Source organism: Microbacterium sp. P26 (assembly GCF_023712585.1).
Lineage (GTDB): Bacteria > Actinomycetota > Actinomycetes > Actinomycetales > Microbacteriaceae > Microbacterium > Microbacterium algihabitans_A.
On record NZ_JAMAXZ010000008.1, the window covers coordinates 1 to 56,655 of the forward strand.

54 protein-coding genes (1 of these 54 only partly in view) are annotated in these 56,655 nt (G+C 68.1%); 30 read left to right on the forward strand and 24 right to left on the reverse strand.

Translation table 11 applies throughout. The features are described from left to right. Nucleotides 1-297: 297 nt before the first annotated feature. A complete protein-coding gene (locus tag M3667_RS14335; RefSeq protein ID WP_251508994.1) occupies nucleotides 298-1,359 on the reverse strand; it encodes an LLM class flavin-dependent oxidoreductase in 1,062 nt (353 codons plus the stop codon). Between the two features lie 123 nt (nucleotides 1,360-1,482). Here M3667_RS14335 and sfnG point away from each other — a divergent pair, with 123 nt between their 5' ends. Next, on the forward strand, nucleotides 1,483-2,616 hold the full coding sequence (gene sfnG / locus M3667_RS14340) for a dimethylsulfone monooxygenase SfnG (protein ID WP_251508998.1): 1,134 nt from the start codon (nucleotides 1,483-1,485) through the stop codon (nucleotides 2,614-2,616). A 130-nt stretch (nucleotides 2,617-2,746) separates the two neighbouring features. After that, nucleotides 2,747-3,778, forward strand: coding sequence for a putative FMN-dependent luciferase-like monooxygenase (locus M3667_RS14345; protein ID WP_251509000.1), 1,032 nt, complete (start codon nucleotides 2,747-2,749; stop codon nucleotides 3,776-3,778). Between the two features lie 7 nt (nucleotides 3,779-3,785). Here the strand turns inward: M3667_RS14345 and M3667_RS14350 are convergent, their stop codons facing one another. Further along, the gene (locus tag M3667_RS14350; protein ID WP_251509002.1) at nucleotides 3,786-4,691 is read right to left on the reverse strand and encodes a LysR family transcriptional regulator; all 906 of its coding nucleotides are present in this window, start codon (nucleotides 4,689-4,691) and stop codon (nucleotides 3,786-3,788) included. 104 nt (nucleotides 4,692-4,795) lie between these two features. On the opposite strand from M3667_RS14350, the gene M3667_RS14355 reads away from it, so the two are divergent. The 6 genes from M3667_RS14355 to M3667_RS14380 all read left to right on the forward strand — a co-directional run bounded on the left by M3667_RS14355 (nucleotide 4,796) and on the right by M3667_RS14380 (nucleotide 12,766). After that, nucleotides 4,796-6,187: an MFS transporter gene (locus tag M3667_RS14355; protein ID WP_251509004.1), complete on the forward strand. Its 1,392-nt coding sequence runs from the start codon at nucleotides 4,796-4,798 to the stop codon at nucleotides 6,185-6,187. Beyond that, on the forward strand, nucleotides 6,184-6,933 hold the full coding sequence (locus tag M3667_RS14360; protein WP_251509005.1) for a 3-hydroxybutyrate dehydrogenase: 750 nt from the start codon (nucleotides 6,184-6,186) through the stop codon (nucleotides 6,931-6,933). The genes M3667_RS14355 and M3667_RS14360 overlap by 4 nt, the downstream gene beginning before the upstream one ends. Before the next feature lie 227 nt (nucleotides 6,934-7,160). Beyond that, on the forward strand, nucleotides 7,161-8,801 hold the full coding sequence (locus M3667_RS14365) for an ABC transporter substrate-binding protein (RefSeq protein WP_251509007.1): 1,641 nt from the start codon (nucleotides 7,161-7,163) through the stop codon (nucleotides 8,799-8,801). A gap of 122 nt (nucleotides 8,802-8,923) precedes the next feature. Then, on the forward strand, nucleotides 8,924-9,997 hold the full coding sequence (locus M3667_RS14370; RefSeq protein ID WP_144831075.1) for an ABC transporter permease: 1,074 nt from the start codon (nucleotides 8,924-8,926) through the stop codon (nucleotides 9,995-9,997). Nucleotide 9,998: 1 nt separating this feature from the next. Continuing rightward, complete coding sequence (locus M3667_RS14375) at nucleotides 9,999-11,078, forward strand: ABC transporter permease (RefSeq protein WP_251509010.1); 1,080 nt, start codon at nucleotides 9,999-10,001, stop codon at nucleotides 11,076-11,078. After that, complete coding sequence (locus tag M3667_RS14380) at nucleotides 11,075-12,766, forward strand: ABC transporter ATP-binding protein (RefSeq protein WP_251509012.1); 1,692 nt, start codon at nucleotides 11,075-11,077, stop codon at nucleotides 12,764-12,766. Before M3667_RS14375 ends, M3667_RS14380 begins: the two co-directional genes overlap by 4 nt. A gap of 569 nt (nucleotides 12,767-13,335) precedes the next feature. Here the strand turns inward: M3667_RS14380 and M3667_RS14385 are convergent. Beyond that, nucleotides 13,336-14,445, reverse strand: coding sequence for a hypothetical protein (locus tag M3667_RS14385; protein ID WP_251509014.1), 1,110 nt, complete (start codon nucleotides 14,443-14,445; stop codon nucleotides 13,336-13,338). A gap of 61 nt (nucleotides 14,446-14,506) precedes the next feature. Then, nucleotides 14,507-15,685 (reverse strand): hypothetical protein, encoded by a 1,179-nt coding sequence (locus M3667_RS14390; RefSeq protein WP_251509015.1) that lies wholly within the window; start codon nucleotides 15,683-15,685, stop codon nucleotides 14,507-14,509. A gap of 189 nt (nucleotides 15,686-15,874) precedes the next feature. On the opposite strand from M3667_RS14390, the gene rpsF reads away from it, so the two are divergent. The 6 genes from rpsF to M3667_RS14420 all read left to right on the forward strand — a co-directional run bounded on the left by rpsF (nucleotide 15,875) and on the right by M3667_RS14420 (nucleotide 19,714). Further along, on the forward strand, nucleotides 15,875-16,267 hold the full coding sequence (gene rpsF / locus M3667_RS14395) for a 30S ribosomal protein S6 (protein ID WP_058622540.1): 393 nt from the start codon (nucleotides 15,875-15,877) through the stop codon (nucleotides 16,265-16,267). A gap of 5 nt (nucleotides 16,268-16,272) precedes the next feature. After that, entirely contained in the window at nucleotides 16,273-16,800 is a 528-nt protein-coding gene (locus M3667_RS14400; protein ID WP_251509016.1) for a single-stranded DNA-binding protein, read from the forward strand. A 101-nt stretch (nucleotides 16,801-16,901) separates the two neighbouring features. Next, nucleotides 16,902-17,156 (forward strand): 30S ribosomal protein S18, encoded by a 255-nt coding sequence (gene rpsR, locus M3667_RS14405; protein WP_055832386.1) that lies wholly within the window; start codon nucleotides 16,902-16,904, stop codon nucleotides 17,154-17,156. Nucleotides 17,157-17,166: 10 nt separating this feature from the next. Then, nucleotides 17,167-17,619 carry a 50S ribosomal protein L9 gene (gene rplI / locus M3667_RS14410; protein WP_056224965.1) on the forward strand — a complete coding sequence of 151 codons (453 nt, stop codon included), beginning with the start codon at nucleotides 17,167-17,169 and terminating at the stop codon, nucleotides 17,617-17,619. 332 nt (nucleotides 17,620-17,951) lie between these two features. Then, entirely contained in the window at nucleotides 17,952-19,286 is a 1,335-nt protein-coding gene (locus M3667_RS14415; protein ID WP_251509017.1) for an amidohydrolase family protein, read from the forward strand. After that, nucleotides 19,283-19,714, forward strand: a complete 432-nt coding sequence (locus M3667_RS14420; RefSeq protein ID WP_251509018.1) for a cupin domain-containing protein — start codon at nucleotides 19,283-19,285, stop codon at nucleotides 19,712-19,714. Before M3667_RS14415 ends, M3667_RS14420 begins: the two co-directional genes overlap by 4 nt. Before the next feature lie 71 nt (nucleotides 19,715-19,785). Here the strand turns inward: M3667_RS14420 and M3667_RS14425 are convergent, their stop codons facing one another. Both M3667_RS14425 and M3667_RS14430 read right to left on the reverse strand, forming a co-directional pair. Further along, a complete protein-coding gene (locus tag M3667_RS14425) occupies nucleotides 19,786-21,864 on the reverse strand; it encodes a chaplin family protein (RefSeq protein WP_251509019.1) in 2,079 nt (692 codons plus the stop codon). Between the two features lie 78 nt (nucleotides 21,865-21,942). Continuing rightward, nucleotides 21,943-23,121, reverse strand: coding sequence for a hypothetical protein (locus M3667_RS14430; protein ID WP_251509020.1), 1,179 nt, complete (start codon nucleotides 23,119-23,121; stop codon nucleotides 21,943-21,945). Between the two features lie 615 nt (nucleotides 23,122-23,736). Between M3667_RS14430 and dnaB the strand changes: the two genes are divergently transcribed. Next, nucleotides 23,737-25,104 carry a replicative DNA helicase gene (gene dnaB / locus M3667_RS14435; RefSeq protein ID WP_251509021.1) on the forward strand — a complete coding sequence of 456 codons (1,368 nt, stop codon included), beginning with the start codon at nucleotides 23,737-23,739 and terminating at the stop codon, nucleotides 25,102-25,104. Nucleotides 25,105-25,113: 9 nt separating this feature from the next. On the opposite strand, the gene M3667_RS14440 is transcribed toward dnaB, so the two are convergent. Then, complete coding sequence (locus M3667_RS14440; protein ID WP_251509022.1) at nucleotides 25,114-25,692, reverse strand: hypothetical protein; 579 nt, start codon at nucleotides 25,690-25,692, stop codon at nucleotides 25,114-25,116. A gap of 129 nt (nucleotides 25,693-25,821) precedes the next feature. Then, entirely contained in the window at nucleotides 25,822-27,714 is a 1,893-nt protein-coding gene (locus M3667_RS14445; RefSeq protein WP_251509024.1) for an AIPR family protein, read from the reverse strand. 227 nt (nucleotides 27,715-27,941) lie between these two features. Between M3667_RS14445 and M3667_RS14450 the strand changes: the two genes are divergently transcribed. Next, a complete protein-coding gene (locus M3667_RS14450; RefSeq protein WP_251509025.1) occupies nucleotides 27,942-28,970 on the forward strand; it encodes a DUF4062 domain-containing protein in 1,029 nt (342 codons plus the stop codon). 473 nt (nucleotides 28,971-29,443) lie between these two features. On the opposite strand, the gene M3667_RS14455 is transcribed toward M3667_RS14450, so the two are convergent. The 4 genes from M3667_RS14455 to M3667_RS14470 all read right to left on the reverse strand — a co-directional run bounded on the left by M3667_RS14455 (nucleotide 29,444) and on the right by M3667_RS14470 (nucleotide 32,709). Next, nucleotides 29,444-30,280 (reverse strand): GIY-YIG nuclease family protein, encoded by an 837-nt coding sequence (locus tag M3667_RS14455; protein ID WP_251509026.1) that lies wholly within the window; start codon nucleotides 30,278-30,280, stop codon nucleotides 29,444-29,446. After that, nucleotides 30,270-31,436 carry a DNA cytosine methyltransferase gene (locus M3667_RS14460; RefSeq protein ID WP_251509027.1) on the reverse strand — a complete coding sequence of 389 codons (1,167 nt, stop codon included), beginning with the start codon at nucleotides 31,434-31,436 and terminating at the stop codon, nucleotides 30,270-30,272. Before M3667_RS14460 ends, M3667_RS14455 begins: the two co-directional genes overlap by 11 nt. Nucleotides 31,437-31,632: 196 nt before the next feature. Then, nucleotides 31,633-31,980, reverse strand: a complete 348-nt coding sequence (locus M3667_RS14465; protein ID WP_251509028.1) for a hypothetical protein — start codon at nucleotides 31,978-31,980, stop codon at nucleotides 31,633-31,635. A gap of 78 nt (nucleotides 31,981-32,058) precedes the next feature. Then, on the reverse strand, nucleotides 32,059-32,709 hold the full coding sequence (locus M3667_RS14470; RefSeq protein ID WP_251509029.1) for a hypothetical protein: 651 nt from the start codon (nucleotides 32,707-32,709) through the stop codon (nucleotides 32,059-32,061). 307 nt (nucleotides 32,710-33,016) lie between these two features. Here M3667_RS14470 and M3667_RS14475 point away from each other — a divergent pair, with 307 nt between their 5' ends. From M3667_RS14475 to M3667_RS14485, 3 genes are all read left to right on the forward strand, one after another. Continuing rightward, nucleotides 33,017-34,732: a flotillin family protein gene (locus M3667_RS14475; protein ID WP_251509030.1), complete on the forward strand. Its 1,716-nt coding sequence runs from the start codon at nucleotides 33,017-33,019 to the stop codon at nucleotides 34,730-34,732. Nucleotides 34,733-34,848: 116 nt separating this feature from the next. Then, entirely contained in the window at nucleotides 34,849-35,574 is a 726-nt protein-coding gene (locus M3667_RS14480) for a response regulator (protein WP_251509031.1), read from the forward strand. 34 nt (nucleotides 35,575-35,608) lie between these two features. Then, nucleotides 35,609-36,172: a dihydrofolate reductase family protein gene (locus M3667_RS14485; protein ID WP_251509032.1), complete on the forward strand. Its 564-nt coding sequence runs from the start codon at nucleotides 35,609-35,611 to the stop codon at nucleotides 36,170-36,172. A 48-nt stretch (nucleotides 36,173-36,220) separates the two neighbouring features. Here the strand turns inward: M3667_RS14485 and M3667_RS14490 are convergent, their stop codons facing one another. From M3667_RS14490 to M3667_RS14505, 4 genes are all read right to left on the reverse strand, one after another. Then, nucleotides 36,221-37,297, reverse strand: coding sequence for an alkene reductase (locus tag M3667_RS14490; protein WP_251509033.1), 1,077 nt, complete (start codon nucleotides 37,295-37,297; stop codon nucleotides 36,221-36,223). A gap of 79 nt (nucleotides 37,298-37,376) precedes the next feature. Beyond that, entirely contained in the window at nucleotides 37,377-37,973 is a 597-nt protein-coding gene (locus M3667_RS14495; protein WP_251509034.1) for a LysM peptidoglycan-binding domain-containing protein, read from the reverse strand. Between the two features lie 88 nt (nucleotides 37,974-38,061). Continuing rightward, nucleotides 38,062-38,409, reverse strand: coding sequence for a HepT-like ribonuclease domain-containing protein (locus tag M3667_RS14500; protein WP_251509035.1), 348 nt, complete (start codon nucleotides 38,407-38,409; stop codon nucleotides 38,062-38,064). Further along, nucleotides 38,406-38,849: a helix-turn-helix domain-containing protein gene (locus M3667_RS14505; protein ID WP_251509036.1), complete on the reverse strand. Its 444-nt coding sequence runs from the start codon at nucleotides 38,847-38,849 to the stop codon at nucleotides 38,406-38,408. The genes M3667_RS14500 and M3667_RS14505 overlap by 4 nt, the downstream gene beginning before the upstream one ends. Before the next feature lie 112 nt (nucleotides 38,850-38,961). Between M3667_RS14505 and pdxH the strand changes: the two genes are divergently transcribed. From pdxH to M3667_RS14525, 4 genes are all read left to right on the forward strand, one after another. Continuing rightward, on the forward strand, nucleotides 38,962-39,603 hold the full coding sequence (gene pdxH, locus M3667_RS14510) for a pyridoxamine 5'-phosphate oxidase (protein WP_251509037.1): 642 nt from the start codon (nucleotides 38,962-38,964) through the stop codon (nucleotides 39,601-39,603). Between the two features lie 287 nt (nucleotides 39,604-39,890). Further along, nucleotides 39,891-40,739 carry a shikimate 5-dehydrogenase gene (locus M3667_RS14515; RefSeq protein WP_251509038.1) on the forward strand — a complete coding sequence of 283 codons (849 nt, stop codon included), beginning with the start codon at nucleotides 39,891-39,893 and terminating at the stop codon, nucleotides 40,737-40,739. Nucleotides 40,740-40,871: 132 nt separating this feature from the next. Continuing rightward, on the forward strand, nucleotides 40,872-41,303 hold the full coding sequence (locus M3667_RS14520; protein WP_251509039.1) for a hypothetical protein: 432 nt from the start codon (nucleotides 40,872-40,874) through the stop codon (nucleotides 41,301-41,303). Between the two features lie 209 nt (nucleotides 41,304-41,512). Next, entirely contained in the window at nucleotides 41,513-42,670 is a 1,158-nt protein-coding gene (locus tag M3667_RS14525; protein ID WP_251509040.1) for a GTPase family protein, read from the forward strand. Here the strand turns inward: M3667_RS14525 and nagA are convergent. From nagA to M3667_RS14565, 8 genes are all read right to left on the reverse strand, one after another. Then, nucleotides 42,657-43,784, reverse strand: coding sequence for an N-acetylglucosamine-6-phosphate deacetylase (gene nagA / locus M3667_RS14530; protein ID WP_251509041.1), 1,128 nt, complete (start codon nucleotides 43,782-43,784; stop codon nucleotides 42,657-42,659). The two genes, M3667_RS14525 and nagA, sit on opposite strands and share 14 nt — an antisense overlap. Further along, nucleotides 43,781-44,551, reverse strand: a complete 771-nt coding sequence (locus M3667_RS14535; protein ID WP_251509042.1) for a glucosamine-6-phosphate deaminase — start codon at nucleotides 44,549-44,551, stop codon at nucleotides 43,781-43,783. The genes nagA and M3667_RS14535 overlap by 4 nt, the downstream gene beginning before the upstream one ends. After that, on the reverse strand, nucleotides 44,548-46,365 hold the full coding sequence (locus M3667_RS17080; protein ID WP_251509043.1) for a copper homeostasis protein CutC: 1,818 nt from the start codon (nucleotides 46,363-46,365) through the stop codon (nucleotides 44,548-44,550). The genes M3667_RS14535 and M3667_RS17080 overlap by 4 nt, the downstream gene beginning before the upstream one ends. Further along, entirely contained in the window at nucleotides 46,329-47,336 is a 1,008-nt protein-coding gene (locus M3667_RS14545; RefSeq protein ID WP_251509044.1) for an asparaginase, read from the reverse strand. Before M3667_RS14545 ends, M3667_RS17080 begins: the two co-directional genes overlap by 37 nt. Nucleotides 47,337-47,370: 34 nt before the next feature. Beyond that, nucleotides 47,371-48,237 carry an amino acid ABC transporter permease gene (locus M3667_RS14550; protein WP_251509046.1) on the reverse strand — a complete coding sequence of 289 codons (867 nt, stop codon included), beginning with the start codon at nucleotides 48,235-48,237 and terminating at the stop codon, nucleotides 47,371-47,373. Beyond that, complete coding sequence (locus M3667_RS14555) at nucleotides 48,234-48,878, reverse strand: amino acid ABC transporter permease (protein WP_251509047.1); 645 nt, start codon at nucleotides 48,876-48,878, stop codon at nucleotides 48,234-48,236. The genes M3667_RS14550 and M3667_RS14555 overlap by 4 nt, the downstream gene beginning before the upstream one ends. A 79-nt stretch (nucleotides 48,879-48,957) precedes the next feature. Next, a complete protein-coding gene (locus M3667_RS14560) occupies nucleotides 48,958-49,911 on the reverse strand; it encodes a glutamate ABC transporter substrate-binding protein (protein WP_251509048.1) in 954 nt (317 codons plus the stop codon). A 61-nt stretch (nucleotides 49,912-49,972) separates the two neighbouring features. Then, complete coding sequence (locus tag M3667_RS14565; RefSeq protein ID WP_308196473.1) at nucleotides 49,973-50,743, reverse strand: amino acid ABC transporter ATP-binding protein; 771 nt, start codon at nucleotides 50,741-50,743, stop codon at nucleotides 49,973-49,975. Between the two features lie 150 nt (nucleotides 50,744-50,893). Between M3667_RS14565 and M3667_RS14570 the strand changes: the two genes are divergently transcribed. From M3667_RS14570 to M3667_RS14600, 7 genes are all read left to right on the forward strand, one after another. Continuing rightward, nucleotides 50,894-52,081, forward strand: a complete 1,188-nt coding sequence (locus tag M3667_RS14570; RefSeq protein WP_251509049.1) for an ROK family transcriptional regulator — start codon at nucleotides 50,894-50,896, stop codon at nucleotides 52,079-52,081. A 202-nt stretch (nucleotides 52,082-52,283) separates the two neighbouring features. After that, nucleotides 52,284-52,943 carry a HEAT repeat domain-containing protein gene (locus tag M3667_RS14575; RefSeq protein ID WP_251509050.1) on the forward strand — a complete coding sequence of 220 codons (660 nt, stop codon included), beginning with the start codon at nucleotides 52,284-52,286 and terminating at the stop codon, nucleotides 52,941-52,943. A 160-nt stretch (nucleotides 52,944-53,103) separates the two neighbouring features. After that, nucleotides 53,104-54,255, forward strand: coding sequence for an acyltransferase (locus M3667_RS14580; RefSeq protein ID WP_251509052.1), 1,152 nt, complete (start codon nucleotides 53,104-53,106; stop codon nucleotides 54,253-54,255). A 9-nt stretch (nucleotides 54,256-54,264) separates the two neighbouring features. After that, the gene (locus M3667_RS14585; protein WP_251509053.1) at nucleotides 54,265-54,411 is read left to right on the forward strand and encodes a hypothetical protein; all 147 of its coding nucleotides are present in this window, start codon (nucleotides 54,265-54,267) and stop codon (nucleotides 54,409-54,411) included. Between the two features lie 79 nt (nucleotides 54,412-54,490). Further along, nucleotides 54,491-54,799 carry a nucleotidyltransferase domain-containing protein gene (locus M3667_RS14590; protein ID WP_308196474.1) on the forward strand — a complete coding sequence of 103 codons (309 nt, stop codon included), beginning with the start codon at nucleotides 54,491-54,493 and terminating at the stop codon, nucleotides 54,797-54,799. Nucleotides 54,800-54,828: 29 nt separating this feature from the next. Then, nucleotides 54,829-55,206 (forward strand): hypothetical protein, encoded by a 378-nt coding sequence (locus M3667_RS14595; RefSeq protein ID WP_251509056.1) that lies wholly within the window; start codon nucleotides 54,829-54,831, stop codon nucleotides 55,204-55,206. 67 nt (nucleotides 55,207-55,273) lie between these two features. After that, on the forward strand, nucleotides 55,274-56,655 hold the 5' portion of the coding sequence (locus M3667_RS14600) for an SDR family NAD(P)-dependent oxidoreductase (protein WP_251509395.1). The gene runs 106 nt beyond the window's last position; the window shows 1,382 of its 1,488 coding nt (coding positions 1-1,382); it begins with the start codon at nucleotides 55,274-55,276; its stop codon lies beyond the right edge, outside the window.

Here is a 56,655-nt window from a genome sequence, read left to right on the forward strand (position 1 = left end):
TCTATCCAAAAGGCACCGATTTCAATACCGTCACCGACGACGACCTCGCCGAAACCCAACGGCTCCTCAACATCCGCCCACGCGAAACCCTCAAGTTCCGCAGCCCACATGCCATGCTGACCGAACTGATCAACGGTGTTGCGCTAGCCACCTGAGACCACCTCGTTTTCGTCCGGGTGTTTTGGACACTCAGCGGAGGAGAGCGGCGCCCCCAGCCCCGGCCCCGAGCCCCAGCCCGGACGCGCGCCCGCGCCCTCACGCACTCAACGGGTATGCGCCCCGCGGCGCGGAGCGCGGTCAGGCGTCGCGCTGGGCCTCGAGTCGGCGCACGCGCGGGATCACCTCGGCGGCGAACCGCTGCAGTTCGGGCAGGTGCGGCGAGAACTGCAGCAGCAGGGTCGAGACCCCGACGTTCGCGAAGGCGACGATGCGTTCCGCCACCTGATCAGGGGTTCCGACGAGGTTAGGGCGAAGACCGCGGTTCGACACCGAGTACTCCTTGAGGTCGACCTGGGTGTCGAGCTTCGATTTGCTGACGAAGTCCTGGTACGAACCGTAGGCCGCTCCCCCGCGCACGTCGGTAATGCGGTCGATCTCGGCCTGAGCCTCTTCTTCGGTGTCGCGGACGACCGCGTAGGCGGCCATGCCGAACGCCTCGAAGGGCGTCGCCCCGGCTTCGGCGCGGCGCCGGCGCATGTCGGAGACCTTGGTCTCGAGTTCCTCGAGCGTGCCACCGTGCGTCAGGTACGCGTCGGCGAAGCGCGTGATCGCGTTGCGCCCGGCCTCGCTCTCGCCGCCGGCGTACAGGCGCGGCAGCACCTGGGGTTTGGGCTCCAGGTAGGTGCCCTCGGTGCGGTAGTACTCCCCCTCGTACGCGAACGGCGTCTCGGACCACAGGCCGCGCAGCACTTCGACCCACTCGATCGTGCGGGCGTACCGGTCGTCGTGAGCGCTGAAGAGGCCGTCGTACTGCTTGGCCTCTTCGGCCCACCAGGCCGAGACGACGTTGAGGGTGAAGCGCCCTCCGCTGATCTCGTCGATGGTTGCCGCCTGCTTGGCGGTGTGGAACGGGTTGTGGAAGCCCGGGCGCACGGCCGCGAGCAGCTCGAGCTTCGAGGTCACGGAGGCAAGCCCCGCGGTCACCGCCCACGCGTCGAGCGACGGCGCCTCGACGCCCTTGATGTCGTTCAGGTTCAGCTCGGGGATGAGCGTGAGGTCGAAGCCGCCCTCTTCGGCAGCGCGAGCGATCTGGGCGATGTGGGCGAACGACACGGGCGTCTGCTCGTCGTCGACGTTGCGCAGCCATCCGCCGAAGATGGGGGTCCAGTAGCCGAAACGCACGCGCTGGGGGGAGGTCATGGCTCCATCCTCACCCGCCGCATGTCGCCCGGCGTCACGCGACGAAACGGTCCGTCACATGTCGTTGACCGATGCTCGACGCGGTGGGAGGTTGGCCGGGTTCCGATCCGCGAGGAGGATCCCATGACCGATTCCACCCCCACCCACGAGCCACTGAAGTTCGCCTACTGGGTGCCGAACGTCAGCGGTGGGCTCGTGATCAGTTCGATCGAGCAGCGCACCGACTGGGACTACGACTACAACGTGAAGCTCGCCCGCACGGCCGAGCGCGTCGGGTTCGAATACGCCCTGAGCCAGGTGCGGTACGCCTCCAGCTACGGCGCCGCGCAGCAGCACGAGTCCACCTCGATCAGCCTGGCGCTGCTGCTGGCCACCGAGAAGCTGAAGGTCATCGCCGCCATCCACCCCGGCATCTGGCATCCGGCCGTCTTGGCGAAGTTCATCAACACGGCCGATCAGTTCTCGCACGGGCGCGCGGCGGTCAACGTCGTCAGCGGCTGGTTCAAAGACGAGTACACCGACCTGGGTCTCGAGTGGCTCGAGCACGACGAGCGCTACGAGCGTGCGGCGGAGTTCATCCAGGTGCTGCGGGGCCTGTGGACGCAGGAGAAGTTCTCTTTCCACGGCAAGTACTACGACATCACCGACTTCACGTTGCGGCCGTTCCCGTACGAGGTGCCGGGGCGGGCCCACCCCGACATCTTCCAGGGTGGCAACTCCACGGCCGCACGCTTCAACGGCGGCGCCTTCTCGGACTGGTACTTCTCTAACGGCAAAGACTTCGACGGATTCACCGAGCAGTATGACGACGTGACGCGCATCGCGGCCGAGCATGGTCGACGCACGCGCTTCGGCCTGAACGGGTTCGTCATCCAGCGCGACAGCCACGACGAGGCGGAGGCCCAGCTGCGCGAGATCATCGCCCACGCCGACTCGGGCGCCGTCGAGGGGTTCCGCAAGAGCGTGCAGGAGGCGGGCAACGCCACGGCCGACAAGAAGGGGATGTGGGCGGACTCCTCGGTGGAGGATCTCGTGCAGTACAACGACGGGTTCCGCACGCAGCTCTTCGGTGACGCACAGCAGATCGCGGAGCGCATCATCGAGTACAAGAAGCGCGGCGTCGACCTGTTCTTGCTCGGCTTCCTGCACTTCCAGGAGGAACTGGAGCACTTCGGCAAGACGGTGATCCCGATCGTGCGCGAGCTCGAGGCGGATCTCGCACGGACCGGCGATCCGGTCGGGGTGGCGGCCGGCTGAGCATCGCGTCTCAGGTGCCCGAGAGAGGCCCTTACGGGCCCGACGCGGTTCTAGCCTGGAGGACGCGGGAGTATTCCACTCCGCGCATACAGCGATAACGGGCCGCGCGGCCCCGGAGGGACTCGGTTCGATGAGCGGCGCACGCCTCGGATTCTTCACGCGGGTGCTGGATGCCGGCACCGACAGCGAGCGATATCGCAAGGCGCTCGCGCAGGTCCGTGCCGCGGATCAGCATGCATTCGCGTCGCTTTGGGTCGCTCAGCATCACTTCGACCGTGATGAGGGAGGCTTGCCATCGCCGTTCCCGTTCCTGGCCGCGGCGGCCGTCCAGACGGAACGGATCGCGCTGGGAACGGGGATCGTGACCCTCCCCATCGACGATCCCGTGCGCGTGGCGGAGGACGCCGCCTTCGTCGACGCCCTGAGCGGCGGCCGCGTGCAGCTCGGCATCGGCACGGGCGGCACGCCCTCGTCGTTCGCGGCCTTCGAGCGGTCCTCCGACGATCGCCGGGTGATTTACGCCGCGCACGTCGACGTCCTGCGCGACGCCTTCGCCGGGCGCGGCATCCGGAGCACCGATCTGCGCCTCAATCCAGCGGCGCCGCACCTCGGCGGTCGGCTGTGGCAGGCGACGTTCTCGGTCGAGGGGGGTCGTCGAGCCGGATCCGCCGGCGACGGCCTGCTGCTCTCGCGCACGCAGCCTCGCGACGACGGCCAAGACCTGCATGAGGTGCAGGTGCCGATCGTCGAGGCGTACCTCGCCGCACTCCCCCGCGGTGTCGCTCCCCGCATCCTCGCGTCGCGCACCGCAGTGGTCGTCGACGCCGACCGTCTCGATGAGGTGTGGGCGGGGGCGGATGCCGGAATCCGGCGTCTCGCGCGTACATTCCTTCAGCGGAATGCGGACGGTGTCCTGCAGGAACTGGCGACTCTCACCAACACCCACCTGGGGACGGTTGATGAGGTGGTCGATTCGCTCCGAGCGGATCGCACCCTCGAGCTCGCGACCGATGTCGCCTTCCAAGTGCACTCGGTCGACCCGGCTCACGAGGTGACTCTCCGGTCGATCGAACTGCTGGCGACCGAGGTCGCCCCTCAGCTCGGCCTGCGCGCGGGCGCCGACGCCGCCGAGGAACTCCGCACGCTCGGCGCCCGGGTCTGACGCCGCGTCAGCCCACCCCGTCGAGCATCGCCTTCGACCGACGGGTCTGCTCACGCAGCGCGTCGGCGAGGGCGGCGACGGCGGGGATGCGCATCGAATCGGCGCGCACGATCATCCAGTACGGCAGCCGCTCGGTCATCGTCTCGGGCAGCAGCCGCTCGAGATCGTCGTGACGGTCGGCGACGAAGCACGGGAGCATGCCGATACCGGCCCCGGCGCGCGTCGCCTCGACCTGCACGAGGACGTTCGTCGAGGTGACGCCGTCGCGCATGAGCGGCACGACGCGTCGGGGGAGGTCGAGGGCTTCGACCTGCAGCATCGCGTCGACGAAGTAGACGAGCCCGTGCGTCTGTAGCTCGTCGAGGTTGCGCGGGCGACCGTGTCGGTCGAGGTACGAGCGCGAGGCGTACATGCCGAGGGCGTACGACCCGAGCTCGACGGTCATGCCGCGCGAAGTCTGCGGTTGGCCGACCACCACCTCGAGATCGAGGCCGGGGCGGTGCAGGGCCGCGCGTCGCTGGGCGGCGACGACCTCGACGACAAGATCCGGATGCCGTTCGCGCAGGCCCGCGATGGCGGGGGCGGCGATGTAGGCGCTGAACCCGTCGGTTGCAGACATGCGCACGACGCCCGACACGGGATCGGGCTCCGCTCCCCCGGCCGCGAGCTGCGACATCGCCGCCTCGATGCGCCCGGCGGTCTCGGCGGCGTGTGTTCCGAGCGTCGTGAGCTCCCACCCGCGGCCCGACTGGGCCACGAGCCTGCCGCCCAGGGCCTCCTCGAGGGCGGCGATGCGCCGCGCGACGGTCGTGTGGTCGACCCCACGCAGCTGGGCGGCGGCGGTGTACCGGCCCGTGCGGGCCACGGCCAGCAGCATCAGCAAGTCGTCGGCGCGTACGTTCCCGGCATCCATGTGTGCAATTCTGCACAGCCGGGGAGCGGTACTGGGCATTGTCGCGCGCCGCAGACGACCTCAGACTGAGGCGCGGTCGTCACCGTCGACACCGAAGGAGCAGCATGGAACCCCCCACCACCGCGCCGCGCAGCAGCGACGCCCCCACTTCGAATCGCATCCGCCGCGTCGTCGCCGCCTCCATGGCCGGCACCGTCGTCGAGTGGTACGAGTTCTTCCTCTACGCCACCGCAGCGAGCCTGGTCTTCGGCACATTCTTCTTCCCGTCGTCGGGCTCGCCGCTCGACGGCATCATCGCCGCCTTCGTCACCTACGCGGTCGGGTTCATCGCGCGACCGCTCGGCGGCATCGTGTTCGGCCAGATCGGCGACCGCTTCGGTCGCAAGCCCACGCTGCAGGCGACCATCATCATCGTCGGTGTCGCGACCTTCCTCATGGGCTGCCTGCCCGGCTTCGCGAGCGTCGGCTACTGGGCTCCCGCGATGCTCGTCGCCCTGCGCTTCATCCAGGGCTTCGCGGTCGGTGGGGAGTGGGGCGGCGCGGTGCTGCTCGTAGCCGAGCAGAGCCCCGACCGTCGTCGCGCGTTCTGGTCGAGCTGGCCGCAGGCCGCCGTTCCGGTGGGCAACCTGCTCGCGACCCTCGTGCTCCTGGTCACCTCGTTCGTGCTGAGCCCCGCCGCGTTCCTCGACTGGGGCTGGCGCATCGCCTTCTGGCTGTCGGCCGTGATCGTGCTGGTCGGCTTCTGGATCCGCCGCCACGTCGAAGAGGCCCCGATCTTCCTCGAGGCCAAGGCGCAGGTCGAGAAGGAAAAAGCCACCTCATTCGGTGTCGTCGAGGTGCTGCGTCGCTACCCGAAGGGCGTCGTGCAGGCCATGGGCGTGCGCTTCGCCGAGAACATCGTCTACTACATCGTCGTCAGCTTCTCGATCGTGTACCTGAAGATCGTGCACTCGTACGACACCAGTCAGCTGCTGCTCGCCCTGCTGATCGCCCACATCGTGCACTTCGCCGTGATTCCGCCGCTCGGACGCCTGTCCGACCGCATCGGACGCCGCCCGGTGTACCTCGCGGGCGCGATCCTCAGCGCAACCTGGGCGTTCTTCGCCTTCCCGATGTTCGACACGCTCAACCCCGTGATGATCGTGCTCGCGGTGACGATCGGCCTGGTCTTCCACGCCGGCATGTACGCCCCGCAGCCCGCCGTCATGGCCGAGCTGTTCCCGACCCGCATGCGCTACTCGGGCGTCTCGCTCGGCGCGCAGGTCACGGCGATCCTGGCGGGCTCGCTCGCCCCGATTCTGGCCACCCAGTGGCTGCGCGACTTCGGCTCGTGGCTGCCGATCGCGCTCTACATCGTCGTGGCGTGCATCGTCACCTCGATCGCTGTGCTGTCGTTGAAGGAGACGCGCGGCATCTCGCTGCGCGACATCGACGCCGCCGACGCCGCGCGCGCGGCGGCAGGCCCCGCGACGACGGGGGCGAAGGGAGTCCGATGAGCACGGATCTGACCGGCCGCCGCGCCCTCGTCACCGGGGGAGCGAGCGGGATCGGCGAAGCCATCGTCCGCGCCTTCGCCGGTGCCGGGGCCCACGTCACCGTCGCCGACGTCAACGGCGAGCAGGCGGCGCGCGTGGCGGCCGAGGTCGGGGGAGAGGCCTGGGCCGTCGACCTCTCCGACACGGCGGCGCTGCGCGAGCTGCGCCTCGACGTCGACATCCTCGTCAACAACGCCGGCATCCAGCACGTCAGCCCCATCGAGGAGTTCGACCCCGAGCGCTTCTCGTTCATGCTGCGGCTCATGCTCGAGGCGCCGTTCCTGCTGATCCGCGCGGCCCTGCCCGGCATGTACGAGCGCGGGTTCGGGCGGGTGCTGAACATGTCGAGCGTGCACGGCATCCGCGCCTCGGAGTACAAGTCGGCGTACGTCACGGCCAAGCACGGCCTTGAGGGGCTGTCGAAGACCACGGCCCTCGAGGGCGGTCCGCGCGGGGTGACGAGCGTGTGCATCGACCCCGGCTACGTGCGCTCGCCGCTGGTCGAGAAGCAGATCGCCGACCAGGCCCGCACCCACGGCATCGCCGAGGAGCAGGTGCTCGAGACGGTGCTGTTGAAGGACGCCGCGATCAAACGCCTCGTGGAGCCCGCGGAGGTCGCCTCGCTCGCGCTGTGGCTGGCGGGTCCGGATGCCGCGATGGTCACCGGTTCGAGCTACCTCATGGACGGCGGCTGGTCGGCGCACTGATGGGGCCGGGTGACCTGGGCGGTGAGAAGCGGGCAGGACGTTTTACGACAAACGCCGGGTGATTGCAGGAACGCATCCGGTGGGAAGTGGTTCTCAGTGCCGTCTCCGGCGGGTTTCGGTCTCGTAAATATGCGCGGCTGTGCTTTACGGTGGACACCTCCCCGGTCAAGGATGTCCGAGGGACTACGGCGTTTGTCGCAGTCGAATCTTCACAGCAGAGGTAATTCATGACACTGCACACCACTGGACGCGGCCGTTTCGGCCTCGTCATCGGCGCCACCCTCGGCGCCTCGGCCCTTCTTCTCGCGGGTTGCTCCGGCGGCGGCGACAACGCCTCGTCGGGTGACGGCGGCGGATCGACCGACCCCCTGATCGTTGGCACGACCGACAAGATCACCTCGATCGACCCCGCGGGTTCGTACGACAACGGCTCGTTCGCCGTCATGACGCAGGTCTACCCCTTCCTCATGAGCAGCCAGTACGGCACGTCGGAGGTCACCCCCGACATCGCCGAGTCGGCCGAGTTCACCTCGCCGACCGAGTACACGGTCAAGCTCAAGTCGGGTCTGACCTTCGCGAACGGTCACGAGCTGACCTCGTCCGACGTGAAGTTCTCGTTCGACCGCCAGGTCGCGATCAACGACCCCAACGGCCCCGCGTCGCTGCTGGGCAACCTCGACAGCGTCGCCGCTCCCGACGACACCACCGTCGTCTTCACGCTCAAGAACGGCAACGACCAGGTCTGGCCGCAGATCCTGTCGAGCCCGGCGGCTCCGATCGTCGACGAAGAGGTCTTCTCGGCGGATGCCGTGACGCCCGACGACACGATCGTCGAAGGCAAGGCGTTCGCCGGCCAGTACATGATCGACTCGTACAAGGTCAACGAGCTCATCTCGTACAAGGTCAACGACGCGTACCAGGGCTCGCTGCCCAAGGCCGCCAACGGCGGAATCTCGGCGAAGTACTACGCCGACTCGTCGAACCTCAAGCTCGACGTGCAGTCGGGTGCGATCGACGTGGCCTACCGCAGCCTGAGCGCGACCGACGTCGCCGACCTGCAGAAGGACGACGCCGTCAAGGTCATCGACGGCCCCGGTGGAGAGATCCGCTACATCGTCTTCAACTTCGACACCATGCCCTACGGCACGAAGACCCCCGAGGCCGACGCCGCCAAGTCGCTCGCGATCCGTCAGGCCGCGGCCGACCTCGTCGACCGCCAGGCCATCGCCACCGACGTGTACAAGGACACCTACTCGCCCCTGTACTCCTACGTCCCGCAGGGTCTCGCCGGCGCCAACGAGGCGCTCAAGGACATGTACGGCGACGGCAGCGGCATGCCCGACGCGGCCAAGGCCAAGGCGACCCTCGAGGCCGCCGGTCTCTCGACGCCCGTCACGCTGAACCTGCAGTACAACGGCGACCACTACGGCCCCTCCTCGGGTGACGAGTACGCCGCGGTCAAGGCGCAGCTCGAGAAGGACGGCCTGTTCACGGTCAACCTCGCTCAGACCGAGTGGGTGCAGTACACGAAGGACCGCAAGGCCGACGCGTACCCCGCGTACCAGCTCGGCTGGTTCCCCGACTACTCGGATGCCGACAACTACCTCACCCCGTTCTTCTCGAAGGACAACTTCCTGCTGAACCACTACGACAACGCCGACGTGCAGCAGCTGCTCGTCGACCAGGCGACGCAGACCGACAAGACCACGCGCGAGCAGGAGATCGGCGAAATCCAGGACAAGGTGGCCGCCGACCTGTCGACCCTGCCGCTGCTCCAGGGCAAGCAGGTGGCGATCGTGGGCTCGAGCGTGGACGGTGCCGTTCTCGACGGCTCGTTCAAGTTCCGCTACGCGCCGCTGCACAAGTAAGACCGACACGGCGTCTCGTCGCGTTCCGTTCGCCCGACGACCGGGGGTCACGCACCCTCGGTCGTCGGGTGAGAGCGGAGCGACGAGGCGCCGTTTCCCCATCGAGTGAGGTCTCTTCCCCCATGGTCACCGCCGTCGACGCCGCCGACATCGCCAAACCCGTCGCCCCCAAGGGGGGAGGACTCTGGCGCTACATCCTTGTCCGCCTCCTGCTGATCATCCCGACGGTCTTCATCCTCGTCACCGTGGTGTTCGTGCTCATGCGCATCACCGGTGACCCGATCACCGCGGCCCTCGGCGGCCGCCTCCCACCCGATCAGCTCGAGGCGCGCATCGCCGCCGCCGGGTACGACCGCCCGCTGATCGTGCAGTACTTCGAATACATCGGGGGCATCCTGCGTGGTGACTTCGGCACCACGCTCACCGACAACCGTCCGGTGATCGAGATCCTGCTCCAGTACGGCTCCGCCACCCTCGAGCTCGCGATCTACGCGCTCATCGTGGCGCTGCTCATCGGCATCCCGTTCGGTCTGATCGCCGCCTACAAGCGCGACCGGTGGCAGGACGCGGTGCTGCGCATCGGCGCGATCCTCGGCTACGCGACCCCGATCTTCTTCGTCGGCCTTCTGCTGAAGCTCGTGTTCTCGGTGTGGCTGGGCGTGCTGCCGGTCGCGGGCCGGGCGGGCACCCGCACCGAGCTGAAGCTGCAGACGCTCGACAACCCCAGCGGCATCTACCTGATCGACGCCATCCGCCTCGGTGACGGCAACGCGATCAGCGACGTGTTGATTCACGCGATCCTGCCCGGGGTGGCCCTCGGCATCCTGACCGCGGGAATCTTCCTGCGCCTCGTGCGCACCAACGTCATCGGAACGCTCGGCGCGCAGTACGTCACCTCGGCGCGCTCGCGCGGCGTGGGGGAGTACCGCCTCGTCACCAAGCACGCCTACCGCCCCGCGCTCATCCCGATCATCACGGTCATCGGTCTGCAGATCGCCCTGCTGCTGTCGGGGGCGGTGCTGACCGAGACCACCTTCGAGTGGAAGGGCCTCGGCTTCATGCTCAGCGAGTACCTCAAGGCCCGCGACTTCGTGGCCGTGCAGGGCATCGTCGTGATCATCGCCGTGCTGGTGGCCTTCACCAACTTCCTCGTCGACGTCATCGCGGCGATCATCGACCCGCGAGTGAGGTACTGACATGTCGGATGCCACGACCCCCACGACCCCCGATGCCGTGACGGTGCGCAAGGTGCCCCTGCGCGACCGCCTGCCGGTCATCTCGCACCTGCGCCGCAGCGTCGGTCTGCAGCGCACCATGCTGGTGCTCGGACTCGTCATCACCACGGTGTTCCTGCTGACGGCGATCTTCGCCCCGATCCTCGCGCCCTACGGCTTCGCGCAGCAGGAGGCCGACGGCGTGAAGTTCGGCACGCAGCAGGCGCCGAGCGCGACGAACCTCCTCGGCACGACCGTCGGCGGCTACGACGTGCTCTCGCGCGTGATCTGGGGCGGCCAGACGGCGCTGCTGGTGATCGTGTGCGCGATCGCGTTCTCGATCTTCCTCGGCATCTTCTTGGGGCTCGTCGGCGGCTACTTCGGCGGATGGCTCGACCGCCTGCTCGTCGTGCTGTGCGACGCGATCTACGCCTTCCCGTCGCTGCTGCTCGCGATCGTGATGTCGATCGCGATCACGCGCGGACAGTCGACGCTGTGGGGCGGAATCCTCGCCACCGCGATCTCGATCACCGTGGTGTTCGTGCCGCAGTACTTCCGCGTGATCCGCGCCGAGGTGGTGCGGGTCAAGGCCGAGCCCTTCGTGGAGTCGGCTCGCGTGATCGGGGTGCCCACCGCGCGCATCCTGCTGCGTCACGTGCTGCGCAACTCGACGCGCTCGCTGCCGGTCGTCGTCACCCTGAACGCCTCCGAGGCGCTGCTGACCCTCGCCGGCCTCGGCTTCCTCGGCTTCGGCATCGAGGCCACCGCCGCCGCCGAGTGGGGCTACGACCTCAACCGCTCGGTGAGCGACGTCACCAGTGGCATCTGGTGGACGGCGATCCCGCCGGGCGTCGCGATCGTGCTCGCGGTGCTCGGTATCACCCTCGTGGGCGAGAGCCTCAACGACCTGAGCGACCCGCGTCTGCGCACACGCCGTCGCGCGGGCCGGGCACCCGCGCCCGTCACGGCGGTCGATCCGTCGACCTCTCCCGCCGACGCCTCGGCCACCGCGTCCCCCGCCGGGCCCCCGGCATCCGCCCCCTCCGACGGGAGCCCCTCATGACCGGCACCACCGAATCCGTCGCCCGCATCGACGACCTGCGCGTCGCCTTCGCCACCGATGGCGAGCCGGTCGCCGCGATCAACGGGATCTCGCTCGAGGCGCACGCCGGCGAGGTGCTCGCGATCGTCGGCGAGTCGGGCTCGGGCAAGACCGTCACGGCCAACACCCTGCTGGGGCTGCTGCCCGAGACCGCCACGCTCTCGGGTGCGGTGATCGTGCGCGGGCGCGACGGAGAGCAGACCGACATCGTGCACGCGACCTCCGCGCAGCTGCGCGAGATGCGCGGACGCGACGCGGCGATGGTGTTCCAGGAGCCCTCGACCGCCCTCAACCCCGTGTACACCGTGGGGTGGCAGATCGCGGAGGGCCTGCGCGCGCACGAGAAGATGTCGAACGCGGATGCCAAGTCCAAGGCGGTCGACATCCTCCGGCGCGTCGGCATCCCCAACCCCGAGAAGCGCGTCGACGACTACCCGCACCAGTTCTCGGGCGGGCAGAAGCAGCGCGTCGTCATCGCGATGGCGCTCGTGCTGAACGCCGGTCTGATCATCGCCGACGAGCCGACCACGGCGCTCGATGTGACGGTGCAGGCCGAGATCCTCGACCTGCTGCGCACGTGCCGCGACGAGTTCGGTGCCACGATCGTGCTCATTACGCACAACATGGGCGTCGTCGCCGACCTCGCCGACCGCGTGATCGTGATGTACCGCGGCGACATCGTCGAGCAGGCTCCGGTGCGCGAGCTGTTCGCTGCCCCGCGCGAGGAGTACACGCGCGAACTGCTTGCGGCGGTGCCGCACGTGGGCCGTGGCAAGAGCTCGCAGCAGTCGCTGGCGGATGCCGCGCCCACCTCGCCGCCGGCGGGGAGCCTCGTCGTGGCCGAGAAGGTCGAGATCGGGTACCCCGGACGCTTCGGCTCGCCCGGCGTCGTCGCGGTGAAGGGCGTGGACTTCTGGATCGGACCCGGCGAAGTGCTGGGCCTGGTGGGGGAGTCGGGCTCGGGCAAGACCACGATCGGTCGCGCGATGGTCGGACTCACCTCGGTCGTCGGCGGATCGCTCACGGTGCTCGGCACCGAGATGAACGGCGCCAAGCCGCGACAGCTGGCCAAGACGCGGCCCGACATCGGGTTCGTCTTCCAAGACCCGGCGACGAGCTTCAACCCGCTGCTCACCATCGCCGAGTGCATCGCCGAGCCGCTGGTCGTGCACAAGCGCGCCTCGGGCGCTCGGGCCGCGCGCCAGCGCGTGAACGAACTGCTCGACGCGGTGCAGCTGCCGACCGCCTTCGGCGACCGGTATCCGCACGAACTGTCGGGTGGTCAGCGTCAGCGCGCCTCGCTCGCGCGCGCCCTCGCGCTCGACCCGAAGCTGCTCATCGCCGACGAGCCGACCTCGGCGCTCGACGTGTCGGTGCAGGCGCGCGTGCTGCAGCTGTTCGCGCAGCTGCAGGCCGAGTTCGGCTTCGCGTGCCTGTTCATCAGCCACGACCTCGCCGTCGTGGACGAGGTAGCCGATCGCGTCGTGGTGCTGCAGCAGGGCGTGATCCGCGAGCAGGGGACGACCGTGCAGGTGCTCACGGAGCCGCGCGACGATTACACCAAGCGCCTGCTGGTGTCGCTGCCCGTGCCCGACCCCGTCGAGCAAGAGGCGCGCCGCGAGCTGTGGCGCACGACCCGCGGAGCCTGACGGCTAGCGAACTCGGGGCCCTCACGCAGGTGGGGGCCCCGCTTCGTGTGGGCGCGCGTTGCGCAGGGTCGGTGATTCGCACATCCTCAGTGCGATGCGGGGGATTCCGGCTGAGGTTGTGCGGATCGCGGAGGTTGTGCGGGGGTTCCCGTCCGGCACGCGTCGCGCAGGGTCAGCGATCTGCGCATTCGCAGTGCGATGCGGCGGATTCCGGCTGAGGTTGTGCGGATCGCGGAGGTTGCGCGGGGTTCCCGTCCCGCACGCGCTGCGTAGGGTCAGTGATTCGCGCATTCTCAGTGCGACGGGGCGGATTCCGGCTGAGCTTGTGCGGGTCGCGGAGGTTGCGCGGGGGTTCCCGTCCCGCACGCGTCGCGCAGGGTCGGCGATTCGCGCATCTTCAGTGCGATGCGGGGGATTCCGGCGGAGGTTGTGCGGATCGCTGAGGTTGCGCGGAGCGGCGATCGCACGGCGCGTTGCACAAGGTCCGCGATCCGCGCTTCCTCAGCGCGATACGGCGCATACCGGCTGAGGTTGCGCGGATCGCGGAGCTTCCGCGCGCACCCGCCGCGTCAGCGCCCGAACACCGACGTCAGGATCCACCACCCCGCGACCGCCGCGACGACGACGATCGTCCAGACGGGGAATCCGCGCTTGAGTCGCCGACCCTGCGCGGCCACGCCCGCCGGGGGAGGGGTGAGCAGCGGCACGCTCGGGGCGGGGGCTCCGGATGCCGCGGTGCCGGCGTTCCTGCTTGCGGCGACCTCTGCGGCCAGACGGTCGTCGCGCCACCGCGCCCACTGCGCGAACTTCTCGTCGATCGCGTCGATCGTCGTGAACAGCCACTGCCAGGTCGCAGGGTCCAGCGTCGACAGGTCGCGCTTGGCGTAGAGGAACAGCCAGTCGTCGATGATCTCGACGTCGAGGGCGGCGGCGTTGTCGACGAAGCGCGCCATCACGTCGGGAGTGAAGAGGTACAGCGCATCGCGCTCGTACCCCTCGGGGCAGTACAGCGCGAAGTGCTGGTCGAAGTCGCCCTCGAGGCTGAGCCGCTGGTCGCGCCCGAAGGTGACCGGCAGGTTCGAGCCGAACAGGCCGTTGTTGCCCACGGCATCCAGAACGATGTGCGGGAGCGGGGTCTCGAGCTTGAGCGCCACGTAGCCCCAGCGGTGCGTCTGCCTGCTCTTACCCGACCCGGTCTCGTACGTGTAGTTCGCGACCTCGATGAAACGCGGAGACGTGCTCCGCAGCAGGTCGGAGTTCTTGCGGTCGCCGCCCAGGCTGAAGATCATGCCCGGCAGCTGCGGCTTCGCGAACCCCGGTTGCCAGGTCATGCCGTTGGCCCGCGCGAAGCGGTCGAGACGGAAGCGGCGCACACCCGCACCGCCGACGCCGCGGATCAGCCCCACCACGATCACAACGATGACCGCGGCGAACACGAGCAGGGGAGCGGCGGCCACCAGACTCATCGAGCTGTCGCTCACGACGGACGAGAGGACGCCCACGAACACCGGGCCGATGATGAAGAAGAAGACCACGCCGACCACCGCGAACACGATGATGCCGGCCACGTTGCCGCCGAGCTTGCCCTGCTGCCGCAGCTCTTTCGTGAACGCGCGCACTTGGGCGCGGTCGACGGGCTCGGTCAGCGGCGCGGTGTCAAGCCGGGTCTGTGCGTTCATGTCGGGCCCCCTCGTTCGACCGTAGCGGTGGTGTCCGACATCGTCGGGGCGACGCCCGGGGTCATCGCGCGGCCATCAGCAGCAGCAGGGGAACCACCGCGAGGATCAGCCCGCCCAGACCGAAGATCCCCAGCACCACGGCCACCACGACCCACGGGTTCGCGCGCCGCAAGCGCCGGCCGGGCACCGCGACGCCCGCGGGTGGGCGGGCGAGCAGAGCGGCCTGCGCGGCGGCGACGGTCGACGCACCCCCGGCCGGCGGGGTTCCACCGGGGCCGGCAGCGGCCGGTACCGCCGCGGGAGGCGGGGCCACCGGCATCCGGTCGTCTCTCCATCGACCCCACTGGTCGAGCTTCTCGAGCAGCACCGAGATCACCGAGAACACCCACGCCCAGCGCGCCGGGTCGATGGTCGACAACTCGTCGCGGGAGTAGAGGAACAGCCAGTCGTCGACGATCTCGACGTCGAGCACCCCGGCGCTGTCGATGAAGCGCGCCATGACGTCGGGGGTGAAGAGGTAGAGGGCGTCGCGCTCGTAGCCGCGGGGGCAGTACAACGTGAAGTGCCGGTCGAAGTCGCCCTCGAGGCTCAGGCGCTGGCCGCGACCCCACGAGGCGGGCAGGTTCGAGCCGAACATGCCGTTGTTCGCCGTGGCATCCAGCACGATGTGGGGGAGCGGCACGTCGAGCTTGATCGCGATGTAGCTCCAGCGCACGGTCGTCGTGTTCTTGCCGTCGCTCACCGTGTACGCGTGGTTTGCGACCTCGACGAAGCGCGGGCGGCGCCCGCGGACGATGTCGGATGCCGTGCGGGAGCCGCCGATGCCGAAGATCACGCCCGGCAGCGGGGGGTTCTGCACGGCCGGCACGTACTCCATGCCCACGTCGCGAGCGAAGCCGGCGAGGCGCCAGCGGCGGTCCTCGACGATGCGCTGCCCGCGCAGGCCCAGAAGGAGGGCGGCGATCAGTCCGCCGACGCCGATCAGCAGCGGAAGGGCGAAGAGCAGGCCCACCACGAGGGTCCCCTCGCGCAGCCACGTCGACAGCACGATGAGCAGCACCACCAGCGCGATGCCGATCCCGCCGAGGAAGACGAACGCGATCACCCAGCCGACGATCGTCGCGGTGGTGTTGCCGGGGAGCCGCCCCTCGTCGCGCAGCCGTCTCGTGAACGCCTTCGCCGCCGCGCGGTCGGGAGCGACCTGCAGAGCTCGCGCGTCGAACGGTCGGATCCCTGCCATGCGGCCCCCCTCGCCGTCGGTGGACGTCCACGCTACCGATGACCGATTCCCCGCTGCCAGCGGCATCCGTTAGACTACGAAGGTTGTCCGGCGACGCCCATGCGCGTGTAAGCCCGCGATGACGTGCAACACACCCTCCTGCTGCCGGGAAATGCCCGTCAGCCGTTCTAGTCCGAAGGAGGTGGGTTAGTGACGCACCAGTACGAACTCATGGTCATCTTCGATCCCGAGGTCGACGAGCGCCAGGTCGCTCCGAAGCTCGACGGATTCCTCAAGGTCATCACGGCCGATGGAGGAACCATCGACAAGATCGACATTTGGGGCCGCCGTCGTCTCGCCTACGAGATCCGCAAGAAGAACGAGGGCATCTACGCCGTCGTCAACTTCGTCGCGACCAGCGAGGCCACGAACGAGCTCGACCGTCAGCTGAAGCTGAACGAGCAGATCATGCGCACCAAGGTCCTGCGCGCCGAAGAAGCGATCGCTCAGGTCGCCGCCGAGGCCAAGCGCTCCGAGGAGAAGGCCGCCCGCAAGGCCGCCGCTCCCCGCAAGGTCGAGTCCGCCGAGAAGGCTGCGAAGTAACGACGATGGCCGGCGAAACCGTCATCACCGTCGTGGGTAACCTCACGGCCGACCCCGAGCTGCGGTACACGCAGAACGGGCTCCCGGTCGCGAACTTCACCATCGCGTCGACCCCCCGCACGTTCGACCGTCAGGCGAACGAGTGGAAGGACGGCGAGGCGCTCTTCCTGCGTGCCTCGGTGTGGCGCGAATTCGCCGAGCACGTCGCCGGTTCGCTGACGAAGGGCAGCCGTGTCATCGCGACCGGTCGCCTCAAGCAGCGTTCGTACCAGGACCGCGAGGGAAACAACCGCACCTCCATCGAACTCGAAGTCGATGAGATCGGTCCCTCGCTCCGCTACGCGACCGCCCAGGTCACCCGTGCCGCCGGTGGCGGCAATGGTGGCGGCGGCGGCGGCGGTCAGCGCGCGCAGGTGCAGCAGTCGAACGACGAGCCGTGGTCGACGCCCGGTTCGAACAACGGCGGCGGCAACAACAGCGGCGCAGACGCGTGGAGCACTCCTGGTTCTTACGGAGACGACACCCCGTTCTGAACTTCGCCCCGCTCTCGAGCGAGACGACCCCTGAAATTCCGGATGCCATGTCCCGGTCCGCGTGACCGACTCGGCGTCCGAACCACACGAAAGAAGGAAGCATGGCTGGAAAGGCCACTGGCGACCGCCGCAAGCCGCGGAAGGGCGCCAAGAACGCAGCCCCCGCGAAGGCAATCCGCGTCGGCGTCATCGACTACAAGGACGTCCCCACCCTCCGCAAGTTCATCTCGGAGCGCGGCAAGATCCGCGCCCGTCGTATCACCGGTGTCTCCGTGCAGGAGCAGCGTCTGATCGCCCGCGCCATCAAGAACGCGCGCGAGATGGCTCTTCTGCCCTACGCCGGCGCCGGCCGCTAAGGAGCACCCGATGGCAAAGCTGATTCTCACGAATGAGGTCACCGGGCTCGGTAGCGCCGGTGATGTTGTCGAGGTCAAGAACGGGTACGCCCGTAACTACCTCATCCCGCAGGGCTTCGCCGTGTCGTGGAGCCGTGGTGGCGAGAAGCAGGTCGCGTCGATCCGCGCCGCTCGCGAGACCCGTGCGATCCACGACCATGAAGAGGCCGTGTCGCTGAAGAACACGCTCGAGTCGAACACCGTCAAGCTGGCCGTCAAGGCCGGCAACGAGGGTCGCCTCTTCGGTTCGGTCAAGCCCGCCGATGTCGCCGACGCCGTCAAGGCCGCCGGTCTGGGCGAGCTCGACAAGCGCAAGATCCAGATCACCTCTTCGATCAAGTCGGTCGGCGAGCACGAGGCGACCGTTCGCCTGCGTGACGACGTCACTGCCGTGATCACCCTCCAGGTGGTCGCCGCGAAGTAATTCGCTGCACTCTCGAGAACGGCCCCGTTCCTGCTCCGGCAGGGCGGGGCCGTTCCGCGTTCGCGGGGCGCGGGGCGCGAGGCCCCTGAGCTTGTCGAAGGGCCCGGGGCACCGCGGGTTGGACCTGCCCGGTTTGGGGCAGGTTTTTGCGTGTGGGGCGTGAATTGTCCGCCCCGACGTACAGATTGCGCCCCAAACCGGCCCCTGGGGTGGCTTCGACAGGCTCAGCCAGCGCAGCCGGCTCAGCCACCGCAGTCGGCTCAGCCACCTCGCAACAGCCATCGCGCGTCACACGACACATGGCCGACACACCGCCTGCCTAGGCTGACGCCGTGCAAGAGCGATCCGGGCGTGTGGTGGTGTTCTCGGCATCCGTCGTGCTGCCCATCACGGCCCCGCCGATCCGCGACGGCGCGATCGCGGTGGCCGCGGGGCGCATCCGCCACGTGGGCGACCGCGCCTGGGTGCTGCACGAGCTGGACACCCGCGGACTCGCCTTCGATGAGGTGCACTGGCCCGGCGTGCTCACCCCCGGCCTCGTCAACGCGCACTCGCACCTGCAGTACACCGGCATGGCCGAAGTGGGGCAGGGGCGGTATGCGGGCTTCGAGGAGTGGGCGCACGCGTTCCAGCCGGTGTACGAGCGGGGCTTGGATTGGGGGGCGGATGCCGCGGCGGGAGCCCGCGCCATGATCGCCGCCGGAACGACCGCCGTCGCCGACATCGTCACCGACGTCGAGGCCGCTTCGGCGCCGCACGACGCACGACTGCACGGCATCACCTACTGGGAGGTGATGAGCTGGACGAACGAGGCCTGGGCCGAGCGCGGGCGCGCGGAGGTCGAGGCGCGCCTGGATGCGCTGCCGGCACCTCCGGGAACCGGGCTGTCGCCGCACGCGCCGTATTCGCTCGACGTGGAGCCGCTGCTCGAGATCCCCGACATCGTGCGTGAGCGGGGGAGTCGCCTGCACCTGCACCTGGGCGAGGCGGCCTTCGAACGCGAGCACGGCGAGGCGGTGTCGTGGCAAGAGAAGCGTCCGGCGAGCTTCATGGCGTTGCGCGACGAGGGCATCGGCACGGGTGCGACGGAGTTCGTCGACGAACTCGGCGTGCTGGGCCCCGACTGCCACATCGCCCACGGCGTCTACATGACCGCGCGTGATCGGGCGACGCTGCGCTCCCGCGGCACGACGGTGGCGCTCTGTCCGCGATCGAACGCCGTGATCGGGTTGGACGAACCGCCGATCGCCGCGTACCTCGTCGAGGGCAACGCGATCGCGGTGGGGACCGACTCCTTGGCATCCAGCCCCTCTCTCGACCTTCTCGCCGACGTCGCCGAACTGCACCGCCTCGCGCGGGCGCAGGGATACGCCAACCGCGACCTGTCGGCGCTGCTGCTGCGGGCGGCGACCCTCGGAGGAGCGCACGCGATGGGCCTCGACACCGGCCCCGCCCGCACCGGATACCTCGCCGTGGGCGCCGTGGCCGACCTCGCCTTCTTCGACATCCCAGGGCCTGCGGGCTCGCCGGGGGCGATGTCGGGGGTTGATGACACCATCGAGCACCTGGTCGTCGGCGCAGCCGGACGCGCCGCGGCGACCTTCATCGACGGCGAGGTGCGCTGGGCATCCGCCGCTTTCACCGAACAGACCGGAGTGCGCGCATGAACGACGACCGCCCCGCCACCGCTCGCCTGCTCGATCTCGAGGCGCACCCCGAGGGAGGGTGGTTCCGCCGCATGTGGACAGGAACCTACGCCGTCGACACCCCCGCGGGGGCGCGGCCGGCGGCGACGTGCATCCACTACCTGTTGACGCCCGACGAGCGCAGCGCGTGGCACGTCGTCACCAGTGATGAGGTGTGGCTCTGGCATGGCCCTGGCTCCCTCGAGTTGTCGCTGGGCGGAGACGGCGAGACGCCGGGTGAGGCGCAGACCGTGACCCTGGGGCCCGATCTCGCTGCGGGAAACGTTCTGCAGCACACGGTCCCTGCGGGTGTCTGGCAGGCCGCGCGGCCTGCCGGTGATGCGGAGGTCGTGGTCAGCTGCCTGGTGTCGCCCGGCTTCAGTTTCGACGACTGGCGTCTCGCCGAGTAGACCGGCCCGGGCACGCCGCGACACCGGATGCCACCCCCAATAGCTGGCATCCGGTGCCCGTCGAACGTGACTCAGACGGTTGCGCGGCGGCGACGCACCACGAGCAGCGCGCCCCCGAGCATCAGGGCCACGAGACCCGCGATGCCGAGGCCGGCGGCCGAAGACCCGTCGGATCCGGTCATGGCGAGCGACGAACCGGCCTTCGCGGTGCCCGTGGTGGCGAGGGGAGCCGACGCCGAGGAGGCGACGGAGCCGATCACCGTGGGAGTGCCGGAGATGCCGGGGGTGCCGGGCTGGCTGGGCGTGCCGGGCTGACCGGGGAGACCGGGGAGGCCGGGCAGGCCAGGGAGGCCGGGGGTTCCCGGCTCCCCCGGGGTTCCGGGGGTGCCGGGCTGACCGGGCGTTCCGGGCTCTCCGGGCTCACCGGGCGTTCCCGGGGTTCCGGGGGTACCGGGCGTTCCGGGCTCACCAGGCGTTCCAGGCTCACCGGGCGTTCCCGGGGTGCCGGGCGTTCCGGGCTCACCGGGCGTGCCAGGCGTTCCCGGGGTACCCGGGTTTCCGGTGTTCGAGCCGTCCGTGTCGCTGTCACCGATCACCGAGACGGCGTTGCCGCCGATGGTGACGGGCAGGTTGATCGGGATGAGCACCTGGTTGCCGCCGCCGATGCTGCCGGAGCCGTCGGTGATCACGTCACCGATGCCGCCGGTGGAGCCGCCGGTGGTGGTGGCGCCTCCGCTGTGGCTGTCGCCGATGCCCGAGACGGCGTTTCCGCCGACTGTGATGGGCAGGCCAATCGGGGCGATGACCTGGTTGCCTCCGCCGATTGAGTCGGTGCCGTCGGTGACGATGTCGCCCGCGCCGGTCCCGGTGCCGGTCGAACCGCCGGTGGTGTCGGCGTTGTCGGTGCTGCTGTCGCCGATGCCCGAGACGGCGTTGCCGCCGACCGTGATGGGCAGGCCGATGGGAGCGAGCACCTGGTTGCCGCCGGCGGCGCTGTCGCTGCCGTCGGTCGTGACGTCACCCGAGCCGGAGCCCGAGCCGGTCGATCCGCCGGTCACACCGGCATCCGAGGTGTCGCTGTCGCCGACACCCGACACGGCGTTTCCGCCGATCGTGACGGGCAGCTCGATCGGGGCGAGGATCTGGTTGCCCCCGCCGATCGAGTCGGTGCCGTCGGTGGCGACGTCACCCGAGCCGGAGCCCGAGCCGGTCGATCCGCCGGTCACATCGGCATCCGAGGTGGTGCTGTCTCCGACACCCGAGACGGCGTTTCCGCCGATCGTGACGGGCACCTCGATCGGGGCGAGAACCTGGTTGCCCCCGCCGATCGAGTCGGTGCCGTCGGTCGTGGTGTCGCCCACGCCCGAGCCGCCCGTGGAGCCGCCGCCGGTGGTGGTGGCGTCTTCGGAGTGGCTGTCGCCGACCACCGACACGGCGTTTCCGCCGATGGTGACGGGTGCCTCGACGGGCAGGCCGACCTGGTTGCCGCCGAGCACGCTGTCGGTGCCGTCGGTGGTCGCCTCGCCTGCGCCCGAGCCTGTGCCCGAGTCCGCGGAACCGCCGGTCGAGGCGTCTTCGCTGTGGCTGTCGCCCACGACCGAGACGGCGTTGCCGCCGACCGTCACGGGCACCTCGACCGGCACGATGGCCTGGTTGCCTCCGCCGACGCTGTCGCTGCCGTCGGTGGTGGTGTCGGCCACGGGAGCCGGGGCAGGCGCGGCCGGGGCCGGAGCCGGGGCCGCCGGAGCCGGCGCGGGGGCCGGTTCTGCGGGGGTCGAGGTGTCGGCGTCCGAGGTGTCGCTGTCTCCGACGACCGACACGGCGTTGCCGCCCACGGTCACGGGGACGTTCACCGACACCAGGCCCTGGTTGCCGCCGAGCAGGCTGTCATCACCGTCGGTGGTCGCCTTGGGGGCGGGGGCCGACTTCGGTGCCGAGGTCTCGGCCTTCTCGCTGTGGCTGTCGCCGATCACCGAGACGGCGTTGCCGCCGACCGTGACCGGGACGTTCACCGAGATCGCCGCCTGGTCGCCCGAGAGCAGTCCGTCTGCCCCCGAGGTATCCGCGGCATTAGCGATGCCGCATCCGGCGACGGCCAAGCCGCCTCCGACGAGCGCGCCCATGAGGACGCGCGAGTAGATCTTGCGCATGAGAGTTTCTCCTGTAGATGAGTGAGGGTGCGCGTGTGCGCGGGGTCGTCAGCCGTGTCGAACACGGCGAGACCGGCCTCAGTCAGGAGAGACGTCGGTGTCGTAGACGGGGACGGAAGGCAGATCGTCGTCGACGTCGCCTCCGCTCGCGAGAAGCACGATCGCGGGCTGCATCGCGGCGTCACCGGCGGTCGCGGGGGTGGTGCCACCCACTCCGGAGCCGGGGGAGGCCGTCGACGCCGAACCGGCGCTGGCGCCCGGCAGCATCAGCGAGTGGGGCTGTGCCGGCGCGCCGTCGTCGGACGAGGGAAGGGCAACGGATGCCGTGACCTCAGGAGCCGCGGCGTCGCTGAACGCGAGGGCGACGTCGACCGTCTGGGCCTCGAGCGACCGGATGCCGGGAGCCGGGGCGGCAGATGCCGGCGCGACGACGGCAGGGAGCGCGACGGGCGCCTCAGCGGGCGCAGGAGCGGCGATGGGCGCCGCAGCCTCCGGAGTCGGCTCGGTGTTCGGGATCGTCGGCACGGGCACCACAGGGCTCGGCAGCGTCGGCAGAGAAGCCACGGGGCTCGGCGCGACGCCTTCTCCACCGGGCTCGCCGCCGACGACGGGGAGCGAGGGCAGTGCGGGAACGGTCGGAAGCACCGGGTCGATCGTGGGCAGCTCGCCGACGACCTCGGGCACCGTCTCGTCGACCGTGTCGCCCACGGTGTCGGTGATCTCGTCGACCACGGGGGCGACGATTCCGCCGACGACGGGCAGCGGCTCCACGACCTCGACGATCGGGTCGACCACGGGCTCGACGACCGTTCCGACGACATCCGCGTCAGTGACGGTGTCGACGACCTCGTTCACCGTGGAGCCTGCGTCGTTCAGGGTGTCGGTGACGGCGTCGTTCACGTCGGCCACGGCATCCGGAACCGCCGACACCACGTTCTGCACGGGCTCGGCGACGGGCGCGGGCACGGCTTCGACGACGGCGGCGGGAGCTTTCTCGACCACCTCGGCGACCGGGGCGGGAGCGGCCTTCTCGACCTTGTCGGTGACCTTCTCGGCGGTGTCGGTGGCTTTCTTCGCGGTGTCATCGACGACTTTGCCCGCGGTGTCGGTGACGTCGTTGACGGTCGATCCGATCGATCCGAAAAGGCCGGAGCCGTCATCGGCAGAAGCCGATGAGGCCGAGACGAAGAGCGAGACGAGCGCGAGCGCGAGGGCCGCGAGCACGCCGAAGAGGGCGATGCGCAGTGTGCGCGGCACCCCACTCTTCAACGTGTCATCCACGATTCGCCCCCCATAGGTGAATCCAAGGTGATTCCTGGGCGGCGACGATACGCCCGCTTTCACCAGAGCAAAAGAGGTCTGGTGAATTTTCGGTAGTCGATCAGCAAGCGGTGGATGACCGGCGACACGCCGTGACGCAAAAAAGATTTGACAGCGGGGCCTCCGGATCGGTAAGCGATCGGGGAGTTATCCCCCGGGTTGTACACATGTGGACGCCGTAGCAGACAACCTTCAACTCCCACTTCACACGGGTTTTACCCAGCAAAGTTGTGGACAGATAAACCCCAGTTCAAGGTCGGTATCACGAGCCAAATTGGCATCCATCCACCGAGTTCTCCACAGCACTTGTGCACAGACATGGCGGCGTTTCCCGCAATCTCTCCACAGAGTTATCCACAGGCCTGTTTGCATGGGAACGGTCGCGTATCTAGCGTGGGGGCAGCCCCCTCGGACAGCGCCTCACCACCCGTGCACGCGTCGATGTCGGACGTTCGTGTTTACGTGCTGCCGAGGCCGTTCCACCCCTCTGTGCCGAAGCCGTTCGCGCGCGCGAGGAGTGCGGAGGGAGGCCCGAGAGCAGAAGGAGAGTCCGTGTCGATCGCCGACATCGCCGAAGAACGTCTCGGTAAAGCACCTCGTCCCGAGCGCACGCCGCCGCACGACATCCTCGCCGAGCAGAGCGCACTGGGCGGCATGCTGCTGTCGAAAGACGCGGTCGCCGATGTCATCGAGACGCTCCGCGGTGGAGACTTCTACGTGCCGAAGCACGAGCTGATCTTCGAGGCCATCCTCACGCTCTACTCGCACGGTGAGCCGACCGACGTCGTCGCCGTGACCGACGAGCTCATCAAGACCGGTGAGCTGCAGCGCGCCGGGGGAGCGGACTACCTTCACACGCTCACCTCGATCGTGCCCACCGCCGCCAACGCCGGCTACTACGCTTCGATCGTCGCCGAGCGTGCACTGCTGCGCCGCCTGGTCGAGGCCGGCACGCGCATCGTGCAGATGGGCTACGCCGGCGAGGGTGACCCGACCGAGCTCGTCAACAGCGCCCAGGCCGAGATCTACAACGTGTCGGGCGACGACAGCGCCGAGGACTATATCCCCCTCACGACGGCCGTGGATGCCGCGGTCGAAGAGATCGAGGCCGCTCGCGGTCGCGACGGGTCGATGACGGGCATACCCACCGGCTTCGCCGGGCTCGACCAGTTGACCAACGGTCTGCACCCCGGCCAGATGATCGTGCTGGCCGCTCGCCCCGCCATGGGTAAGTCGACGCTCGCGCTCGACTTCGCCCGCGCCGCGGCGATCAAGGCGAACGCCCCCTGCATCTTCTTCTCGCTCGAAATGGGCCGCAGCGAGATCGCCATGCGTCTGCTCAGCGCCGAGGGCCAGATCCCGCTGCAGAGCATGCGCAAGGGAACCCTCGACTCGCGCGACTGGACCACCGTGGCCGCGACCCGCGGTCGCATCAACGACGCGCCCCTCTACATCGACGACAGCCCCAACATGACGCTGGTCGAGATCCGCGCGAAGTGCCGTCGCCTCAAGCAGCGCGAGGGTCTGAAGATGGTCGTCATCGACTACCTGCAGCTGCTCACCAGCGGTAAGCGCGTCGAGTCGCGTCAGCAGGAGGTCAGTGAGTTCTCGCGTGCGCTGAAGCTGATGGCGAAGGAGCTGCAGGTTCCGGTCATCGCGCTGTCGCAGCTGAACCGTGGTGCCGAGCAGCGTGCCGACAAGAAGCCAGCCCTGAGCGACCTGCGTGAGTCGGGCTCGATCGAGCAGGATGCCGACATGGTGGTGCTGCTGCACCGCGAAGCGGCGTATGAGAAGGACTCCCCGCGTGCGGGCGAGGCAGACCTGATCGTCGCGAAGCACCGTAACGGTCCGACCGACACGATCACCGTGGCGTTCCAGGGCCACTACTCGCGGTTCGCGGATATGGCGCCGGGGATGTAACGAGGAGGCTTATGGCTTCCAGAACCCGAGCGTGCAGAGCAGCCGGGTCTCGTCGTCGGCATCGGCCGGCGGCTCGATGGCCGGCGGGAACACGCCCCACTGACGCCACTCGTCGGCGTGCGGGGTGACGTGCTCGTTCATCCCCTCGATGAGTTCGGGGGAGAGGTGGAACGGGATGCCGAACTCCTTCGCGATCGACCACGCTTGGAGAGCGCGATACGTCGCGAGGTGCGCGAAGCCCCCGTCGGCCGGGTAGTCGCCGTAGGTGAAGCGGAAGGTGTCGGCGAAGTCTCCGGCCCGCACCGCGGCCGTCGCCTTGTCGTTGAGGGCGTCATACGAGGCGATCGGATCGTCGCCCAGCAAGTCGGCTTCGGCGAACGGATCACCGTCGGCGGCCGCGCACCCCGCGATCACGTCGGGCACCCACGCTTCGTCGTAGGCATGGCGACCCAGGATGCCGAGCAGCGTGGGCGACTCGAGCTGGCTCCACTCCTTCGGCACGGATGCTGAGAAGTCAGCCGGATTGAGCTGATCGACGACCTGGCGGAGCGCGGCGTCGGCTTGGAGAAAGAGAGTGGCGGGGCTCATGGTGGGGAGGGTACTCCGTGGCAGACGCAGAGAACAGTAATCACGTAGTCACCTTCATTACGGCGTCAGCCCGAGGGATGTCGTTCACTGGGAGGATAGCGTCCTCCCAGCGAACGACGGGCAGTCCGTCTAGGACTTATACAAAGCCGCAAGAAATCGGGGCGTAAGACCCGGACCTTTGAAAACCTGATCTCTTGTCTGCCCCGGGTTTTCCGTGATCTCCTCGGTATACGAAGCGGACAATGCATTAAGAACCTTGAGAAAGGTTGGGTCTGAACTCTTGGGGTCGACTCTCGCAAAATTGTGGAAGAAGTTTATGTTCTCGACCTTCTTCAAACGCAACTTCTTCATGAAGTATCCGACCGCTACGTAAAATCGTGCATTCGTGGAATCGTCCATGATGGCCTTTGCCGAATCAAGCTTCAAGAATTCATCTACGGCCTGGAGTAGTTCAAGAGCGGCCGCATAAGCGGGTCTTTTGGCATCCTCGGGAAATACTGCCGCGTATATTTCAGGTTTGCTTATGAGCGATGACGGCCGTGCACGCGCGTCGGCGGGGCGCCCGAGGGCTACCGCAATCATGCCCTGCGCAAGCTGGTTAATCGAGACGATCCGAGCTGCCGGGTGGCTGCTTTTCCGATATTGGTTCTTGCGACGCTCGTAGTACCAGCCGCGCGTCGCGAGATACTCTTCGATTTCGACGTGAATGAACTCGGTTGCCTTGAGCTGGATGTTTGTGATGTTCGTTTGCCGGTTTGTCCCTGCGATTACCTGATCGCGCGTAAAAGAGTCCGCCGCAGTGATGACTCGAACTAGAAGAGACTGCTCCAGGCGCAGATCCGGAATCGACTTTTCGATGCTCGCCAGGTGTATCACGTTGGTCGTCTGCAGACCGTTCACTATCAGTGGTCTCGTCAGATTAATCGCATGGGGAGGCACGTCCTCAACTTCATCCGCAAGGATAGTAACGCCGTTGTTTAGCCACCAGAACGAGGTCGGGGTGTCGGAAGTGACGGTGTCTTTGATCGCCTTATTCACGGCAGCAGTCTCGCCTGCGAAGTCGCGGACGTTCGACTCGAACAGGCCGGGACGAAGCTCACTGGAGTCCTCCCGGTGGATGAACCGGAGATAGTCACTCATCTTTACCAGCCCTACGAACGAGCTGGCCGCCCGCACGAGGTCATGGCTGAATTGCAGTGGAACTTTCATCGCGGGTGCATAGCGAAGTAGCTTACACATGCCAGTCGCCCCGAGTAACTGGGCCTCTGCGGTCCCACCACTAGGAAGCAGAGGTTCGACTGCCAACTTGAGTAGGTTCGCCTTATTGGCCTGGTCGGCAGATGCTTCTAGTGACTCCTGCGCACCTTTCGTGGCATAGTAGAAGTGTACATGAATCATCGGTGACTTTGGTAGCAGATTCGCATAAAGAGACCGGTAGATCCGAGTCCGCTCAAGAAGGGTAGTTTCATAAACCTTCTCGAGAGTGGCTTCATCCGCTCCCCACGGCAAAAGTTGTGTGAGGGCATCCCGCGCACGTGTGATCGGATCACTCTTCCAGCTCGCGCTCCACTTTGACTGGATCACGAATACGTCGATCCGCGGTTCGGGGGCGATTGCCTTAATTGCACTTGCCTGGCCTGTGACTACAGGACTATCGATCGCAAGAATTTCGTTCTCGTTGAGCACAACATAGAAGCTGTCTATGCCCCCATCTTTGGCCTTCTTTACGACCCCATCGGCAATCTCACTCGTCGATGGAGAGTATTCCTTGAGGATTTGAGTAGCCGAGTAGTATTCGAACGCTTCGCCTTCCCCCTTATCGGGATAATTTGCCAAACGCCACTCTTTGAACGCTGCTTCGAGGACGTCCTGGTCCGGAGTATTCGCCATGACGACGAGTGAACCACACAAGTTGGACGGGCGGAGTGGCAATGTCGCGTGGCGCGGCGCATCGGCAGCCGGTGACTTTCGGGAGAGGTGCCCGGGCGAGAAAGGGCTGCTGGCATTAGAGGTCAGCTTCACTGCCTGCACAGTGGAGGTGATCCAACCCGAGCACTGGCTTGCGCGACGAGTGCAGGGGCCGTATCTCAGGCCCTCAAAGCGCAACACGTGGGCATTGCAAACTGTGCACACGCCACCCAGGAACGGCCTCGTCGGACGGAACGACTGTTCGGTGAGCAGCTTCGGTTTCCGACTTGGGTATGCGTGAAATGTCATGGCGCGTGACGGAGGTGTGCGAGGGTAGGGAGGTGGATCGTCGGCATCAGGTGTTCATCAGTTCAACGTTCGCGGATCTCAGAGACGAGCGACGAGAGATCATTCAATCTCTTCTCGAGATGGACTGCATCCCGGCAGGGATGGAGCTCTTTCCAGCGGCCAATGAGGACCAGATGACACTCATACGCGGCGTTATAGACCAATGCGATTACTACCTGGTGGTCATTGGTGGGAGATACGGCAGCATGTCGTCCGAAGGCATCAGCTACACCGAGCAGGAGTATGACTACGCAGTGGCCCGCGGAATCCCTGTCATGGGATTTGTCCCGTCTTCCCCCGAGGATATCCCCCAAGGGAAGACGGATAAGAACGATGGGGCGGCCCGCAAGTTGGCTAGCTTTCAGCGAAAGGTACAAGGCCGAGTAACCAAGGACTATCGCAACGCGGAAGATCTCGGGGGCAAGGTCGCGAGAGGGCTTTCCCAGCTCCGGAAATCCCATCCACGCCCAGGGTGGGTGCGAGGGGATCAGGCCCTGACGCCCGAATATCGGACGGAATTGGCAGAACTTCGAGCTGAAGTCGAGCGGCTTCGCAGGCTGCAAGCCGAGGGCGCAACTGCTCGCGACGAGGCCGAGTTAGACCTTAGTTTCCAGCACGGCTCCGACAAAGTTAAGGTCGCGTGGATATTTGAGAGCGGCACTTCCTTCAATCGCAAGCGCGTTGAGCAGGTGAGCACCTACACGTGGGACGAGGTGCTAAAGGCGTTGGGCCCGTTCATGGTCGACGAGGCTTCGGAGAGGATGCTTCGTGGGGCGTTGGACACACACGTGGCGCAGGACGTCTACAGAAAGAACCAATCGTGGCCGAAAGAGGTGGAGGCGTCTTTCCATGTATCGTCCGCAACGTGGGGTGCCGTCCTCACGCAGCTGCGCGCTCTGCGGGTGATCGCCACGGGCGTCAAGAAGCGAAGTGCGAATGACAAAGACAGCTATCTGAGGCTGACCAAGGCTGGGAATGATTATTTGACGGCGTTGTATGCGTCGAAACGCTCCGGTGCGTGAGTGCCGCGGACCACATGCCGCCGCGCTCGATTCGGGCTGCGCCACCCTCAGCGAGTAAGTGCCAGATCAACTATCCTGTCGCGACAGTCATTCGCTTTTTGCACGAGTGCGGTCGAGTGTCCAGGCCAATCGTTTTGCGGTACATATGTCGAGCTTTAGATCAATTATTGGTGTGTCTTCAGCCTTAGACGAGATGCACTCACCTCCGTCCAGGGCAGTCAGTGTCACGTTGAGCCAGACGGGGCTAAGCACTCCGCCAACCGATAACGTGGCAGCGATCTCCACACGCTCTCCGAGAATTGTTCCGCACCAGTAGTCGGTTTCGGCGTGGATGGCGCACCTGTTTCGGCATGTCGTTACGGTCATGACCCGAAGCTAGCGGTTTTCGAGATCCGGCCGTCCTAGTTATCCACAGGGTGGCTCGATCTGCGCTTGTCCCAGCTGTCGACGTCCGCTCAGTCGGCTCCCACACCCTACTCAGCGTCCATCTCCTCGTCAAGCATACGAGCATCAGATCCATCGGGGTCAGAGAACTCGTAAAGCACGCTTCCAACTAGGGAGTTCACATCGATGGCACCTGGTCCCGGCTCAGTCCGACCCTCAGCATAAGCAAGGCGGACGGCCGAAAGGTAAGCGAGGCGCACGGCCTGTATAACGAGAACTCGACGCAAACCTTCTGAGACTTCGCCACGCTCCCGTGCAACCGCCGCAAGACGAGAAATTGTTTCAGCGCGTCGGGCGATTCGGATGTCGGGGTGGCTGCGATCTGCGCGGATAGCCTCAGTGACGAGGTCGCGTCGAAGGGACGGGGGTAGCGTCACTCGAGGCGATCTAGGCGGGATTTTCTCATTGAGAATTGCCTTGAATCTGGAGTTGTCGATTGCGTCTAAGTAAGCCGTATATTCAGTAGCGTCCAGACGTCGCTTGGCTTCTAGGACCTCTGGGGTCCTCTTCTGGCGGAGATCAATCGCCTCGAACTCCCAAATTGGCCAAATCTCGACGGCTGCTACTTCGAAGAGGTCAAGGATGCGCATAGCGGCTGCATCTGTCCGCTGGTTCGTGAGGTGTCGCCCGAGCCTGACTCGCAGCTTTTCATTCGTCTGACCGACATAAATCGGTTCTCCGTCGTAGTCGTAGAAGGCGTAGACGCCCCACTTGGCGTCAGCCCACTTTCGACCTTCGCTGTCCCTAACGTTCAAGAACTCTTTCAGGAGTCGACGAAACTCCTGAACGTCGGTCGCAGGCAGCTGGCTCTTAGCCGGCTTCTTCGGTGGTGCCAGGCCAACCGTAGCGCTGCTCTTACTGGACACTGGAAACAAGTTTCAATGGCTCGATCGCACGGTCGAGGGTTCCTTTGGCCAGCGGAGCTAGATAGTTGGTTGCGAGCCAAGAGACCGCTGGTACTGCGACTGCGTCTCCGAAGCCGAATAGCGCCTGATTATTACGCACCTGATTCAGGTTGTACGCGTCGGCTCCCATCAAGCGAGCGTATTCACGAGGAGTCATCCATCGCACCTGCACGCGATTGTTGCTGATCTTGACGACGGCTTGTTTCGATGAGCCGCCGCGTGCTGTGCGTAGGCACCCGGAAATATCGTCAGGGCGGACCTCCCAGACGGCGACTCCATTTCGAGTTCGTCGGTAGGCAGTGCGATACGCCGTGCCCGGTGCTCGAAGGTGCACTGACAATCGTTCGCGTTGTATCGGTGACATCGACGCCACGAATGCTTCTACGCGGTCGGGACTCCACCACCTCTCGTCCTCCTCCGCCATGTGCTCTACAAGCTCTCCGAGACCGGTGGTACGCGGGGGCGGAGGGGAGGGGATAGTTGCCTGGTGAGTGCGGAGGGAAACGTCTGCGAACACCCACTGCAGCCAATCGGGACGGAGATCAGAAGCTGTCTCCCCGTCATTGAGGGGCGGGTTGATGGCGCCGACGAGAAAGAGACGGGGGCGAGATTGTGGGACGAACCGACGCGCGTCGATCGCGAGGACGTCGACGCTGTATCCGAGTCTGTTGAAAGCTCTGATGGCCGCTACAAGGTCGTCGCCCCCGTGTGAAGTCGCGAGGCCGGTCACGTTTTCGAGAACAACTATCGGGGGACGGTCTTGTCCGAGCCCGTCGAGTAGTTCGATGAAGTGCCAGAAGGTCCCGGACTGGACACCTCCGAGACCGGCTCTACCTCCTGCGAGCGATAGGTCGGTGCATGGGGATGACGCCCAGGCCAGCGCGGCGTCGCGCGGAAGGTCGCTCGCCTGCACGTCTCCAATGTCCCCGAGATGGAATGCGTGATCGTTCGATGCGCCGAAATGGCCGTCGTACATGGCCTTCTTGTCCGGCTCGTAATCGTTGGCCCACACGACTTGGAAACCTGCGGCCTCGAGGCCGAGACGAGCGAGTCCGATGCCCGCGAAGAACTCCAGGACCTTCGGCTTGCCGGTGTTTATCGACGTCAGGTTGGCCATGAGTGCCAGCGTACAGACACACCGCTCTGCTGCGGCTGAGCGGGTGGCTGGGCGCGCATCACGTCGGCGCTCCCTGACTCCGTTCTTCGATCCCGACGGGTCGCTAGGTTCCTGTGAATGCCCTTACAGCGTCGAGAGGGTGGGTCGGAGGCATCCGGGGCGGGTCGCAAGCCCTCTCTATCCAGACGAGAGAGAGTCATGGATTTTCGGCTGCTCGCTGCTGCTGCCACTCCTGATCCCGACTATAAGCCGCGCGAGCTTCCCGAAACCGAGCTTCGCCGTCGGTAATCGCTGCCTTCATCGACGGGGTGGTTGCACCGCGCAACCCGAGCAGGTTCAAGATACGAGCGCGTTCTTCGGACTGGTCCACCGAATATCGAGCTAGCAGAACTACACCTGCGATTCCGGTAATTGTTCCGATGGCCAAATTTAACTGTGAAGCCAGCAGAATGCCCAGAGCAATCATAGGAAAGGAAACTGCGAGTCGAACAAGTCGTTCCCCGCGCTCGCGATCAAGGTCGAGAAAGAGCTTCTCATCCAACACGCGTAGTGCATCGAGAGGGTCAGAGCCAAGCTCGGAGTGTAGAGCGGCCACCAAGTCCGAGTTCGTGCTTCTGTCCCCTTAGTACTCGATGTCGCGCAAGAGCATACCCTCCCTGTGTGCCGCTGCAGCGAAGGCTTCGGAAGTGATGCGCTGGATGACCGATCCTTCCGCGGAGGACTGGGGCGACGACTTCTCTCCAAGCGCGGCCACGGCGCGCCTGGTCTGAGGAGTGAATAATCTTCGAGCGAAACCCGCGCCACCAGAGTAGTAAGCGTGGCTCGATTCAGTCTGGTCGAAGATTCGCTGTTGACTACTTCGGCCACTCAATGAGGAGTCCTTTTTCTTGCTCATCTTCTTCAGGGCTGTCTCGGCTTGGAGTCGCTGAGTGGCGAGTTGTTTCCGCCGCGAACGCGCCCAGAACTGCCAAGCCAGAGTTTCCCGGACTCGCGAGCCGACTCGTCCGACAAAACCCGAGATCGGCTCGGATAATGCAAGAGCTGTTACGCCAACGAGGAACGCCACGACCGCCGCGACAACAGCTATGCCTGCAGCACCAATGGCACCAAACACCGCGTACGCCTGCGCGGCCCACCCCTCTGCCTCCCTCTGGCTTGGCAATTGGGGGGCCAGCAAAATCCAGATGAAGAGGCTCCAGAGAAAGCCAGCGAATATTGGTGGGCGGAGGCTCCGGAGGCCGGGCATTATGCCTTCAAAGAATGCCGCAAACATCGCTTGCCTCCTTGGGCCGTGCCTGCCTGAACCATACGTCAAGCCTGTTCCTCAGAGCATAGGCAATCCTTCGGAAAGACGTCGACCTGTCATCGCGCGTGACCGCCCTAAGTTGCGGACGAGGGGAAAAAAAATTGAGCTGCCCGGGTTCACGACGTAACGTCCTGGCTCGAACCCCTACATCGTGCTCACGGTCGCCCCTCTTGCGATCCTCGGGGAAGTGATGTGCCCGCGCTGAAAGGGGAGCATGGCCCATCGGCCTGCGTGAGCGGATCCGGTAGTTGCAGAAACATGGACCACGCCTGCTTTGCCGGCATTCGACATCAGATTCAGCTCCAGTGGTCGAGCGCCGAGGGCTTGGCTCGGGTGCGATCGCCCAGCGTTTCCGCCCCCTCGATCAGCGAATGCCAGCGCGAGTCAACCTGCGCCCTATCGGGGGGAGGCGGCCGGCGGAGCAACGCCGATTCCTACCGATAGCGTGTTCCTAGAATCCGTCAATTCGGAGCCCGGGGGGCCTGTCGTGAATAGTGACCTGTTTTGGATCATCGGTGTAGCGCTGGCTGTGGGGGCGGTGCTACTCATCCTGCTGATCGGATTCTTCATCTTCCGCGCCTGGTATCAGGTGCCGCAGGCGGACGAGGCGATCGTCATCGTCGGTAAGAAGCAGCGCGGCGAAGACGGACTGACGTCGAATATGACCGTCATCACCGGCGGTGGCGCATTCGTGAACAAGCTCACTCAGCGGTCGGATCGCATTTCGCTGCGTTCCCGGCAGATCAAGATGGAGCCCGTCGCGCAGACGAAGAACGGCGTGACCATTCACCTGGCCGGCGTTGCGCTCGTGAAGATCGGCTCGCTGCCCGACCAGGTCCGCGCGGCCGCGGAGCGCTTCGCCTCGCAGGATCAGGCGATCGACGTCTTCACCACTGAGCAGCTCGAGGGTGCGTTGCGTGGTGTGGTTGCGAAGTTGAACGTCGAAGAGGTCATGCAAGACCGCCAGAAGCTTGGTGACGAGATCGCGGAGGGCATCAAGGGCGATTTGCTCGCTCAGGGTCTCGTTCTCGACTCGTTCGCCATTCAGGGCGTCACCGACCGCAACGGATACATCGAGGCTCTGGGTGCGCAGGAGGTCGAGCGCGTCAAGCGCGAGGCCGAGGTGGCGCGCATCGAAGCGGCGCGCGAGGTGAAGGCGCGTCAGCTTTCGACGGAGGAAGCGAACCTCATCGAGCAGACTGCGTTCGACAAGAACACTGCGGCATCGAAGTCTGAGGTCGGCCGCGCCAACGCCGAGGCGGAGCAGGCGGAGAACCTCGCCCGAGCGGAGCGTGAGCAGGCCGTGCTCGTGCAGCGCGCTGAGAACCGTCAGGCCGAGCTCGACGCCGACGTCAAGCGCGTCGCCGACGCCGAAAAGTACCGCCGTCAGACCGAAGCAGATGCCGAGGCGTACGGGCGCCAGAAGAAGGCCGAGACCGACCGTCAGGTAGCGCAGCAGGAATCGGACGCCGAGGCCTACGCGGTGCAGCGACAGGCGGAGGCCCGGCAGGCGTCTGCCGCAGCAGAAGCCGCCGCCGTGCGAGCGCGTGCCGAGGCGGAGGCCGAGGCTCTGCGCGCGAAGTCCAGCGCCGAAGCCGAAGCTCTGCGCGCTCAGGCGAACGCCGAGGCGGAGGCCATCCGGGCAAAGGGTGAGGCGAGTGCCGCGGCCATCCAGGCGGAGGCGGAGGCCCTTCGCGAGAACCAGGAAGCCATCTTGGGTCGAGAGCTCATCGCGCAGCTTCCCGCGCTGATGGCGGAGTTCGCGAAGGGGTATCAGAACGTCGGCAACGTCACGCTCGTCGGAGGCGACACTGCGGGTACGCACATCGCACGCGAGCAGGCTGCGGGTCTGGCCGCGACGTTCGACAGCGTGAAGTCGGCGACAGGTGTCGACCTGGGTGCGATCCTGCAGGGGCAGGCGTTTGGGCGGGGTGTTGGGTCGTCACGCGCACCTTGGGAGGCGGAGTCGTCGGCTACCGCGGGAGAATAGCGACCGGGACCGCCCGCCCGGAACACTCGCGAACGATATTGCGTGATTGATGCCGGCCGGGCAGTCGGATCGACGGGCTCCCCTCGCAGGGCGGCCCGTCTAAGTACCATCAGAAGATGTCCGACGAGTCGCTGGCCGCAATCATCGCAAGCGTCTCCTCGTTGGTAGCCGCCCTTGCTTGGCCAATCGTCGTCCTCTTCCTCGTCATGCGCTTTCGTGGTCCACTTGCGGCTCTTACGCGCCCAGTCCTTCGAGGTGTTCAGGATCGTCTCGCCAGTGGTGGTGGTGGTGAGGCGTCCATTGCATTCGCGGGGGTCTCGTTCAGCGGGAAGATCGATGCGGCCTCCGTCCTGGTTGAGACAGCTGCCGCCCAGCCGGGTGTTGCGGGTGGGCGGGTAAGCGCGCAGGAGGCGCGCCGGGATCTTGCGGAAGTAATCCCGAATGCGATGGTCGCCGCAACCGTCGAAAGCTCCGCCATCCTTTGGGTGGATGACCGGCCCGAGAACAATCGGTTCGTGGCCGACGCTTTCCGCAAGCTGGGTGTCTCTGTCACGCTCGTCGTCAGCACTCGCCAAGCGATGGAACTCGTCGCCAACAACGCGTTCGATGTCGTCGTGTCCGACATGGGTCGCCAGGAGACGGGGCATTACAACGACCGCGCTGGTTACGAATTGCTTTCCCAGCTGAGGCGCAAGGGTTCGAACATTCCCTTCTTCATCTACGCCGGATCGAACCTCCGCGAACATAAAGAGGAGGCGACAAGAAGGGGGGCTCAGGGGTCCACGAATAGGCCGTCCGAGCTCATCAAGCTTGTGACTGCTGCATTAGCTCGCACGTCATAGGGCTCCTCGTCGTCCGTAGAACGAAAGCTCCAGCATGACCCAGCCCCTCCGCTACGCGATCAACACCACGCTCGACGGCTGCTGCCACCACGAAGCGGGCCTCCCGCCCGACCCCGAGTCCATGGCGTTCTGGACCGACGAGCTCCGCCGGTCCGACACCCTCCTCTACGGCCGCATCACCTACGAACTCATGGAGGGCGCGTGGCGCCGGCCCGACTCGAGGGAGTGGCCCGACTGGATGGACGACAGTGAGGTCGCGTTCTCGGAGGTGATGGATCCGATGCGGAAGGTCGTGGCATCCGGAACCCTCAACACAGTCGACTGGAACGCCGAACTTATCCGGGGCGACGTCGTCGACGCCGTCCGACGACTCAAAGAACAGCCAGGCCAAGGCATTGCGTTGGGAGGAGTCAAGCTCCCCGCGATGCTCGCGGCGCATGGGCTTATCGACGAGTACACGTTCGTCGTGCATCCGGTCGTCGCGGGGCGCGGACCACGCCTGCTCGATGGCATCCGGGATCAGATCCATCTCGAGCTCGTGGAGCAGCGGGCATTCCGTTCGGGCGCGGTCGTGCAGCGCTATCGACCCACCGCATAGAACAGGGCCCCGCGCGAACTGGTCGCGCGAGGCCCTGGCATCCGGAACTCAGTCCTGGAGGAACGGGTAGTCGGTGTATCCGGTCTCGCCGCCGCCGTAGACGGAGGCCTGGTCGACCTCGTTCTCGCCGGCGCCCTGCTCCCAGCGGGTGACGAGGTCGGGGTTGGCGATCGCGGGGCGACCGACGGCGACCAGGTCGGCGATGTTCTCGTCGACGGCGGTGACGGCCTCGTCGCGCGTGGTCATGCGCGAGAAGCCGGAGTTGACGATGAACGTGCCGCCGAAGGTGCGACGCAGGTCTTGGATCAGGTCGCTCGCGGGGTCGGCGTGCAGCACGCTCAGGTACGCAAGACCCAGGGGAGCGAGGTCCGACACGAGCGCCTCGTAGGTGGCGCGGGTCTCAGCCTCGTCCTTCTCCCACACGTCCTGAATGTTGTGGGCGGGTGAGATGCGGATGCCGACGCGATCGGCCCCGACCTCGGCGACGACGGCGCGCGCGACCTCGATGACGAAGCGGGCGCGGGCCTCGGGGGATCCGCCGTATCCGTCGGTGCGCTGGTTGGAGGCGGGGGAGAGGAACTCGTGGAGGAGGTATCCGTTCGCGGAGTGCAGCTCGACGCCGTCGAGGCCGGCATCGACCGCGCGGCGGGCGGCCTTCACGAACTCGTCGCGGACGGTGGCAAGCTCCTCCGTCTCGAGCGCGTGCGGCACGGGGTAGGCGACCTTCGTGCCATCGGCCAGACGCGTGTCGCCCTCGATGGCGATGGCGGAGGGAGCGACGATGCGGTCGGTTCCGGTGATGTCGGTGTGGGTGACGCGTCCACCGTTCATCAGCTGCATGAAGACGACGCCGCCCTCGGCGTGAACGGCGTCGGCCACCTTCGCCCAGCCCGCAGCCTGCTGCTCGGTCACGATGCCAGGCTGACCCGGGTACGCCCGCGACTCAGCGCTGGGGAACACACCCTCGGTCACGAGCAGACCGATGCCGGCGCGCTGCGCGTAGTACTTCGCCACGATGGGTCCGGGAACGCCGTCGACGCCGGAGCGCAGGCGGGTCATCGGGGCGAGCGACACACGGTTGCGGACGCCGACACTGCCGACGGTGGTGGGGCTGAAAAGGCTCACGAAGGGGGTCCTCTCGTTCGTTTATAGGCCGAGAGTTCGCAACGGCGGTGAAGGCGGGTCTATTCCGCGGCTCGCGGGGTCAGGGGAAGACCAGGAGGTCGCCCGGGTCGATGCGCGTCTCGCCCGGGATGACGGGTTCACCGTTCCGCGTCAGCTGGGCGGGATCGATCGCGAAGCGCTCGCCGATGGCGCCTAGGGAGTCTCCGGATGCCACCATGTACGACGCAATGCGGCTGGTGTCGGCGCCGGATACCACCGCGTACCCCTGGGCTCCGAGGCGTCGTCCGAGGTCGACGCCGTCGTCGGGCCTCGGCATGACGACGAACCTGGTCGGATCGTCGGGGTTGTAGTCATTCTTCGCGGGGTCGTAGTACTCCACGCCGGCCGGCAGCACGTCGCCGGGCTCTCCGATCAGAGCGCGGAAGTCGTTTGGACACCCCTCGGTGCCCTGGCAGCGGAAGCCCTCGGGATAGATGATCCACGGGCTGGAGTCCTTCGCCCAGGCGGGGAGCTCGGTGATCGGCGGAGTGGCGGTGGGGGTCGGTGCTGCGGAGGTCGGAGCCGCCTGTTCGACGAGGGGTGCCTCGGTTCGGGAGAAGCCCCAGATCGCGAGCGCGCACGCGCCCGCGACGGCGACCGCTGAGACGGCGAGGGTGATCTTCGCGGCGCGCTTCATGCGTTCAGACTCGCACAGCGGCATCCGGGATCAGAAGCAGGGCGGGCAGGACGGCGCGAGCGGTCGTGGGGTGTGCGCGAACGGTCTACTAGAGGGCGGGGAGCATCACGTCGGACAGATAGTCGCGCAGGCGTGGGACATCGCGCGTGAGGGTGCGCCACACGCGACGCGGGTCGAGGTCGTCGTACTGGTGCGCTGCGAAGTTACGCATATCGATCATCTGCCGCCATGGTTGCCCATCGAAGCGTTCGCGCACGGAGGCGGGGATCTTCACGACGGCCTCGCCGATGCGGATCAGCCCCATCTCCGCGGCCCACTGCGTCTGGATGTCGTCCAGGAAGTGCTGCTCGCCCCGCTCGACGATCTGCGCGATCACCTCGCACACCGAGATGACCCGCGCGGCGGCGTCGCGCGCCTTTCGATCGTCCGCGGTCACAGCGGGATCGCCTCGCGGAGGACTCTCTCGCCGAACTCTCCCCGCAGAGTGTCGGATGCCACGACGTCGACCTCGACGTGCAGAAGGTCGGTGAGGGCGAGACGCAGGCCGATCTCGTCCAGAAGACCGGCTTCGGGCGTGAAGTCGACGAGCACATCGACGTCGGACGACGTGGTCTCGTCGCCCCGAGCGACGGAGCCGAAGACGCGTGGAGACGCAGCGTGGAACTCGTCGACGAGGCGATGGATCTCGTCGCGGTGCCGGAAGAGCCGCTCATTGAGGGTGCCGACGAGGGCCTTGCGAATACGCTCGACGACCTCAGGACTGGGCTGTCGACGGCCGTTCTCGTAAGCGGAGATGTTCGGCTGTGGCACACGCGCAGCGCGGGCGAGCTCGGCTTGACTCATGCCCGCCGCCTGGCGCCCCGCCCGGATGTCCATGTGCCCAGTCTACCGAGGGGTTATCGCGGGCGATATATCTTCGCGGCTCGACGCCCTTCGGGCCCGCGCACCGCCATACGCTGGTGGCCCAGCCACACACCGGAGGACCGCGATGACCGAGAACCCGCTCGCCCACCGCCTCGACTACACGCTCGCCGAGCTCGACGACGGTGCCCTGTCGGCGTCGCCCTTCGCGCTGCTTCAGCAGTGGTTGACGGATGCCGCGGACCTGCCAGAACCGAACGCGATGGTCGTGTCGACGGTCGACGGCGAAGGGCGGCCCACCTCGCGCACCGTTCTGCTGCGCGGGGTCGACGATGACGGCGCGCTGTGGTTCTTCACCAACCGGGATTCGCGGAAGGGTCAGGCGCTGGCGGGAAATCCGGCGGTGTCGATCCTGTTCCCCTGGTACGCGCTGCAGCGTCAGGTGATCGTGCTCGGCACGGCCACACCGTTGTCGGCCGAGCGCGACGACGCGTACTTCGCCTCACGGCCGCGCGGATCGCAGCTGTCGGCCTGGGCGAGCCGCCAGTCGCAGCCGGTGGCATCCCGTGTCGAGCTCGAGGAGCAGATGGCGGAGGTGTCGGCGCGCTTCGCCGACGACGCGGTCGTGCCGCGTCCGCCGCACTGGGGCGGGTATCGGGTCGAGCCACGCGAGATCGAGTTCTGGCAGGGGCGTCCCTCGCGGCTGCACGACCGGATCGTGTTCACGCGGGATGAGGACGGCTGGGCGGGGATGCGGCGGCAGCCGTGAGGGCTTGGGCGCAGCGCTGCGGGTGAACATGCGAGCGCGGGGTCGCATTTCTGCCGATTCAGCGCGGAGCGCTACGGGGGCGGAGCGTAGCTTCGTGCTGTGGGCACGGTATGGATCGTCTATCGCGAAGATCGAGGTCTCGACGTACTTGGGGTGTTCGACGATCAGCTGGTGGCGACGAGGTACACGGAGTTTCTCGCGGACGGGGAGTATCTCGGGCAACGTATCTGGGTAGGCGGCTACCCGGTGCCGTATAGATCCACCGACGAATTAGAAGGCAGAAGCCGATGACCGAGACGAACCTCGCACCGCACCGCATCGATGCGCAGACCACGGTCTGCATCTCCGTGTCGGCCCGCCCGACGAGCATCGGCACGCGCTTCCACAACTACCTTTACGCCGAGCTCGGGCTGAACTTCGTCTACAAGGCGTTCCGCACGACCGACATCGCCGGCACCATCGCGGGGGTGCGAGCACTCGGCATCCGGGGATGCTCGGTCTCGATGCCCCACAAAGAGACGGTCATCCCGCTCGTCGACACCCTCGAGCCGTCGGCCGCGGCGATCGGCAGCGTCAACACCATCGTGAACGATGACGGCGTGCTGACCGCGTCGAACACCGACTACCTCGCGATCGACGAGCTCATCGCCGACCACAACGTCGACCTCACCCGTCCCGTGATCCTGCACGGCTCGGGAGGCATGGCGAAGGCCATCGCCGCGGTGCTGCACGCTCGCGGTGCCGACCAGGTCACCGTCCTATCGCGCAACGCCGACACCGGGACCGCTCTCGCCCGGCAGTACGGGTTCGCCGCGGCATCCGACCTGCCGGCTCCCGCGGAGGCGACGCTCATCAACGCGACGCCGATCGGGATGAACGGGCCGCACGCCGACGCCCTCGCCTTTCCGCTCGAGCACATCCGGGCGGCTCCCGTGGTGATGGATGTCGTCGCCTTCCCGGCTGAGACCCCGCTGCTGGCGGCGGCTCGCGAAGCCGGAGCCGAGGTGATCGGCGGCGACGCCGTCATCGCGCTGCAGGCGGCCCGGCAGTTCGTCGCGTATACGGGCGTCGTGCCGACGGCGGAGCAGGTCGCGCGGGCGGCGAAGTACTCGCGGGAGACCGTGGCGGCGGGGTGACGCGGGGGTCCGCGCGGCTCGCATCAGCCGCGGGGACACCCGACTGATGCGGGCGCGGCCAGGACGTTGTGCGCAAGGCGCCCGTGCGTGAGATGGTGCGCGCGTCAGGCGATCAGGGACAGCGGAAGGGGCATGGCCGTGCAGAGGATTCCGTATCTGGTGATTGGCGTGGGGGTCGTGCTTGCCGTGGCGAGCTGGCTGACGTGGAAGCCCTGCCTCGATGGTGATCTCGCCTCTTGCTACGACCTTCTCAACCAAAGGCCGTGGGAGCTTGCCCGTTCCGCAGCGTGGGCCGTCGCGTTGGTCACATGCGGGGTGGGGTTCATCCCTCGCTATGGCCGGGTCGGCGCTGCTGTCGGGCTTATGTCGACCATTCTTGCGGTGCCGATACTCGACCCGGGATTCCCCGTCGCCGGCCTGAACTCGGCAGACGGGAATCCCGGGGCCGGCATCATCTCCGGTCTCATCCTGATCGGCGGAGGCGCACTCTACGCGGCGCTGAGCGAAGTGGATCGCCGCAGGGCGGCTGGAGGGATGACACCTCTCGGAGTGCCGACGGCGTGACTCTCACAGGCACGACCCGTATGTGACATCGACGCGCATCGAAGCTCCACCGGGGCTGGGCGATGATCTCCCCGCACGTCCTCCCACGGCATCCGCCCCGCGCACAAGGGCCACCCCCGAAAGCCATCCGCGGCGCCCCGGCACGTAGATTCGATGCATCCGCATCCGCGGATCGCGAGCTGAGTCATCTGCGGGGAGACGACGACACCATGGCGAAGAAGAACGCCGACAGGCCCGACCTCGACGACAAGGCGTTCATCGAGGCGAGCTCCGCGGCCAAGTCGCGGTACGGCCGGTTCAACCTCGCGATCGTCGGCGCTTCGGGCGTGGGCAAGTCGTCGCTGGTCAACGCCGTGTTCGGGCGCGACTGGGCGAAGGTCGGGCGGGGTCTTCCGGTCACGCGCGGCGTGCACTTCTACAGCGATGATTCGCTCGGCATCTGGGACGTCGAGGGGTTCGAGATCGGCTCGCCGGTCCCGCCCGACCAGCAGCTGCGCAACCACCTCGACGCCATCGCCGCGCACCCCGGCGACCACCAGATCTCGGTCGTCTGGTACTGCGTGCGGGCCGCCGACGACAGGCTCACCCCCGCCGACATCGCGATGATCCGCGAGCTCGACGCGCGGGGGCTGCCGGTGATCCTCGTGCTGACGAAGGTCGACTGGATCAAGAACCCGATCACGGGGCACCAGGGCGTCGCGAAAGACCTGGAGGCGTTCGTCGACTGGCTGAACGACCCGGTCGATCCGAACACCGGCGAGCGGCTGCGCATCCCGTACCGGAAGGTCATCCTCACCTCCACCCGCGACAAGAACGGGAAGGGAAAGGGGCACGGCCTCGGTGACCTTGTCACGGAGACCCTCGAACTCGCGCCCGAGCGTGACAAGGACGCCTTTCGCATCGCACAGCGCCTCAACCTCCCGTGGAAGAGGGAGATGGCGCGGCCGATCATCGCCGCGGCGTCCGCAGCGGCCGCGGGAGCGGCGACGGTTCCGCTTCCTGTCTCTGATGCGATCACTCTGGCGCCGATTCAGCTCACGATGATGGGCCGCATCGCCGCGATCTACGACCTCGAGGTCAAGACGATGCTGTCGGCCGGCGCGCTCGCGCAGTTCGGCGTGCAGGTCGCGGGGCGGGCGCTCGCGACGAGCTTCCTCAAGCTCATCCCCGGCGCGGGGATCGTCGTGAACGCCGCGGTCGCCGGTGCCCTGACGGCGGCGACGGGCGAGAGCTGGCTGAAGATCTGCGAACTGCTGCACACCGGCAAGATCGACGTGCGCAAGCTCGATCAGGAGTGGGCCAAGTACGCCCCCAACTTCATGGACGTCGCGAAGAAGCTGCTCGAGCGGCGCGTCACGAAGCGCTGAGCCACACCCGCTGCGGCTGCCAGTCGGCGGTCCACGCGACGAGGTCGGCGCGCATCCCGGGCTCCAACAGTCCGCGCGTTACCTCGCCCAACGCGGCGGCGGGAACGGCCGTGGCCGCGCCCACGGCATCCGAAGCGCTCAGGCCCAGGTCGACGATGGCCGTACGGACCGCGCGATCGAGCGTGAGGGTGGAGCCGGCGATCGTGACGCCGTCGTCGAGCAGCGCGCGGCCCTCGGCCACCCGGACGTCGAGGTCACCCAGGCGGTAGTCGCCGTCGGCGTGGGCGGCGGCGGCCATGGCATCCGTGATCAACGCCACCCGCTGCGGCGCCGCGGTCAGCAGCAGGCGGGCGACCGCGGGATGCACGTGCACCCCGTCGAGGATCAGCTCGAGCGTCACGCGCTCGCTCTCGAGCGCGGCGGGCACGGGCCCGGGCAGACGGTGGCCGATCGCGGGCATGGCGTTCAGCGCGTGCGTGAGCAGGGTCGCCCCGCGGGCGATCGCCTCGCGCGTGAGGGCGTAATCGGCCTCGGTGTGCCCGAGGGCGACGCGGATGCCGCGCTCCGCGAAGAGCGTGATCGCGTCGAGCGCCCCGGGCAGTTCGGGGGCGAGCGTGACCTGGCGGATCAGGCCGGGTTCGGCGGACAGCACGAGGTCGACGAAGCGCTCGTCGGGCACGGCGAGGGCGGCGGGATCGTGCGCTCCGCGCCGCGCGGGCGAGAGGCAGGGCCCCTCGAGGTGAGCACCGAGGATGCCGGGGGCGGACCGGCGCGCGACCTCGACGCCGTCGAGCTGACGCCGCAGGACGTCGAGGGGGGACGAGACGAGGCTCACGAGCGTGGCCGTGGTGCCGTGGCGACGGTGAGCGGCGACGCCGGCCGCGATGGCATCCGCCCCGTCGTCGAAGGCGTGCCCGCCGCCGCCGTGCACGTGCAGGTCGATCAGGCCGGGGGTGAGCGTCGCGCCGTCGAGGTCGACGTGCTTATCGGCGTGCGGGGCCGGCCCGGAGCCCACGGCGGCGATCAGCCCGTCGCGCACCTGCACCCACGCGTCCGGCAGGTCACGCCGGGCGTCGACCACCCGGGCGCCGGTGAGCAGCAGGTCGGTGGTCATGCCGTGGCGATCTCGCGGTGATCCCAGGCGAAACGGTAGTAGTCGCGGTGCTCGAGCCGGGCGGCGGCGGCCTCGTCGACGATGACCACGGCCCGGCGGTGCAGCTGAATGGCGGATGCCGGGCACGACGAGGTCAGCGGACCCTCGACCGCCGCGGCGACGGCGGGGGCCTTCGTCTCGCCGAACGCGAGCAGCACGAGCACCCGCGCGTCGAGGATCGTGCCGATGCCCTGCGTGAGGCAGTGCGTGGGGACGTCCTCGATGCAGTCGAAGAACCGCGCGTTGTCGGCTCGGGTTGCGGGCGTGAGCGCCTTGAGGCGCGTGCGTGAGGCGAGCGAGGAGCCCGGCTCGTTGAAGCCGATGTGCCCGGTGCGGCCGATGCCGAGGATCTGCAGGTCGATCCCACCGGCGTCGGCGATCGCTGCCTCGTAGCGCTCGCCGGCCTCGGCCAGCGGACCCTCGTCGTCGCCCGGTACGCGCACGCGCTGAGGGTCGAGGCCGAGGGGCGCAACGATGTCGCGATCGACCACGGCGCGATAGCTCTCGGGGTATCCGGCGGGCAGGCCCACGTACTCATCGAGGGCGAAACCGCGCACGGCCGACAGATCGAGCGAGCGCTCGGCCAGCGCCGACCACACCGGCAGCGGGGTCGAGCCGGTCGCGAGGCCCAGCGTCGGCTCGTCGCGCGTGGCGAGCGCGGCGACGATGAGGTCGGCGGCGATGCGACCGGCCTCGGCCTGCGTCTTCACGATCGCGATCTCGGTCATGCGCGTGCCTCCTCTGCCGTCGGGGCGGTTCCGGATGCCGCGGGCTCAGCCAGGATGACAGGCGCGACCCACGAGCGGGTGACCTCGGCGCGCCCGGCGGCCCCGAATGCGAGCATCGCGGCCCCGATGCGGCCGGCGTGGGTGCCGAGGGCCGCGGTCTCGAGGCGCGGGACCGGACGCCACACGAGGGCGGCAGCGAGGCGCTCGCGCAGGGGCTCGACGAACGCGGCCCCGGCCTGCGCGACGCCGCCGCCGAGCACGATCACCTCGGGATCGACGAGCAGCGTGAGGGTCGCCAGGCCCGTCGCGAGGGCGTCCAGGCCCTCGGCCCAGACGCGCGCGGCGATCGGGTCGGTGTCGATGCGGGCGATGATGGCAGCGGCATCCGGAGTCTCGATGAGCATGTCGTCGCCCACCTCGGCGCTTGCGGCGGCGTAGCGACGGGCGAGGCCGGCGCCCGAGAAGTAGACCTCGAGACATCCGCGCTGGCCGCACGTGCAGAGCTCGCCGCCGGGGACGACCGGGATGTGGCCCAGTTCGCCGGCTCCCGCGATGGCTCCCTCGAGGGCGCGCCCGTCAGAGGTGATCGCGGCAGCGACGCCCGTGCCGATCGCGGCGAACACGACGTCGCGCGAGCCCGCGGCAGCGCCGAACGCCGACTCGGCCGCTCCCGCCGCGCGCACGTCGTGGTCGACGGCGACGGGAATGGCGACGGCGTCGGACAGGATCCGCGCGAGGGGCACGTCTTTCCAGCCAAGGCTCGAGGCGTAGTGCACGGTGCCGGTGGCGGCGTCGATGAGACCCGGGCTCAGGACGCCCGCCCCCACGACCGCGCGGCCCTCGGCCGAAGCGGCGGCGACGAGCTCGCGCAGCAGGTCGGCGATGCGGTCGACGGTCTCGGAGCCCGAGCCCGTCGCGACAGCGGAGCTGTGCAGCACCCGCCCGTCGACGTCGACCAGCGCGCCCTTGGCCGAGGTGCCGCCGATGTCGACGGCGATCGCGGCGGTCCGGGGCGTCGCTGCGGGGGTCGACACGGCGCGGACGGTGTCGCGGATCAGCGACTCGTCGGTCTCGAGGAATCCGCGGTCGGTCGCGACCTGCGCGCGCAGGTGCACCTCGCGGGCGCCCGTACTCTCGAGCAGCGCCGCGACGTTGTGGGCACGCACCGAGCCGCCGGCGAGCACCGTCGGCATCCGCGACCCTTCCGACCGGGCACGCAGGGCGGCGAGCACGTCGGCGCCCTCGCGAGCGGTCGCCGCTCCGCCCGAGGTGAGTACGCGCTCAACGCCGTGGTGGGCGAGCGTCTCGTACGCCTCGAACAGGTCGACGGTCTCGTCGAAGGCCTTGTGGAACGTGATCGGCACATCGCCCGCGTCGGCCCGGATCGCGTCGAGGGCCCGCTCGTCGATGCGTCCGTCGGCGGTCAGGGCTCCGAACACGATGCCCACCCGCACGTCGGTCGCCGCGGCCAGGGCGGCGATCGCGCGGGCATCGGCCCGCATCACGCGCAGCTCGTCGGCCGAGTAGACGAAGTCACCGCCGCGCGAGCGCACCATGATCTGCACGCCGATGCGGGTGACCGACGCCAGTACGAGCTGGATCAGCCCCATGCTGGGGGTCGTCCCACCCTCGAGCAGGTCGGCGCACACCTCGACGCGGTCGGCCCCGGCCCGCTCGGCGGCGAGCACGCCGGCCAGGTCGTCGACGCAGATCTCCACGAGCGCGCGGGCGCTCGCCGCGGTGTTTTCGTCGACGGATGCCGGGTCTGCGGCGGTCGTCACGGCGCGGCGCTCGCTGCCGAGGCGTCGAGCCACGCGCGCACGTCGCCACCGACCTCGATCGAGCCGACGGGAACACCGCCGCCGAGGATCGGCAGGTCGACCAGATCGCCCGCGTTCGAGATGTCGGCGCCGAGCGCCTTGAGCACCGTGAGCGCGACGAGCGTGGTGGCGCGCGGGTTGCCGTCGAGGATCTTCATCGACACGGACGCGCCGTCGGCGGTCGCCATGCCGATGACGCCCTCGGCGCCGCCCTTCGACAGCAGACCCGGAACCCGCAGCATCGCGTCGGTGTTGGCGTGATGATCGCCACCGACGAAACGGGGGTGGGAGCGCATGGCATCCGCCACCCGCCTTTCCGGCGTGCCGGGCTCGGCCGTGACCAGGGCGCGGAAGATGCGGGCGATGCCCAGGGGCGAGACGCTGAACAGGGGAGCGCCGCAGCCGTCGACCGCGTCGTGCGCGACCGGCTCGCCCGACAGGCGCTCGAGCGTCGTGCGCACCAGCTGCTGCAGGGGGTGGGCGGGGTCGAGGTAGGTCGCAGTGTCCCACCCGTTGACCGCGCAGGCCAGCAGCATCGCGGCGTGCTTGCCCGAGCAGTTCATGCGCACGCGGGAGCGCTGCTCGCCGTCGCGGATCAGACGCTCGCGCGTCGGCTCGTCTTCGGGCCAGTCGACCGGGCAGCCGAGCGCCGCGTCGTCGAGTCCCGCGCGCGTGAGCATCTCGCGCACCACCTCGACGTGCACGTCTTCGCCGGTGTGGCTGCCCGCGGCGATCGCGAGCTCGGCGCCGTCGATGTCGGCCCCGGCGACCAGGCAGGCGAGGGCCTGCACCGGCTTGACCGTGGAGCGCGGCAGGATCTGCTCGCCGCTGCCGGTCTGCCACGCGACGGAGCCGTCGGCGGCCAGGGCCGCGATCGAGCCGAGGTGACGGCTCTCGACGACACCCGAACGGATGACGACGGCCAGGTCGGCCAGCGGGGAGGGAACGGGGGGAAGGGAGGTCATGGGTGGTTCTTTCGATGCCGTGGGGAGGGCGGGATCAGCGGTCGACGGGTGCGTTCGGCGTCGTCAGGCCCGCGGGGGCGACCTTGGCGGGAGCCGCGAGGCTGCGCCGACCGGGGCGCTTCTGCAGGCGGGCCGCGAGACCCGACAGGCTGCCGTTGAGGGCGAGGAAGATCGCGGTCACGACCACGAACGTCTGGATGAGCAGGCCGTTGAAGGTCGACAGCACCTGACCGCGGTAGAGCAACTCGGTGAAGGCCACGATGTAGCCGAGCGAGGTGTCCTTCAGCAGGCTCACCAGCTGCACGACCAACGAGGGGGCGACGAAACGCAACGCCTGCGGCAGCACGACCTTGCGGTCGACCTGCCAGCGGGTCATGCCGAGGCTGAGGCCGGCCTCGGCCTGGCCGCGGGGGAGGGCCAGGACACCGGCACGGATGATCTCGGCGAACGCGGCCGCGTTGGCGATCGTCAGGGGGATGACGAGCTTCCACAGCACCGGGAAGTTCAGTCCGAGCTGGGGCAGGCCGAAGAGCATGAGGTAGATCAGCAGCAGCACGGGGACCGTGCGGGCGATCTCGATGTAGGCGGTGCAGAACCAGCTGACCCAGCCGACACGGCTGAGGCGGCCGAGCGCGAGCAGCAGACCCAGCACGAAGCCGAGCACCGCCGTGAGGGCCGCAGCCTGCAGCGTGCCGAGCAGGCCGACGCCGAGGTACTCCCAGATGGCGATGTCGAGGAACGGCGCCCACCGGTCGCCGTCGAGCTGCCCCTTCGAGGCGAACTGCATCAGCGCGAGTACGATCAGGCCCACGATGACGAGGGCGCTGACGATCGACCAGATCAGGATGCGGCGCCGCGTGCGCGGCCCGGGCTCGTCGTAGAGCGAGAGGGTGGCGGTCATCGGCGGATCCTCAACTTCTTCTCGAGACGGCCGGCGGAGAGGCCGATCGCGAGGGCGAGCACCATGTAGATCAGACCCGCCGCGGTGAAGATCAGAATGGGCTGGGCCTCGACGAGATTGAGCTTGTTGGCGGCGCTGGTCAGCTCGACCACGCCGACGGCCGCGGCGAGGGCGGTGTTCATGGTGAGGGCGATCATCACGTTGCCGATCGGCTGGATCGCCGCTCGGAGCGACTGGGGGATCACCAGCACGCGCAGCGTCTGTCCGAGCGAGAAGCCCAGCGCGCGGCTGGCCTCGATCTCGCCCCGGCTCACGGTGTTGACACCGCTGCGCACGGCCTCGGCGACGTACGCGGCTTCGTACAGCGTGAGCACGATGATCGCCGTCGGCGTCAGGGGCAGCAGGAACCCGGCATCCGGAAGCGCGAACACCGCGAGCACCAGCAACACCAGCAGGGGGACGTTGACGAAGAACTGCACGTAGGCGAACGCGGCCCACCGCAGCACCGGCACGGGGCTGATGCGCGCCGCCGTGATGAGCGTGCCGAGCAGGATCGACCCGATGCCCGCCGTGACGGCGAGCAGGATCGTCGTTCCGAGCGCTTGCGCGATCGGCCCGGCGCTGGTGGCGAAGAAGTCCATGGGGTCCTCGGGTCAGCGGAACAACGAGAAGGAGACCGGCGCCCGCCATGTGCGGGACGGGCGCCGGTCGGTCAGCGGCTCAGGAGCCGGGGACGCTGCCGATCGCGGGGGGAGTCGGAGCGCTCGACTCGACGGCCTCGCCGAGCGTGGCCTCCCAGATCTTGGCCCACGAACCGTCGTCCTGGATCGTGGTCAGCCAGTCGTTGATGAACGACTTGAACTGCGCGTCGTCCTTCTTCAGACCGATGCCGTAGGCCTCGGTGGTGAAGGGCTGGCCGACGACCTTGATGCTCTTGTCGTCGATCGCGTGGCTGGCCAGCAGCGTGAAGTCCTGCACGTACGCGTCGCCGCGGCCCTGCTGCAGCGCCTGGAGAGCCTGCGGGTCGGTGGCGAAGCTCACGATGTTCGCGGTCGGCTGCTTCTCGGGCACGGCCGTGACGGCGGGGGTGTTCGCGCCGACGATGACGGTCTTGCCGCCGAGGTCGTCGATGCCGTTGATGTCGGTGTTGTCGCTGCGCACGGCGACGGCCAGACCCGACTCGAGGTAGGGGCCTGCGAAGTCGACCTGCTCGGCGCGCTGCTCGGTGATCGTGTAGGTGTTGAACACGACGTCGACGGTGCCGTTGGCCAGGAGGGCCTCACGCGTCTCGGAGGCCGGCGGCACGATCTCGACGCTGGGCTTACCGAGGATGTAGATCGCGAGCATCTTCGCCAGGTCGGCGTCGAAGCCCTCGACGTCGTCGGGGTTGGTCGGGTCCTGCTGCGACAGCAGCGGAGCGTCGAGCGCCTCGGCGACGATGAGCTTTCCGCGCTCCTTGATCTTCGCCATGGTCGAGTCAGGGATGAGGGCCGCGGCGTCGGCGACGGGCGCGTTCGAGTAGACCTCGTCGAGGCTGCTCGCGTTGGCCGAGGCGCTCGGGTCGGAGCCGGGGACGGCCGCGGTGCCGGACGAGCACGCGGCAAGGGATGCGACCGTGGCCGCGGACGCCAAGAGGACGAGGCCTCGGCGAAGGATCGAGCGAGAGGAGATCACGGGTACTGCCTTTCGTTTGCTGGTGCGTGCGGAACGAGCCGCGTCGGGGGCGGGGAGGATGTCAGTGGGCGAGGATCTTCGACAGGAACGCCCGAGCACGATCGCTCTCGGCGTGCGTGAAGAAGCGCTCGGGGGTGGTGTCTTCGACGATGCGGCCGTCGTCCATGAAGATCACGCGGTCGGCCGCGCGGCGGGCGAAGCCCATCTCGTGCGTGACGACGACCATCGTCATGCCCTCTTCGGCGAGCGAGGTGATCACGTCGAGCACCTCGCTGACCATCTCGGGGTCGAGGGCGGAGGTCGGCTCGTCGAAGAGCATGAGCTTGGGCTTCATGGCCAACGCGCGGGCGATCGCGGCGCGCTGCTGCTGACCGCCGCTGAGCTCGCCGGGGAAGCTGTCGGCCTTGTCGGCGATGCCGACCCGCTCGAGCAGCGCCAGTCCCTCTTCGCGGGCCTTCTTCTGCGCCACCTTCGACACGATGCGCGGCGCGAGCGCGACGTTGTCGAGCACGGTGCGGTGCGCGAAGAGGTTGAACGACTGGAACACCATCCCCACCTCGGCGCGCAGGTTCGCCAGGGCGCGGCCCTCGCTCGGCAGCGGGACGCCGTCGATGGTGATGGTGCCCGAGGTGATGGTCTCGAGGCGGTTCAGGCAGCGGCAGAGCGTCGACTTGCCCGAGCCCGACGGGCCGACGATGACGACGACCTCACCGCGGGCGATAACGAGGTCGATGTCTTTGAGCACGTGGTGGTCGCCGAAGTGCTTCTGCACCTCGCGGACCTGCACGAGAGGCGCGGAGGCGGGGGCTGCGGGAGACACGGGCGTCGACACGGGCGTGGATCCTTCCCGCGGACTCGCCGCGATGTCGGAGCTGGCGACGCGGAGAGGTGATTTCCGCGTCGTTGGTGAAATCAAACTAACGAGGCCATGTTACAGCGATAATTCGAGACAGATACTCCAACTTTGGACTAAGGTAAAGCTGTGCAGCCTCACCCCGTCGCCCTGCCCGCGTTCAGTTCGCAGACTCTCGCGGTGCTCACGCCCCTCCGCACGGGCGCCGCGCGTTCGCGCGCCGAGCTCGCCGCGCACACCGGCCTCTCGCCCTCGACCGTCACCGCGCGCATCGACCCGCTCATCGCCGCGGGCGTCGTCGTCGAAGACGGCTCCGACGACTCGCGGGGCGGCCGCCGCCCGCGTCGCCTCGCAATTCGCGGTGGCCTCGGCACGGTCGGCAGCATCGACCTCGGTGTCGAGCGCAGCACGATCGGCCTCGTCGACTACGCCGGCACCGCCCTCGCGCACCGTCACCTCGTGCTGGATCTGGCAGAGGGTCCGGATGCCGTGCTCCGCCGCGTCGCCGACGAGCTCGCGGCGTTGGTCGAGGCGAAGGGCACGCCCCCGCTCACGGGGGCCGCGATCGCCCTGCCCGGTCCGGTGTCAGCCGAGACCGGCCGGCTCGTCGCGCCGTCGCGCATGCCCGGATGGCACGGCGTCGACGTCGCCGCGCTGCTCGCCGCCACGCTCGGCGTTCCCGCGATCGCCGGCAATGACGCCAACTGCATGGCGGTCGGCGAGCTCGTCGGGGGAGACCCCGAGGCCCGCAACCAGGTGTTCATCAAGGCGGGCTCGGGCATCGGGTCGGGCGTGATCGCCGACGGGCAGCTCTACACCGGCCGCAGTGGAGCCGCGGGCGACATCAGTCACGTCACCGTGCCGGGGGCCGCCCCCGTGCCGTGCTCGTGCGGACGCGTCGGCTGCCTCGACGCGGTCGCCAGCGGCTCGGCCCTCACCCGCGCCGCGCAGGAGGCCGGCCGCGACGTGTCGGACGTCGAGACCGTGATCGACCTGGCCCGCACCGGCGACGCGCTCGCCACGGGCCTGTTGCGCGAGGCCGGGAGCATGACCGGCGGCGTCCTCGCCACGATCGTCAACTTCTTCACCCCCGACCGGCTCGTGGTCGGCGGCTCGCTCAGCGCATCCGACGTCTTCATCGCCGCGATCAAGTCGAAGCTGTGGGCGGACTGCCTGCCCATGGCGACGGAGAACCTCGAGGTCGCCGTTCCCCGGCACCCGCGGGTGGGGGGCATCCTCGGTGCTTCGCGCCTGTTCCTCGACGCCGCGTTCGGCGCGGAGTCGGCGCGCACGGCGCTCCGGCTCGCGACGCACTGACCGGCGGGGTTGACGCGCGCGAGGTCGCTGAGCCTGACCCCAGGTCCCTGAGCCTGACCCCAGGTCCCTGAGCCTGTCGAAGGGACCGGGAGCCTCGCGGGTCGGGTGGCTTCGACGAGCTCAGCCACCTCCCGCCGTCACCCGGACTCCCGCCGTCACGCCGACCCTCGCCGCCCGACAGCGTGCGACGCTGGAAAGTGCCATGACCGACACCACGCCCGCCGACCGCCTGCGCGCAGCCCTCGCGCTGTCCGACCCGTCGGCCCGCCTGCAGACCGCGCTCGCCGCGGGCACTCGCCCCGACGACAGCTACATCGCCGAGCTCGTCGCCCGGTGCGCCGTGGAGTCCGACTTCTTCGTGCGCGACATGCTCACGTGGGCGCTCACCCGCCACGATCCCGCGCGGGTCGTCCCGGCGTTGCTCCCCGAGGTGACCTCCGAGATCCCCCAGGCGCGGAGCCAGTCGCTGCACACCCTGTCGAAGATCGGCGACCCCGCGGCGTACGCGTCGATCACCCCGGCCGTGCTGCGCGATCGGCACCCCGAGGTGGCGCGGGCGGCCTGGCGTACGGCATCCGGACTCGTTCCCGACGACGCGCACGAGGCCCTCGCCGAAGAGCTCTCGACCCAGTTCGGACGCGGCGACCACGACACCCAGCGCAGTCTGAGCCGCGCGTTCGCGGCGATCGGACCCCGCGCCGAGCCGGCCGTCGAGCGCGCCGCGGCCTCTCCGTACGACGTGGTCAGTGCGCACGCTCGGGCGACCGCGATCGTGATGGATGATCCGGATGCCGACTTCGCCGAGGCCGCCGTCGAGGCGCGGCGTCTCGTCGCGCAGCGCGCGCTGCCGGTCGCGGAGTAAGCGTTCGCTGTGGCGTCAAGCCCTCGGCCCTTTCAGGTTTCTCCTCAACGCTGAGGAGTAATTTCGCCGGGTCGGCGGCGACCGTTGCTTCTGCGCGCGTCACGTGGCGCCGACCACCCCGGCACCAGTGACGACGGAGGAGGCGGTCACCATCACCACCATGACGGCTCCCGTGTCGACCGCTCGGGTCGCGGCATCCGCCCCCTTCGCCCACGTGCGGAACCTCCCCTCACTGACGGGGCTCCGCTGGGCGACGGCGATGCTGATCTTCGGGCACCACCTCATGGCGGTCGAGTACTTCGGCGGCCCCGCCGGCACGGTGTGGGCCTTCGTCTTCGAGGCCGGCAAGACCGGCGTCACCCTGTTCTTCATCCTCTCGGGCTTCGTGCTGGCGTGGGGATTCAAGCCGCAGCAGAGTGCGGGATCGTTCTGGTGGCACCGCTTCGCCCGCATCTACCCCCTGCACGTCGTCGGCGTCGTGCTCGCCCTGATCGCCGCGGCCACCCTCGTGCCCGAGATCCGCACCGACGGCGCCGCCCCGCTCGCAGCCAACCTGCTGCTGGTCAACGGCTGGGTGCCCGACTGGTGGCAGGCCGGCAACCCCGCGAGCTGGTCGCTGGTGTGCGAGGCGTTCTTCTACCTCAGCTTCCCGTTCCTCATCCGCCCCCTCGTACGCCTGTCGAACCGCGCCAAGGCCATCACGGTCGGCGTCGCCCTGGCGCTCGTCGCCCTGGCCCCGCAGATCGCCGCGCTGTCGCCGGTGCCGATGTCGTCGGCATCCACCCCTCTGCTCCGCCTGCCCGAGTTCGCGCTCGGCGTCACCCTGGCGCTGCTCGTGAAGAGCGGGGCATGGATGCCGCTGCAGCTGCGCTACACCGTGCCGCTGGCCGTCGCCGGCTACGCCCTGTCGGAGGCCCCCGCGATCCCGGGGACCGACGTGCACCCGGGGCTGGCCGCGACCGTCGGCTTCTTCGCCCTGCTGGTCGCCTCGCTCGCCGTGGCGGACGCCCGGGGACGCTCGACCTTCCTCGCCCGCCCGATGTGGCAGGAGCTCGGCCGGGTGTCGTTCGCCTTCTACCTCGTGCACCTGCTGGTGATCGCATCGGTGTCGTCGGCCTGGCCCGACGGGCACCCCGAGCTGCCCTGGCGACAGGCCGTGCCGCTCGCGCTCGCCGCGTTCGGCATCGCGCTCGGTCTCGCGTTCGCGATGCACAAGTGGGTCGAGATCCCGGCGCAGCGCTGGCTGCTGCGGTACGACCCGTCACGGCGGGCGATGGCCCTCTCGGTCGGAGCGGCGGAGGCCGTTCGGTAGGCTCGCGGGATGTTCGGCGCCCACGCATTGATCCTTCTGCTCGTCTGGGGCCTCGGCTTCGTCGTGATCGGCGCTGCACTGTATTTCGTGGTGCGCCTCGCGGTGCTGCACGCGCTGAAGGCGCACACGCGCTGGGTCGAGGGCGGGCAACGCTAACGTCCCGGCGGTCGAGTCGCGCGCAACGGGCTGCCGGACCGGGATCAGACTCTTCCTCGCTGACGAGACCCCCGAAGAGGTGCCCGCCGAATGGCGGGTGACGGCCATCCTCTACGGATCAGTCGCACGTCGCACCTCGACAGCAGACTCGGACGTCGACGTGCTCCTGGTCTTCCCGAATGAGTTCGACCACGATTCTCGTGCGGACCTGATCCTGAGATTCGCAGAGCGCATCGAGGAGCTGACCGGAAGCGCCGCCCAAGTCAACCCGATGGATCGCGGCGAGTTCGCGCGACGGGAGGCCGACGGTGATGCCTTTCTGGCGAATGTGCTGAAGGACGGTATCCATCTCTTCGGCCCGGAGCCGAAAGAGTGGACACTCTCGTGAGCCCGCGGATCAGCCCCCGGCGACAAGCAATGGATGCCGTCGCGGTGAGCATCCAGATAAGGGATGCTCAGACCCGGCTGAACTCCGCGGAGTTGCAGTTGAGCGGTGACAGCCCACATGAATGGAAACATGCTGCCGAGATCGCGGTGAGCGCCGGCATTGGGGCGAGCGATGCCATGTGTGGCCGCGTTCTCGGATACAAGATCGCGGCTGCATCGCACCGCGTCGCAGTGAACGCCCTGCGTGAGGCGTCCAGTAGCTCCGTGGCAAAACACCTCGAGGTTCTCATCGGGGCGAAGTCGACGCAATCGTATGGAGACCGACTTCCGGCACGCGCCGACGCGGAGCGTCTGGTGCTTCACGCACGTCGACTCGTTGGAGCCGCCGAGACCATCCTGCGGTTCTGAGGAGTCGCGTACCCGGGTCCATGACCCGTTCAGCAAGGCCTCGATACACTGCCCCGTGCCCGAAACACTGCTGAACCCCGACCGCGACGCGTCGTCCGCGGCGTCGCGGTCGACCTCGATCGACCCGGTCGAGCTCGAGATCGCGCTGCGCGTCATCGACACCGCCTCCTCGCTCGACCACGACGACCCCGCCTACATCGCCCTGCGCCGCCAGACCGGCAAGCTCTACAAGGACGTCAAGCGCCAGTCGCGCAAAGAGAAGCGGCAGCGCATCGCGGATGCCGACCGCGCCGTCGTCGCCGCCACCGCGACCGGAGCCGCCGACCGCATCGACGACGAGACCCGCGGCATCCCGCTGCAGGCCCGCACCGAGATGCCATTCGCGGGCGAGCTGATCAAGGCCCGCGCCTGCTACATCTGCAAAGAGGACTACACCCTCGTCGACGCGTTCTACCACCAGCTCTGCCCCGACTGCGCCTCGATGAGCCACGAGAAGCGCGACGCCCGCACCGACCTCACCGGCAAGCGCGCCCTGCTCACCGGCGGCCGCGCCAAGATCGGCATGTACATCGCGCTGCGCCTGCTGCGCGACGGCGCGCACACCACCATCACCACGCGCTTCCCGCGCGACGCGGTGCGCCGTTTCTCGTCGCTGCCCGACAGCGCCGACTGGCTGCACCGCCTCAAGGTCGTCGGCATCGACCTGCGCGACCCGGCCCAGGTGATGGGGCTCGCCGACTCGGTGGTGGCCGACGGCCCCCTGGACATCCTCATCAACAATGCGGCGCAGACCGTGCGCCGCTCGCCCGGCGCGTACAAGCCGCTCGTCGACGCCGAGCTCGCGCCGCTGCCGGACGGCCCCCTGCCCGAGCTGCTCACCTTCGGCCACACCAACGACGCGCACCCGCTCGCGCTGGCGCAGTCGGTGTCGGCGCACCCGATCCTCGCCTCGGCAGCGCGCACCGCCGACGAGCTGACCGCCGAGGCCATGGCCGCGGGATCGTCGTCGCTCGAGCGCCTGCTCACCGGAACCGCGATCGACGCGGGCGGCCTCATCCCCGACGAAGACCGCATCAACAGCTGGACGCAGCACGTGGACCAGGTCGAACCCCTCGAGATGCTCGAAGTGCAGTTGGCCAACATGACCGCGCCGTTCCTGCTCGTCAGCCGCTTGCGGCCGGCGATGGCGGCATCCACCGCGAAGCGCAAGTACATCGTCAACGTCTCGGCGATGGAGGGCGTGTTCGGCCGCGGCTACAAGGGCCCCGGTCACCCGCACACCAACATGGCGAAGGCCGCGCTGAACATGCTGACGCGCACGAGCGCGCGCGAGATGTTCGAGACCGACGGCATTCTGATGACCGCCGTCGACACCGGCTGGATCACCGACGAGCGCCCGCACTTCACCAAGGTGCGCCTCGCCGAGGAGGGCTTCCACGCCCCGCTCGA

Excerpts from the sequence above, each read along its gene's own strand:
- M3667_RS14345 (WP_251509000.1), top strand. The coding sequence starts at position 2,747 with ATGAGCGGCGCACGCCTCGGATTCTTCACGCGGGTGCTGGATGCCGGC.
- M3667_RS14520 (WP_251509039.1), top strand. The coding sequence starts at position 40,872 with ATGGCCGTGCAGAGGATTCCGTATCTGGTGATTGGCGTGGGGGTCGTG.
- M3667_RS14480 (WP_251509031.1), top strand. The coding sequence starts at position 34,849 with ATGTCCGACGAGTCGCTGGCCGCAATCATCGCAAGCGTCTCCTCGTTG.
- M3667_RS14545 (WP_251509044.1), bottom strand. The coding sequence starts at position 47,336 with ATGACCTCCCTTCCCCCCGTTCCCTCCCCGCTGGCCGACCTGGCCGTC.
- M3667_RS14585 (WP_251509053.1), top strand. The coding sequence starts at position 54,265 with ATGTTCGGCGCCCACGCATTGATCCTTCTGCTCGTCTGGGGCCTCGGC.
- M3667_RS14505 (WP_251509036.1), bottom strand. The coding sequence starts at position 38,849 with ATGGACATCCGGGCGGGGCGCCAGGCGGCGGGCATGAGTCAAGCCGAG.
- M3667_RS14555 (WP_251509047.1), bottom strand. The coding sequence starts at position 48,878 with ATGGACTTCTTCGCCACCAGCGCCGGGCCGATCGCGCAAGCGCTCGGA.
- M3667_RS14575 (WP_251509050.1), top strand. The coding sequence starts at position 52,284 with ATGACCGACACCACGCCCGCCGACCGCCTGCGCGCAGCCCTCGCGCTG.
- M3667_RS14335 (WP_251508994.1), bottom strand. The coding sequence starts at position 1,359 with ATGACCTCCCCCCAGCGCGTGCGTTTCGGCTACTGGACCCCCATCTTC.
- pdxH (WP_251509037.1), top strand. The coding sequence starts at position 38,962 with ATGACCGAGAACCCGCTCGCCCACCGCCTCGACTACACGCTCGCCGAG.
- M3667_RS14390 (WP_251509015.1), bottom strand. The coding sequence starts at position 15,685 with ATGGCAGGGATCCGACCGTTCGACGCGCGAGCTCTGCAGGTCGCTCCC.
- M3667_RS14380 (WP_251509012.1), top strand. The coding sequence starts at position 11,075 with ATGACCGGCACCACCGAATCCGTCGCCCGCATCGACGACCTGCGCGTC.
- nagA (WP_251509041.1), bottom strand. The coding sequence starts at position 43,784 with ATGACCACCGACCTGCTGCTCACCGGCGCCCGGGTGGTCGACGCCCGG.
- M3667_RS14350 (WP_251509002.1), bottom strand. The coding sequence starts at position 4,691 with ATGGATGCCGGGAACGTACGCGCCGACGACTTGCTGATGCTGCTGGCC.
- M3667_RS14495 (WP_251509034.1), bottom strand. The coding sequence starts at position 37,973 with ATGAAGCGCGCCGCGAAGATCACCCTCGCCGTCTCAGCGGTCGCCGTC.
- rplI (WP_056224965.1), top strand. The coding sequence starts at position 17,167 with ATGGCAAAGCTGATTCTCACGAATGAGGTCACCGGGCTCGGTAGCGCC.
- sfnG (WP_251508998.1), top strand. The coding sequence starts at position 1,483 with ATGACCGATTCCACCCCCACCCACGAGCCACTGAAGTTCGCCTACTGG.
- M3667_RS14370 (WP_144831075.1), top strand. The coding sequence starts at position 8,924 with ATGGTCACCGCCGTCGACGCCGCCGACATCGCCAAACCCGTCGCCCCC.
- M3667_RS14400 (WP_251509016.1), top strand. The coding sequence starts at position 16,273 with ATGGCCGGCGAAACCGTCATCACCGTCGTGGGTAACCTCACGGCCGAC.
- M3667_RS14470 (WP_251509029.1), bottom strand. The coding sequence starts at position 32,709 with ATGTTTGCGGCATTCTTTGAAGGCATAATGCCCGGCCTCCGGAGCCTC.
- M3667_RS14580 (WP_251509052.1), top strand. The coding sequence starts at position 53,104 with ATGACGGCTCCCGTGTCGACCGCTCGGGTCGCGGCATCCGCCCCCTTC.
- M3667_RS14535 (WP_251509042.1), bottom strand. The coding sequence starts at position 44,551 with ATGACCGAGATCGCGATCGTGAAGACGCAGGCCGAGGCCGGTCGCATC.
- M3667_RS14385 (WP_251509014.1), bottom strand. The coding sequence starts at position 14,445 with ATGAACGCACAGACCCGGCTTGACACCGCGCCGCTGACCGAGCCCGTC.
- M3667_RS14440 (WP_251509022.1), bottom strand. The coding sequence starts at position 25,692 with ATGAGCCCCGCCACTCTCTTTCTCCAAGCCGACGCCGCGCTCCGCCAG.
- rpsR (WP_055832386.1), top strand. The coding sequence starts at position 16,902 with ATGGCTGGAAAGGCCACTGGCGACCGCCGCAAGCCGCGGAAGGGCGCC.
- M3667_RS14515 (WP_251509038.1), top strand. The coding sequence starts at position 39,891 with ATGACCGAGACGAACCTCGCACCGCACCGCATCGATGCGCAGACCACG.
- M3667_RS14375 (WP_251509010.1), top strand. The coding sequence starts at position 9,999 with ATGTCGGATGCCACGACCCCCACGACCCCCGATGCCGTGACGGTGCGC.
- M3667_RS14485 (WP_251509032.1), top strand. The coding sequence starts at position 35,609 with ATGACCCAGCCCCTCCGCTACGCGATCAACACCACGCTCGACGGCTGC.
- M3667_RS14425 (WP_251509019.1), bottom strand. The coding sequence starts at position 21,864 with ATGCGCAAGATCTACTCGCGCGTCCTCATGGGCGCGCTCGTCGGAGGC.
- M3667_RS14420 (WP_251509018.1), top strand. The coding sequence starts at position 19,283 with ATGAACGACGACCGCCCCGCCACCGCTCGCCTGCTCGATCTCGAGGCG.
- M3667_RS14550 (WP_251509046.1), bottom strand. The coding sequence starts at position 48,237 with ATGACCGCCACCCTCTCGCTCTACGACGAGCCCGGGCCGCGCACGCGG.
- M3667_RS14360 (WP_251509005.1), top strand. The coding sequence starts at position 6,184 with ATGAGCACGGATCTGACCGGCCGCCGCGCCCTCGTCACCGGGGGAGCG.
- M3667_RS14460 (WP_251509027.1), bottom strand. The coding sequence starts at position 31,436 with ATGGCCAACCTGACGTCGATAAACACCGGCAAGCCGAAGGTCCTGGAG.
- M3667_RS14355 (WP_251509004.1), top strand. The coding sequence starts at position 4,796 with ATGGAACCCCCCACCACCGCGCCGCGCAGCAGCGACGCCCCCACTTCG.
- M3667_RS14525 (WP_251509040.1), top strand. The coding sequence starts at position 41,513 with ATGGCGAAGAAGAACGCCGACAGGCCCGACCTCGACGACAAGGCGTTC.
- M3667_RS14365 (WP_251509007.1), top strand. The coding sequence starts at position 7,161 with ATGACACTGCACACCACTGGACGCGGCCGTTTCGGCCTCGTCATCGGC.
- M3667_RS14595 (WP_251509056.1), top strand. The coding sequence starts at position 54,829 with ATGGATGCCGTCGCGGTGAGCATCCAGATAAGGGATGCTCAGACCCGG.